We start from the raw sequence: 40520 nt of genomic DNA, 5'->3' as shown, positions 1-40520 counted from the left end.
TCGAGTATCGTGGCAACCAATCTATTACCTTCTTTGACAGCTGGCAATAGGTTGGCCCACACATATTAATTTTGGTAACAATATAGATAACAAACGATAATTATGCTTCAGAATCCGTCAGTTGACTTTTGCAACAAGGCCGTTAGTAATAATAATTGGCATAGTCGTTGGGATAATGAGCCAGTTTCCAGATATATTCTGGCTTGTTTATCCTTCTGATGTTCCTTCATCAATGCAAGCAGCAAGGGCTGTGGTTGTCCCTCTGCTTTTAACACTTATGATTTGGTTGATAGGCAAATTCACATCTACGCAATACCAGCCAATTGCTAAAATAATAGCTTGGTTTTATGTGTCGGAACTCGTTTTTTCATACGGTCTTACGTATTTTTGGGGCATAGGATGGATTCCCAGAAATAGTACCATGACGGGAGTGGGAATGGTGTGTCTGTTAATATTAGGTCCAGTAGTAATATTCAAGATTATTGTACCTAGATATCGAGAAAGCTATCCGGATTCAATTTTTCTTAGAAGCAGAATAAAACTTTTCTTGGCTTTAATCATAGCCAATCTAATCTATTTCTTGATGGTAGCTGCTATTAGTAGGTAGTAAGTAAAGAAAAGGGTTTGTGCAATCCGACTCAATCGAATTCGGAAAACGAGTGTCTGGCTCGGCATCGGTTCAAATCCCGACGCCCGCACCATCGTGCACTCGAATATTGAGCAAGCCGGGATCGCTTTCCCTGATTGAAAGATAGAAGGAAAAGTGAAATGAGTTTTTCAGGGACTGGGGAGCCACGGAATGTTGACATCTGTCAGGAACAAGGTCCTGTAGGAGTCGGTCGATTTGACAAGAGCACAGGGTTTCAGAGTCCCTCCTTTCCAAGTCGGTTCTGCGGCCGCCACGAGGAACTCGATCTCTAGCGTCGCTTGTCTCTCATCCCAGACGCCATCGGCTTTTGGGGGGTGTGCATTCTCAGATCATGAACTTGTAGATCAGAAAAGAGACTATCGCGATATGCACTACCATCATCAATGGCACTAGAATGAACTTGGTTTTCCTCGTCTTGTGCCTGAAGGCCTTCATCGCAGCGTAGGCTCCGAAGGGACCTATAGCTGCCATCGACAGCAGCCTTCTCTCAGATATCCTTCTCCGATTCATCTTCGCCTTCCTTTTATCAGCCGCGAAAAGGATGAATGATATCACGTTTACAATGAAGTAAACGATCAGCAGTTCAAGAACGAGGTCCACCCTTTTCACCCCACCTGGGCTAGATGTCAATCTCGGTAGTCAATGATTTCCACTGAGGGTGAGAGAGAATGCCAAATGGAGGTTCATGATGGAACAGAGCTTGGTGGACTTCTTCCGCACTCTCTACGTCAATACAGGGCAGAAGTGCCAACTGCCGAGCATTGACCATGCCGCACAATGGCAATCCTTCCCCCCATCTTCGTAATCCTAGACTCGAGTGTTAATTCGTCCGGCGAGACAGCCTCAACTTGGGAATGACCCTCCCTGTCTCCAACATATAATCGTGGTATTCCTTCCCGAACTTCTCCTTCATTATCTTCTCCTCCAGCGGCACGCGCTCGAAGTAGAAAGCACTGAAGAAGATCAGGAAGATGAACCCCACAATGTAATTCTGGAGCAGAAGTGGCATGGAGAAGGCCCAAAGCCAAAGCGAAGCGTACATCGGATGCCGGACGCGGCGGTAGATGCCTCGTTTGATAAGCGATTGCTTGCCCTTCACGCTCGGTGAAAGGGCGAAGTTGGTACCCAGATCAGCATGGGATTTCCACAACAATAGGAGCGACCCTGCGGTCAGTAGAACGCCGATCCAAGCAACGGGGTCGGGCAGCGAGTAATTGGCGATGTTCAAGATCGGGGTCAGAATGAAGATCAATGGCAACACCATGCTCGTAACGACCATAGCGACCAGGAACTGGTCCAGTCTAGAACCCCTCCTGGCCCCCCTTTCTTCGATCCTCATCATGAAGGCTAGCCGGATCAGGAAGGACAGTGCCGCGCAGATCACATATATCATGACGAAGAGCCCGACGTTCATTCTCTGCCCCAGGCCATTGGAGTAATTCTTCAGTGTATTAGTATTCTCCTCACAAACTGGCAACTCAGAGTCCCGCGAGCGAGCGATAAGAAGGCTAATCATCGCTTGGAGCGTTCTCGTATCGTGCGGGCTCAGGAATTCCTTCGAACGAACCGGGTGGGCTTCAGTGTGAGCGCGGATGACTACGATCTGGCCTTGGATGTTGAGACTCTCGATATACAAGATGCGTTCGCGATCGTCCACCATCGAGGTCGCTACACTGTCATCGGCAAGAAGAGGAAGGGGCGCTACCGTCTGCTAACGTTCGAGGTCAAGCTGCCCCAAGATCTGATAGGCTTCCTGGCACTGGTCACGGATGCTCTTGCCCAGGTGGATGTGCCGGTGTTCGTCATCTCCTCGTTCGAGACCGACCATATCCTCATCCCCAGGGAGGACCTTTCTCGCGCGGTAGAGGCCCTCGAGGGAATAGGTATGGAACATCTGGATGCTAGCAGCCGGACCTGAGCAACAAGCAACCTTCATAGAAAGGCATTAACCGCCGCATGGGCATCTTCTGGAGCATGGGCCGAATGACCCCTCTCTACACCAGGCTCATTCGCAGCGGTTTCAAGAAACGCTTCTTCCTGGCCAAGATGACGAAGGTCCCCTTGATCGGCAAGACCATGGAGATCGCCTTCTTCGGTGGCGATGACATAATCATCCTGCCCAAGGACGAGGTGGCGATAGCTACGCAGGCGAAGCGCAGGACCATCGACCTGAACGTCCAAGCTGAGCCATCCAACATCATGGTGCCCTCGCAGGTCATCGAGCATTTCATCCGCAAATCGAGATACCGCTTCCTCATGAACTGCTGCATGTGCCGCAGCTCCAACCACTGCGAGCACTATCCCGCGAACCTTGGTTGTATCTTCCTGGGAAAGGATGTGACCAAGATCGATCTTAAGATGGGACGGCTGGTATCCATGGAAGAGGCGCTTGAGCACTTGCGCAAGTGCCGCGAGGCGGGCCTGGTGCACCTTATCGGCCGGGATAAGATCGACTCCGTCTGGCTAGGCACGAAGAAGGAGAACCTTCTATCCATATGCTCCTGCTGTCCCTGTTGCTGCTTATGGAAAATGCTTCCGAACGTGAACTCGAGCATCGCTGGCACCGTGACCAAGATGCCCGGAGTGGAGGTGATAGTGGATGCCTCAAAGTGCGTGGGTTGCGGCACCTGCGTGGAGAAGCATCCCTGCTACTTGGGCGCGATGAAGATCGTGGACAAGAAGGCGGTCATCGACCAGGCAACCTGCCGTGGATGCGCCCGGTGCGTGGAGATATGTCCAAAGGGCGCCATCTCCCTGAGGATCACCGACCGAGGCTTCATGGAGCGGGCCATCGAGCGCATCGAGCCATTGGTGGATGTGACGGCCGAGTGAGCGCCCATTCCGAGCGCGTGAATGATACAAGATGACCCAATCATTCATAGTCCAATTGCAGAAAGGATGCTTTCAGACCCAGGAATGCGCCTGGAGAGATGATTTCACCCAAAATGTTTAAATATATCATTCGGGGTGAATACCCCGGGAGTATTCGATCCTCTTGAGTAGGTACCGTCGACGCACTGGACGAAGATTTGAGACCGAAAGGAAACCAACCACGCGGACCAGGACCGCGATGTTGAATCTTAGGCGGGAAGGTGTTTTCAAGTACGATGTCCGCGAGGTCCTGGCCGAATCGAAGGTGGACGAGGCATTGGCGTCCTCGGTCATCGCCAATATGATCGCCAAAGCCTCCCGGGTCTCTATCAATGAGGCCAAGGATTACGTGCGCGAGGTGGAAACCCGGGGAGGATACGGAAAGGATGTCTCGGATTATCTCTGCCAGCTCCTTGACAAATACACGCTCTACCGCTAGAGAGCCTACCTCTTCTGCAACGGCTCGAAGGTGATCTTCTTCCCCTTGGACTGAGCCCCACGCATGGCGCTCATGGTCCTCAGGGCCACATCCCGGTGAACTTCCACTATGCTTTCGGACTCGCCCAGATCGATGTGTCCCACGGCCATGTCGCTTATCCTGGCCAGTCGGGTGATGAGATCGGAGAGGTCAGCGCTGGTCGCTTTGTCTTTGCGGCCGAAGTTGATGCGGAACTTGACCATGCCGAAGATGTCGGCCATCTCGTCGAAGTCCCAGACCTTCCTCACCGTCTCCCTGCCGGCGACTTCGGGAACATCTTCTTTCTTCACCCCCGCGCCCGAGAAGTCGGTGATGCTGCTGAGCAGGTGCTGCTCCTCCGCGGTAACGAAGGTGATCGCTTTGCCTTCCTTACCCGCCCTTCCCGTTCTTCCGATGCGGTGCACGTAGACCTCGGGATTCTCCGGCACGTCGTAGTTGATCACGTGGGTGACTCCCTCGATGTCCAGTCCCCGGGCGGCCACGTCCGTTGCCACCAGGAAGTTAACCTTGCTCTCGCGGAAGTCCTGGAGCACCTTCTCCCTCCTCGCCTGCGTGAGATCCCCATGGAGCGCCACCGCCGGATAACCGTAGGAGACGAGGGCGCGAGTGAGAATGTCCACCATGCGCTTGGTGGAGCAGAAGATTATGGCCTTGGGTTTCTCTCGGTCCAGGACCCGGCACAGCGCCCATATCTTGTTCCGCCGCCCGACGTTGAAATACACCTGCTCGGTGGAAGGGAGAACGAGCTCATCCTCGCTGATGATCAGCGTCTCCGGATTGCGCATATAGTGCGCGGCCAACTCCCTCACATCGCTCGGTATGGTGGCGGAGAAGAGCATGGTCATGCGGTTCTTCGGCAACTTGGATAGGATCCAGCGGATATCGTCGATGAACCCCATGTCCAACATACGGTCGGCCTCATCCAGGACGAGGAAGTTGAGGTCGCGCAGGTCCAATGTTCCTCGCTTCATATGGTCGATCACACGACCTGGCGTGCCAACGATCACTTCCACTCCTTTCTGCAGCTCTGCGAACTGGTTCTCGATGGAAGTGCCGCCGTAAACGGCCAAAATGCGGTAACCCATGAACTCGCCCAGCCGACCCAGCTCCTCAGAGACCTGGACCGCTAGTTCTCGCGTGGGCGCCAGGACTAGCGCCTTGGGCTTCTTTCCCTTTCTCAGACACTGGAGAATGGGGATGCCGAAAGCCGCGGTCTTGCCCGTACCGGTCTGCGCCTGCGCCATGACGTCCTTTCCCTGCAACAAGAGTGGTATGGTCACCTCTTGCACTGGGGTGGGTTCTTGCCAACCCGCTTTCCGGATGGCGCGCATGATGCGCTCATCTATCTTCAAGGATTCGAAACTCTGAGGCATATTGATCCACGCTGAATAACCACCGATAATGGAGCTTGGCTATATGATTTGCCCTAGTGGATAATTCGAACCGAAAGGGGGTGAGCATTGATCCAGTTCGCCCATCGAAGCGTAGGACGCACATGCTGCCACATACACTGCACACTGACCTGCATCTCCCAAGCGATGGCTTTGTTCAGCCGTTCCAGCAATCTCTGCGATGCCAAATCGATTCCTCCATCAGGGCCATACGACCCAGAACGCAAAAGCTATTCCAACTGAGCCTGGATGAATTTACCGAATATGGCGCATTCCAGATGGATTGGTCGCCTGGCGCTCACTTCTTTCTGACCCGGATGTCTGCTTCCTTCGCCAGGACGGCAGTATCCGCTCCAGAACGAGGGAGTATGATGCGGTTCTTCACCCACCACCAGGCCAGTAAGGTGGAGTTCACCGTGGCGAGTACCAACACGAGCGAGTACCACAGCTGCATCTTCTCATCCATGCCGGCGAGGGAGCTAACGAAAGTCGCCAATGTGTTCGGCACTAGCACCGCTGTGCCTAGGATGGTGAGCCATGTCACCGCCAAGGTCATGCGGTTGTTCAACGTCTGCAGCTGATTGTTGTAGAGGGATTGCAGCACCTCCAGACCAGAGGCGAGCACTTCCGAGGTATGCTCAGAAAGAGAGATCTGGCGGTTGACGTCATCGATGAGCAAGGTGATCTTGGAAAGCACCTTGGTGTTGTCGGTGATCACGTCCGCATCTCCGAACCGTAGGGAGTTGAGCACGTCCACTGTGGCCCAGAGGTTGCTCAAGTAAGCGATGAGGGTGTGCTTCATCTCATAGATCTTCCGGCCTAGGGGTTCCCTGAGCGACTTGGGATCTGCCAGTTGTTTGCTTAGCCAGTCCGATTGCTCTTCTATCTCTCGCAGCTGCTCGAAATTGCGATTGTTGTTCTCATCCAGTATGCGGACGAGCATGTTGGTGAGCTTATCCTCCCCGGGCATGCTTTCGGGCAGCTTCCGCAGGAACACGTCCGCGTAGCGGGAGAACTGTACGAACCGCGTCACTTCCTCATTGTGCATGGTGAGGATGAGGTTCTTGCGGATGAGCACGATGAGGCTGAACCTTTGCACCTCCAGCCCGGTGATGCGAACCGCGGGGACGAGTATGCCTAGCTCTGCTTCCCTGTCCTCGTAATTTGAGTAGCTTCCTTTCAGGAGGGTGGTGACGAAGTTGTCGCTGAATCCCAACTTGGCCGCGATTTCCGTTCCCTCTTTCTCCAGGTCTCGGAGTGGAAAATTGATCCAGGCGAGAGCTGAGGCCTGTATCGTGGGAATGAATTCCGCGGGGCTGTCCCCCTGCAGCTTGATCGGTTTCCCACCATGGACCAGGGCGACGCACACCCCACTGGGTTTTTTCTGCCCCTTGGTCTCGGGCGCTGGACCGGGTGCGGTTGCGCTGGTTGCATCATTCTGAACCGCACTCGCAGATCCGGGTTTCGAACCGGTCTCCATGCTATCTCCCCTCTAGTGCGGCGCAGGGCGTCGCGCTCGAACCTGTATGTGGTAGGGGAGATGAATACTTCGCCTTTGTTCTAGATAGCAAGGCCGAGATTGATATTCCTGCGATGCGGATGTGGACCATATGCCTGAGTCCAAACCGTGGTGGATCCTGCCAAGCGCGCTAGCCGGCCTGCTTGGAGCGGTGGGCTTCGCAATCCTCTGGACCTCCGCTGTGGTCGCGGACGGCCACTGGATCTTCGGCGTGGAGACCCTGAGCGATCTCGGCGGGGACCGGCCGGGGAAGTGCCTGTTCAACATCGGAATCGTCCTGGCAGGGACGATGATGGTCGCCTTCACTCCGGCGCTCTATACCGCCCTGAGGAAAGACTGGATGTCGCGCATCGGTTGCGCTCTGATGTTGGTAGCGTCGGCTGCGCTCATCGGCATAGGCCTCTTCCCCGTCACGGCGGGAAGCGTCCACACCTTATTCAGCTGGGCTTTCTTCTCCCTGTTCATGATCGCCCTTCTGGCCCTCATCTGGCCAGTGCGACGGTCGAAGGTCATAGGGAAGGTCGGTCTGTTTTTGACCATTGCTGCACCGGTGGTCTCGATCATCGTGCTGGTGGGGACGATGACAGTCCCGATGGCGGAGCCCGTGGCAGTCATTTCAATAATGCTTTGGGGAGGGACGACCTCGGTTCTCATCCTAACCCGAGGAAGGTGAGCGGGCCGAGGACTATGACTCGACGAACCTATGTCTTTCGGCCATAGCGGAAGGCGATGTTGCAGCTGCCCTCACGGCTGACCATGCAAGGACCCATCGGTCTCCGTGGGGAGCAACCGCGGCCGAAGACCGGGCATTCGTTCGATTCGATGATGCCTCGCAATACCTCCCCGCAGCGACAACTTCCCATCTCCTCCTTTACCTCCGGGGCGTTGCGGATGGATTCGGAATGGAGGACCCGGGCGTTGTGATCGCTGAATTCGGATCGAGGTTCCAGAGCGCTTCCGGGGATCTCGGGGAAGCCCCTCCAGGCCCTGTCCACCGGTTCGAACACGCGCTCCAGCATCGCCATGGCCTTGGGATTGCCTTCCGGCCTCACCACGCGGGTGTACTCGTTCTCCACCTCGTGCCGACCTTCGGCGATCTGCTTGACCAGCATGAACACGGCCATCAATAGATCCAGCGGCTCGAAACCGGCCACCACCTGAGGTATCTTGCGCTCCTGGGAAAAGCGTTCGAACGGATGCGTGCCGATGATCGTGGCCACGTGCCCCGGCTGGATGAGGCCTTCGATGCGCACCTCGCCCAGCTTGAAGAGAGCGTCCAAGGCCGGGGGCAAGATGCGATGGCAGCTGAGCACGGAGAAGTTAGAGGGCAACTTGGTCAACATGATCGAGGCAGTGGTCGGGCTGGTGGTCTCAAACCCAATGGCCATGAAGACCACGTTCTTGGCCGTGGTCGTCAGCTTGATCGCATCTTCGACCGAGTATACCACGCGCACATCCGCGCCTTCGGCCTTGGCATCCGCCAACGAGCCGATGGGCGTGGGCACGGTCATCATGTCACCGAACACCGCCACCGTGATGCCGCTCTTGGCCAGGGTGATGCCTTCCACGATCTCTTTGGTCGTGGTGACGCAGACCGGACATCCCGGGCCCTGTCCTATCTTCACCCCCGCTTGCTCCAGCATCTCCTGCAAACCGAAGCGGACCAGAGTGTCTTGATGAGTGCCGCAGACGTGCATGAAGCGGGCCTTGATGCCAAAATCAGCGATGGAATCGACGACCTTCTTGGCTGTGTCCTGGTCACGGAAACGGAACATCTACTTCTCCACCACCTTCACCGAGGTCACGCCGCAGCTCCTGCCCTTGGTGACCTCTATCTGAGCTTCGCACTTCGGGCACACCAGGTTGGGGATGACCATGTGGTCTGCGAGCTCATCAACGTATTGCACGCCACCTTGATAGCCGCAGGCCGTGCAGCTCACCTCCACTTTCTCGTGAGAGATGTTGAGCTGCGACCCCGCGAGAATGTTGTCCCGGGTGAGCACTTCGAAGGCGAAGCGAAGCTGCTCCTCGCCCAGGAAAGTGAGCTCGCCGATGACGAGGTCCACTTCCTCCACTTTCTCCACCTGGTGCTTGGAGAGTTCGGCGAGCACCCTCTCGATGATGCTGGCCATGACCGAGACCTCGTGCATGCTTGCTGATTCGGGACCGGATATTTATGCGCTTGCCGGCTTGCATCGCCTCTTCAGTGACCGGGTTCCGCGAGCCAGCAATCACGAGAACGGCAATCTACTTAAATCGTGAGGAGGATTGAATCGCTCATGCCAGCAGGGGAGCGCCGGACGAAGAAGGCCGCTACCCTCGAGTCCATCGTCGAGGGCCGAAAGATGGAGGCCTACGTCGAGCACATGACCAAGGAGATGCACTCCTGCTGGATTTGTGGCATGGTGGGCTATAAGAGAAAGCCGATGAAGAACATCGGCGGACGCTACTTCTGCCTTGATTGCCTGAAGCAGCTCAAGGAGACCTTTGATACGCTGGAGCAGTGGGAGGCGGAGCTGCAGATGGAACGGGAGATGCGCAAGAAGATTGACGAGTCCATGCGCACCTGATCATTTCCTGGGCCTCTTGCGCCCTGACCTTATCATGGGTCTTCCCTTCTGCAGTTGAGCGTAGTAGTCGCACCAGCTCGTCAGGGGACAGAGGCCGCATCTAGGATTTCGTGGCAGGCATATCTTCTGTCCGAAGCGCACCAGGAGCGAATTGACGTCTATCCATAGCTCCTTGGGAACGACATTCATGAGCTCCATTTCCGTGCTCTCTGGGTCCTTGGTTCTCACGAGTCCGATGCGGTTGCTGATCCTGTGCACATGGGTGTCCACGCATATGGCGGGGATGTGAAAGGCGTAGGAGCGCACGCAGTTCGCGGTCTTGCGCCCCACCATGGGCAAGGATACCAGCTCTTCCAGGTCGCTAGGGACCTCGCCTCCTTTCTCCTCCACAATGATGCGAGCGATCTCCTTGATCGCCCTGGCCTTGACCTGGGGAAAGCCAGCGGGGCGAATGAGGTCCTGCAGATGCCGGAGGGGAGCCGCGGCCAGAGTCGCTGACGTATCATATTCTGCGAACAGCCGAGCGGAGGCGTGGAAGGTGTTCTGGTCCTTCGTCCTCTGAGAAAGCACGGTGGAGATGAGCACGTGAAATGGGTCCACCTCCCAGTCGGCGACCTGATCGCCGTCCCTACCTGGGAACACGCCATCGGGGCATACCTCTCTCACTCCCTCCATGATCTCCCTAACGGGCTTCACGCAAATCCCACCAGGCCTTGGCCTCACCGACGGTATACAACGATCCAGTCACTAGCAATACATCATCCACAGAGGCCTTGGCCAACCCTTTCCTCAATGCCTCCACCACTGACCGCTCCACGACGACCTTGGGAACATGACCACGCAGGGATTCCGCCACTCTCTCCGCCGGATATGCCCTCCGGGTCGCAGGGGCGGTGGCGATGGCGGACTTTGAAATCCGACCGAAATGTCTGGCGATGCCTTCTAGGTCCTTATCATCCAGCACGCCCAGGACCAACACCACCTTCTGGCCGAATAGTCTGTCGATGTCCTCGGCAACCACCCTTGCGCCCTCCGGTGTGTGTGAGACGTCGAAAATGACGTATGGCATTGTGCCCACGATCTCCAATCTCCCCGGCCAGCGGACGTTCGATAGACCCCTCACTATAGCATCATCCTCGATCTCCAACCCTCGCCGGTTCAACTCCCTTGCCGCGCCGTAGGCCATGGCAGCGTTAACGCCCTGGAACGATCCAAGCAATGGCAGTCTGACCTCGCCTAGATCATCGATCCTTATGAGCGTGCCTTGCAGAGAGGAGTCGATCAATCGCCATTGGATGTCCCGCCCGACGACGCGTACCGGACATCCTTTCTCTTTGGCCACCTCCACGATGACCGGAAAAGCCTCTGATTCCGATGATTCCGCAGTTATGACCGGGACTGCAGTCTTGATGATGCCCGCTTTCTCCCCAGCGATCTGGGCTAGACTAGTGCCCAGATACTTAGTGTGCTCCAGGCTTATGCGAGTGATGATCGTGCAATCCGGAGATATGACGTTGGTCGCATCCAGCCTTCCTCCCATGCCCACCTCCACTGCCGCCACCTCCACTCCATTCTCCGCGAAGTGCGAGAAAGCTAGCGCGGTGGTCACCTCGAAGAAAGTGGGGTGGCTTTCCTTGGAGACCAGGCTCATGTCCTCCACGTGCCCCCGTGCCTCCTCCACCAGGCGGCAGAGCGTCGTCTCCGGAATGACCATACCATTGATCTGGATGCGTTCCCTGAAATCGACCAGGTGTGGTGAGGTGTACAGACCTGCTCGAAAGCCTTGATGACGAAGAATCGACTCGGTCATGGCGCTGACCGAACCCTTGCCATTGGAGCCGGCGACGTGCACGCTGCGGAACTGCTCCTGCGGATCTCCCATTCGATGCAGGAGCTCGGTGATATTCTGCAGTCCGAGCTTGATGCCCATTGTCTCCAGCCCAAAGAGCCACCCGAGCGCGTCCTGGTAGTCCATCCAGTCTAGGGAAGAATGCCTTCACCCTTAACTCTTTCTCCACGCGCGCTGATGTCCGCCACGAGGTCTCCGAGCAATACACCCCGTCGTCGGGCCTCGGCCTTCATGACCTTCATCACTCCGCTCCCGTACTGCGCAGCTTTCTTCTCCCTATCCACGAGGAAATCCAAGCCCAACAGCGCCGCCACGTCCCGCAATATGGCCTTGCGTGCACCTTGGCGCACGCAGTCCGTGAGAGGAAGGTTGCTCGCTATCGCCACCACCTTCCGGCTGAGATACGGATGACCGATTGAACGGCCGAAGCGCTGCGCTATCGATCTCTCCATCGATGCTCCATTGCCCAGCAATTCCTCTAGGTCCCTCCGCATGCTGATCCTGAGCATATCTTCGGGCAAGGACAGGTATCGCATATAGCCGCCGAACAGCTCATCGGCTCCTTGGCCGCTGAGGTACGCTTTGTCCTCTCCTCTTTGGCACACCAGGTAAAGGGGCATTTCGAAGGACAAAGGCAAGGGACTTATCTTTCCGATGATGCGGGAGAGGGGTAAAAGAGAATCGATCACCTCTCGGTCCTGGAGCACCAACGATCGCCATTCCAGTCCCAGCCTGGAGGCGGTCTCTTCCGCCACCTGGAGGTCGTGTGCGCCCGGGAGTCCGATAGTGTACAACCGGACCGGGACCCTTTCGGCGGCCAGCGCGGCCACGAGCGTGCTGTCGATGCCTCCGGAGAAAAGCACGCCCATCTGTCGGTCCACGCAGAGCTCCGCGGTCGCCTCGCGCAGCGCCGTCAGCAGTTCGTCCGCCCGACCCATGTGCGAAGTATGCTTCGGAGCGTACATAACCATGTCCTCAGGAGGAGAGCGTGCGCCGAGCAACCACGTGTCCCTGAAGTGTTATAAGTCCGCCAGGACAATCGATGCGACGTCCATGGACCTCAACGCCCTTCTCCACCCCCAGACCGTCGCGGTCGTGGGTGCTTCGGACGCGGCAGGCAAGGTAGGCAACATCATCACCAAGAACCTGATGGAAAGCGGGGTGAAGGTATTCCCGGTGAATCCAGGTGAGAGGGAGGTACTCGGGCTGAGATGCTTCCCCAACATCAGGGACGTTCCGGAGCACGTGAACATCGTTGTGCTGGCAATCTCAGCCAAGTACGTGATCACCGCCATCAGGGAATGCATCTCGGTGGGCGTCGATTTCATCATCCCCGTTGCCGGAGGGTTTTCGGAGATCGGGGAGAGCGGCAAGGAAATTCAACGGCAGATGAGCGAGGAGGTGAGAGGAACGACCACCCGCATCCTTGGTCCTAACACGGTGGGGGTGTTGGTGCCCGGAAGCGTGGACACTTTCTTCATTCCTAAGGAACGGAGCCCTCGTCCCAGACCGGGTGTCATCTCCCTGGTGTCCCAGAGCGGTTCGGTGCTCATCGGCGTGTACGAGAGGGCGGAGCTGGAAGGGGTCAGCATCCGGGCCTGCGTAGGCTTGGGCAATAAAGCTGACCTGATGGAGAACGACCTCCTTCGTCATCTTGGCAATGATGAAGGGACGAAATGCATCGCCTTGTATCTCGAGTCCTTCGAAGATGGAAGGGAGTTCATAAAGCTGGCCCGCTCTGTCGCCATCAAGAAACCTATCGTGGCAGCGAAGGTGGGCACCACGCCGCGGGGCGCGAGGGCCGCGCTCTCGCACACCGGGGCATTGGCATCCGGCTCGGACGCTTTGATCGGTGGGGTGCTCAGGCAGTGCGGAGTGATCAGAGCGAAGGACGAGGTGGAGATGCTGGATGCATCCAAGGCCTTGGCGTATCTGAAGCCCATGGGCGGAGACCGGGTGGCCGTCGTGGGGAGCGCGGGAGGCTTCGGGGTGATCGCCACCGACTACGTCGCTTCGGAGAGCATCGGTTTCGGCATGCACATGGCGGAGCTGAGCGAGGAGACCAGGGAACGCATTCGGCGCATCAGCCCCTACTTCGCTTCCGTGGAAAACCCCGTCGACCTGACCGGGGCTGTGACGGACCTGATGTTCGACCACGTCCTGGAGATCGTGAACGAGGATGTAGGCGTGGACGGCATTCTTCTGTTCCTGCAGTTCGAGCCTCCGGGGATGACCTTCGCTCTGGCGGATATCATCGTCAAGTGGGCCAGACAAGGGAAGAAACCCATGACCGTCTGCTGCGTGGGTGGCAGCTTTCCCCTACCGTTCATGAGACGATTGGATGGCGAGGGCATACCTACCTATAGTACTATCCGGCGGGCCGGGTTCGGGCTGCGCTGCCTTTTCGACCGAGGGACGTTCCTCCAGCGGGTGGGAGCTTGGCAAGAGACCGGATGAGAATGTTTTTCTCCGCGTAACGCTTCAGATAGTTTCAGATGGACAACGTCACCCGCATCGGAGTCTCTCTGGAACCGGAACTCCTGAAGAGCTTCGACGCCCTTATCGAGAATATGGGTTATGAGGCGCGATCCGAGGCCATTCGGGACCTCATCCGAGAAGCCCTGACAAAGGAGAAGATCAAGGACCCAGAATGTCCTGGAGTGGGGACGATTACCTTGGTCTACGAGCATCACAGGGGAGGGGTGCGCGAGAGATTGATGGACATCCAGCATCAGCACCATCAGGTCATCTCCTCTTCCATCCATGTGCACCTGGACCTGGACCGCTGCCTGGAGGTGCTGGTGGTCAAGGGAACTGTGGGGCACTTGCAGGCCCTCGCGGACGAGCTAGGCGCCGTCAAAGGGGTGCTACATGGGAATCCCGTGATCATGGCAGAAGGGGTTCTCGAAGAAGCGGAAGGGCAGGAGCACTAGCATCCTGGCTTTGACCGATGGAACGGGGAGCCAGACCGACCCAGAGCCTAATTATTTATAGTTCGTTCTTCTTGGACGATGAGCAATGAGAAAGCTGGTCATCTCCGAAAAGGGTAACGCGGCAGCGCGCATCGCTTACATCCTTTCTCGAGGTGCGACGAGGTCCACTCGGTTGAACGGAGTGCAGGTCTTCGATTTCTCCTTGGGGGACGACCAATATTCCGTGGTCGGCCTCCGAGGTCACGTCCTGGAGCTCGACTACCCTCACGAAATGAACAACTGGGAGAGGATCCCGCCCAAGGAGCTTGTCTACGCCACTCCAGAGAAAAGGGTCACGGCACGCAACATCGTGAGCGCGCTCCAGACCCTTTCAAAGGAGTGCGATCAGGTCATCATCGCCACCGACTTCGACCGAGAGGGGGAACTCATCGGATTGGAGACGGTCGAGTTCTTGGATGTCGACCTCTCCAAGATTAAGCGTTCCAGATTCAGTGCCCTCACCAGGGGGGAGATCGATGCGGCCTTCGCCAACCTCACCGAACCGGATGAGAGGCTGGCCGAGGCGGCGGAATGTCGGCAGATCATCGACCTGGCTTGGGGCGCCGCCCTGACCAGGTTCATATCCATCACCTCCGGTCAGGTGGGCAGCAACTTCCTGTCCGTGGGGCGGGTGCAGAGCCCCACCCTTTCGCTCATCGTGGACCGGCACAACGAGATCGTCAGTTTCGTGCCCAAGCCCTACTGGAACGTGACCTCCAAGATGAGAAAGGGCTCGGAGTTCACCGCCAGCCACCAGTCCAACCCATTCTGGAGCGAAGAGGCGGCTAGCAGGGTTCTCAGTGATTGCTCCGTGGCCAAGGAGGGCGAGGTCAAGGAATTCGAGAGCACGGTGCGGGACGAATACCCTCCGGCCCCTTTCAACACCACCACCATGTTGGCGGAGGCGGTCCGGATGGGAATGTCCGCCAGCTTGGCCATGAAGATAGCCGAGGACCTCTACATTGCCGGCTACATCTCATATCCCAGGACGGACAACACTGTCTATCCGAGGTCGCTCAACCTTCTGACGGTCCTGGAGAAGCTCAGAGAGTCGGATTTCAAGGCGGAGGCAGAGGAGGTCCTGGCCCAAGAGAGCATCCGTCCATCGAAAGGCAAGGTGGAGACGACCGACCACCCGCCAATATACCCAACGGAAGGTGCCACCAAGAAGGACCTGAAGGGAGAGAAGTGGCGTCTGTATGAGCTGATCGTGCGTCGCTTCTTGGCCACGGTCGCTCCGAGCTGCAGGGCGGAGCACCGCCTTGCCACCATCATGGTCATCGAGCAACCTTTCCAGGCCAAGGGGTACAAGGTGCTCAGTCCCGGTTGGAGGAGCTTCTACCCCTACGCCCGCGTGACTGAGATCGAGCTGCCTCTCATGCAGACGGGGGACAAGGTCGAGGTTCTTGGAGTGGATGGATCGAGGTTGGAAACGCAGCCTCCCAGGCGCTACACTCAGGGCACCTTGATCCAAGAGATGGAGAAGCTCGGCCTAGGGACCAAGTCCACGCGCCACGAGATAGTGCAGAAGCTCTACGACCGCAAGTATGCCATCGGAAACGACCTGGTGCCTACATTGAGCGGCATCGCCGTGGCCAATGCTCTAGAGAAACATGCCAGGACCATCACGGATAGCAAGATGACGGCCCACCTGGAGCAAGACATGGAAGAGATCGCTTCCGGAAAGGCCTTCCTTGCCGAGGTGGTGAAGGAATCCCAGGACATGCTCTCGGACGTCCTCGATGTCATGGACAAGCATCGGCAGCAGATCGGTGACGAGATCAGAGGAGCATTGTTGGAACAGAGCTACATCGGCGTCTGCCCAGCCTGCGGCGGCGAACTGAGGGTCAAGCGCTCCCGCAAGGGTGAGTTCATCGCCTGTTCCAACTATCCAGACTGCAAGCAGGCCTACCCCAAGCCGAAGGGAGCGAAGGTAGAGCCCACGGGACAGTTGTGCGAGGTCTGCAAGACGCCGACCGTGAAGGTGATCCGCCGGGGCACCCCTCCGATCAATCAATGTTTGAACATGGATTGCGAGAGCAACAAGCAATCCACTGCGATGGGTGTTTGCCCCCAATGCGGCTCGAACCTAAGATTGCTATACTCTCGGGCGGGCAAACGGTTCCTCGGATGCTCGGCCTATCCCAAATGCACTCGCACCTACCCCTTGCCTCAGTTTGGCCAGATCAAGTTCACTGGGGAGAAATGCGAAGCCTGCGGCGCGCCGATGATGATGACCTCCCACCGTGGGCGTCCTTGGCGCTTCTGCGTCAACATGGAGTGCCCCAAAAGGGAGAAAAAGGCGACCAAGGCCAAGCAAGAAGAGAAAAAGCCTAAAGTAGCCGCCAAGGGGAAGACCAAGGTCGCCAAGACCAAGAAGAAGATCAAAGGAACTGACAAGAAGCAGACCAGGTCGAAGAAGAAGGGCGTGAAAGTCTGAGGGCGTGCACATCAGTGATCATGTTCGTGGTCGTGCTCGTCCTCGCATTGGTGCGACGAGTCCTTGAATTCTAGGTTCTCGATCTCTAACCTAGCTCCGTATCCCTCGAAGACCCTGCGCGCGGTGGCGTTGACGATGCCCTCAACCTTTTCCTTGTCCAAACCATAGATAAGCACATTGACGACCAGGTCCAGACGGTATGAACCATCCGCCAGTTCTCCGCGGCACGCCGCTTCGGCATCATGCGAAACGACGCTGCAGGCGATGTATTTCCCACTCTCCACCTCGGCGATGCACTTGATGTGCCCGATGAGCCTGGTGCCAGCTTCCACGCAGCCTTTCGCTATCTGGGAAATGGTCGTGGAGACCATCCTCTTCAGGTCGTCCGCTTTCTGCGCCCGATCGAAGCTCGCGTGGATTTTGCCTGCGTAGGCGGTGAAATCCTCGGATATCATCTAGCCCACCATCGCTTCCACGACCTGGTCTAGATTCATTCCAGTAGTGGCGGAGGCCGGTATCACTTTGGTGCTCAGCCCCTGGTCTCGGATGCTTCGCTCTATGCTCTTGATGGCTTCGTCGCCGACCCCATCGGCCTTGTTGATGATGATGACGTTGGCCGCCTTCAGTTGATTCTGCAGAGGACGAGCAAGGGCCTTCATGATCACCGGGTAGCGAACGGCGTCCACGATGATGACGATGCGGGTGGTCCCTATCGGACCCCTGTAGAGCTTCAGCGTATCGTGAATGGCCTCTGGGTCGGCCACCCCAGTTGGCTCTATGACCACCAGGTCAGGATGGAAGGCATTGGCGACGTCCTGGAGAGTGAACAAAAGGTCAGAGCCTAGGGTGCAGCAAATGCAACCGCTGGGCATCTCCCTGACCTTCAGGCCGTATTTCTCCATGACCTTTCCATCGATACCGATCTGACCGAAGTCGTTGACGATGACCACGACTTTCTTGTGCTTCCGCTTGATGATCTCGTCGATGGTGGAAAGGATCATGGTCGTCTTTCCCGAGCCTAGGAATCCGGAGACAAGGAGGATGTCCATTTGCGCACCTTTGTATCGCGTCTGCAAACGGATTATAGCTACCCTATTTAAATATAGGTCCGCGAATGAACAGAAAAGACAAACGTTCTCGGACCAATGGCATCAACCCACTGACGCTGGCAGATGAGCCTCAAAGATGCTCAGAGCCACCTTCACAGGAGCCTTCACCCATGAACTCAATGGTGAGCTCGTCCATCTCGCGGGCGACGCGACGGTTGCGGCAGGTGCGACACTCCACCATTTTGCCCAGCCCCTTCTTGGTCGAGACCATGACGGAATCGAAATCCGCGATCACACCACAAGAACAGAGAACCTTCCTCCTCGGCGTTTCCCCAAACATCGCTCCCACCCAGGCGTAACCATTGAGGCTTGTTTGACCCGAAATCGAGGTGACAAGACCGTCATGAGAGGTCTGACTGATGGCACTGCTAGTGAGCCTAGGCTCATTGCAGAAAGCTGAAGCGTTCGCTAGTTGTCTGTTAGCTTCCATACCTCTCCCCCAAACCGGAAAAAATGCAAAGCCAGTTTCCAATCAACGACCGCCGCTCAGGGTCGGTTCAATGTGGATTCGCTTACGCAATTCTCCGAGCGAAAAACAATAACAGGCACTGCGCACTTAAACATATCGCTGTCGATTTCATGGCATCCAGACTGTCTGACAGATAGCGTCCGACGAGGGTCGGACTCGCACCGCAGAATCATGCATTGAGGGGCATGGACGGACCCGTCCGTTCTTCAAGCTCATCATGGGGTTCGAGAGCGAGCGGATTCATCCAGCAGGGTGCGATCAAATGGTTGAGCAAATGTGGGGATGATTTATTATTCCCAGAGTTCCAATCTCGGGGCATGAACGCGTTCACCAAGGATGAGCTTACCAAGTACAATGGTCAGAACGGGATGCCCATCTACATCGCACACAAAGGGAAGGTGTACGACCTGACCAACAGCTCCTTGTGGGAGAGCGGAGAGCACCAGGGCATGCACACTGCTGGCTATGATCTAAGCAAGGACATAGCGGATGCGCCGCACGAAGAGGACGTTCTGAACCGTTTTCCTGTAATCGGCGAAGTGGTCTGATATCGCTAGGACGCTCCATCTAGCGCAAACTCTATTTAATCGGTCGGCCTAGATTATTATGAGATGTCTGCTTCCGCGGACCTCTTGTTCCTCGGGCCGAGAAGGGTCGTGCTCTATCGCAAACTGGAGCGGGTCATGACCGTTGTGGACGAGGGAGGACTGCCGATGGTCATCAAGGAGGTCTACCTCTTTGGCAGCTTCCTTCGAGACGAGCAACGACCAACGGACATCGACGTACTGCTGATATACGATTCCGACGCGACCCTTAACCTGTATGAATCGATCGGCAGGAAAGGAGACAAGCATTGGCGTCTCTGGGAGATGAGCCGCGCACCGGGGAAGTTGAGGCGGCGCCTGAAAGCCAACGCGGAGAAGAGCATGGATCTGAGCATCTGCCCTTCGTTGGAGGAATACCAACGAGACCTGGCCTATCCTATGGATATATGGTTGAGAATCTGGACCCGACAGGACGGGGACTGGAGGATCAAGCTCATGGACCATTTCGACCTGGCGTTGCGAACTCCACTTCCACAGGTATCCCCTGCTGGACGCTCTGGCTGACGATGCAGAAATCCTCGAAGATGTCCTTGCATCGCACAAGCATGCCCTCATCCTCTAGCTCGGGGTGAAGGACCACCTTCATGGCGGTGATCCGCAGGCGTCCGCGCTGATTCCTCTCCAGCTTGGTGAGCACTTCCGCCCTCATTCCTTTGACCTCGGCCCTTGCCTTCCTCAGACAGTAAGTAAGCGACGCTGCCATGCAGTTGCCCACCGCCGCTGCCAGCAGAAGTCCGGCGTTCGGATGCTCGCCCTTCCCCACCGGTTCGGGTTCATCCATGAGCAGCCTAGGCATTGCCTCGTCCGGGAAGGAAACCTGGAACTGGTAGCCATCGAGCAATACGATGCTGGTCCAGAACTCCTGCTCTTCGATCCCGGCCATTCCTTCGCCTCACATCTCCGCTCGGGCGAGCTGTTCCAACACGCTCTCCCTGATCTCGATGGCACTGCGCTCTGGATAGAGGCGCTTGCCCTTGCGGATCAGCTGCACCTCAGCCAGCTCCATCTTCCCACCGCAACGGCATTTCGGCGGTCGTTTGAGTGAGAGCGAAACCTCAAAGGACAGGCACCTCGGGCAGCGGAACGGATACTTGCGTCCGCCGTACTTGCCCCGCTTTGCCACCGGCTTGCCTCCCTTCTCCACTATGTCCAAGGCGAAATCGATGGTCGGGGCGTTGGAGATGCTCGTACCCACCCCGAAACCATCTGCTCCCGCTGCCACGAGTTCCGGGATCGTCTTGTCGTCCAGACCCCCGGATACGAAAATCTTGACGTGGTCAAAGCCACGGATGGACAGCTCCCATTTCACTTCGCGGATCAGTTCAGGCATCGAACCCTTTCTGGAGGCTGGGGTGTCCAATCTCACCCCTTCCAGTTCTTTGATGCTCTCGCAGGCCATGATGGCCTCCGCCTTCTCGTCGGAATAGGTGTCCACGAGGACAACCCTTGGCACCGATCGGTCCACTGCCTCATCGAAAGCCTTGAACGCCTCCTCCTGGTCCCCGAACATGATGACGAGCGAGTGGGGCATGGTACCCGAAGGCTTCTTGCCTATCGTCTCCGCCCCTTTGAGCGAGGAGACGGCATCGCATCCGCCGATGAACGAGGAGCGGTCGAGCATGGGAGATATGGAGGGATGCATGCGCCTGATGCCGAAGGCGATCACCTGCTTGTCCCCCGCGGCCTTGCGTACCCTCGCCGACATGGTCGCGACCCCTGAAGAATGGCAGAGGAAGCCCAGGGCAGGCGTTTCGTAGACGCAGTAGTCGGAGTAGGCACCACTGATGGTCATGACCGGGATGCGTACGCCGCTCTCTCCCCGCGGCCGAAAGACCGTTCCCTCTGGCAATCCCCACAGGTCTAGGTTCTTCCCTTCGAGCAGCCGTACTGTTTCCTCCACTCCGCAGAACACGCCCCAGGGCCAGCCCCTCGGCAGTCCGCTGACGGTGAACTCCGCCAGCGCCTGCTCTTTGGTCTTTCCTCTGGCCCGGAGGACCTCCATGGTATGGGTGAAATAGACGTCGGTGGTCCTGCCCTTCCAGATGTCATCGTCCGTGGCGGAGAAGAACCGTTTCAAACAATCGTCCCCTTCATCATAGTTGTTCCTGCGTATCGAGGGCCAGATTAAAATGCCTTGCCATGGGCTCAGGAAAGAGCTGGCCCCTCTAGTCCGACTTTCTTTGGTAAATGGCCGCTCCTGGGAACTTGGCCTTCTCCCCCAGCTCCTCCTCCAATCGCAACAGACGGTTGTACTTGGACGTCCTTTCTGCTCGCGCTGGAGCACCGGTCTTGATCTGCCCGCAACCTAGCGCTACCGCGATGTCGGCGATGGAAGTGTCCTCCGTCTCACCGGAGCGGTGGCTGACCACCACTCCGTAGTTCGCCTTGAAGGAGAGCTCGGCGGCCTCCATTGCCTCCGTCACCGTCCCGATCTGGTTCACCTTGATCAGAGTGGCGTTGCCCGCCTTCGTCTGGATGGCCCTCTTGATCCTCTCCACATTGGTGACGAAGATATCATCCCCCACCAGCTGGATCCTCTTGCCCATCCTCAGGGTCATGAGCGCCATGAGGTCGAATGCCTCCTCATGCACTGGGTCCTCGATGCTGACGAGCGGGTAATCGCGCTTGAGCACAGAGTAGAGGTCCAGCAGTTCCTGCGGGCCCATGCGCCTGTTGTCCAGGCAGTAGACGCCCTGATTGCAGAACTCGCTGGCGGCGCAATCCAGGGCTAGAAAGACATCTTTGCCCGGTTCGTAGCCCGCTTTCTGGATGGCCTTCATTATCGTGTCCATTGCCTGTCGCGTATTGTCGAAAGGAGGCGCGAAGCCACCCTCATCGCCAACGTTGATGGCCGAGGGACCATAGGCCTCCTTCAATATGGAACGCAGGTTTTGGTAGACCTCGGCGCCCATACGCAGCGCCTCGGAGAACTTCGAGGCGCCAGCCGGCACCACCATGAACTCTTGGATACCCAGGCCCGTTCCAGCGTGTTTTCCACCGTTGATGATGTTCATCATCGGGACCGGCAAAATCCTGCTCCCATGACTCAGATGCTCGTGCAGCTCCACCCCTTTGGCCTTTGCCCCAGCGTGCGCAACGGCGAGGGAGACGGCCGTGGTGGCGTTGCCTCCGAGCTTCGACTTGTTCGAGGTGCCGTCCAGTTTGATGAGCGCAATATCGATCTCTTTCTGCTCGGTGCAATCCATGCCCTTGAGCTTGGGGGAGATGACCCGGTTGACGTTCTCCACCGCCCGCAGCACGCCCTTTCCACCGAAGCGCTCTCCGCCGTCACGAAGCTCGAGCACTTCGTGAGAGCCGGTCGAGGCACCGGACGGGGCGATGGCTCGGGCGACGAATGACGAAGTGATGACCTCCGCCTCCACGGTCGGGCTGCCCCGGCTGTCCAATACCTCTCGCGCTTTGATCCGAACTATCTTCGAGTCTGCCATGAGCTCAACCCCTCAACTACAATACCACGGCCGGAAAAAGGATTACCTACCTAATAGGTTTCGCCGTTGATGGAGGCATGGCCTCGATGACCTCCATGTTGCGCTCCAGGAGCGCCATCTCTCTCACGTCCAGGGTGCGCGGGTCGACGGAGATTATCAGTCTGGACTTGTACTCCATCGTCGCCTCGGCCACGTGATGCACCATACGCAGCACCTTCTCAAAGTCGTTGTTGACGATGAGGAACTCGATGCCGTCGATCATGACCACGCTGTCGCCGCTCTTCTCGATGAAACGAATGATGGTGTCGCTGAGGATGCCGATGTTGGTCGGATTCACATAAACCTTTCCCAGTTGGTTGCTCAGCCAGATAATCGGTGTCTTCTCCAACCCCCAGCTCTTTCGTATGGTCTGGGGGTGTTCGCGGGTGATGCAAAGCCCCTGGATATTGTGCGTCACCTGGTCCGCGAACATCTCGAACGATTTCTCCGGCTTGAGCTCCTTGACCACGTAGCCGAAGCCTTTTCTCAGCTCGTATCTAATGGCAGTCTTCTTGGCCTTCTCCATGCCCGCGGGCGTGTCCGACTTGGCCTTGAAGAGCCTGCTGAATAACCCCTCCTTCTTCTCCACCGGCGTGGGCTCGAGGGTGAGGCCTTCGGTGGCCTCCAATATCTCCTTCATCTTCTGTTCCAGTTCTGAGTTCTTGAAGGGCTTGCGAACATATCCCGCCACCACGTCCTGCAATCCAAAGATGTCAGTGCCGATGTCGGTGTAGGCGGTGAGCATCATGACCTTGATCTTGTTGGTCAGGCCCTCTTGCTTCAGAGTGCGAAGGACGCTCCAGCCGTCAATGTCAGGCATGTTGATATCCAGAAGGATGAGATCGGGGCTCTCGCTCTTGGCCTTCTCGATGGCCTCGCGGCCCCCGGAAGCGGTGATGGCCCGATAGCTGTGCGAAGACACGAGCTCGGAGACGATGTCGAGCACATCTGGGTTATCATCGACTATCAGCACGGTCTTGATGGCTAGGCCTCCGCTCGCTAATCGGAATTGCCCGTGAATCTGATAGCGGTGCTAAAAAGCTATCCCCGGTAATCGCAGAAGCCAAACGATTGAGGCTGGAGGGAATCGTCGGCTGAACAAACACGCAGGCTGGCTTGGTCGCAGAAGCCCTAGCTTACGTCTTTCTGCTCTCTTTCGCCTTGGCGCGAAGATTGGTGTAGCCGCACTTGCGGCAGCGGGTGGCTTTGGGGGCGTTCCTCGCGTAGCAGTTCATGCAGATCATCTTGTTGAGGAGCCTCGCATCGGCCTCTTTGAACCTTGCCATCGTATCCCTCTCGGCTTGGAAATAAGGAGGGAATATAAAAACGTTGGCTACCAACACGACCCCACCCCAGAGACCATCGGCTCGTCCAATGCCTCCGACCACATCGATTTCGCGCCGACCTAGGATCGTCTGCTGGCTGTTGAACCCGCCAGCACCAGGTAGGCAAGGAGCGTCTCCAACTGGATTCGCTCGTTGCTTCCCTCCACGATGCGGAACTCGATCTCCCCTGCCCGGTCGATGAGCTTGACCTTCTCCAGGTCTGGCAGGTTGAGCTCGAAGATGGACTTGTGGATCTGCTTGATGATATCCTCGCCCGATAGGCCGTAGGAGATCATGAGCTCGTCCAGCTGGTTTCGCGCTTCCATGAAGGCACCAGAGAGGGCGGTCTCCAGCAGCTTCTTGACCTCTTCGGGCTTGGCCATGCCGGTGGTCTGGTAGACCACGTCCACTGTGATCCTGCCACCTAGGGCGGCGGCCACCTGGAGAGAGTTAACCAGCCGGCGCATGTCGCCCCCGGCTACGTGAACCAGGGCATCGGCCGCATCGTCCGCCATGTCTAGCTTCTCGTTCTTGGCGATGAGCAGGAGATGCTTCTTCATGTCCTCCTCCTTCAGCGGCCGGAAACGAAACACCGCGCATCTGGATTGTATAGGTTCGATGATCTTCGAGGAGTAGTTGCAGGAGAGGATGAAGCGGCAGGTCTTGCTGTAGCGCTCCATGGTTCTTCGAAGGGCGGCTTGCGCATCATGGGTCAGGGCGTCCGCCTCATCTAGAAAGATGATCTTGAAATCCGCACCTCCGATGGGCGAGGTCCGGGCGAACTCCTTGATCTAGCCGCGAACCACGTCGATCCCTCTTTCGTCGGAAGCGTTCAGTTCCACGAAGTTGGAGCGCCAGTTCTCACCGAAGAGCTCTCTGGTCATTGCGAGGGCACAAGTTGTTTTGCCGGTCCCAGCCGGTCCGGCCAGCATCAGATGCGGCAGGTTCTTGGCCCGGGCGTACGACTGCAGGCGCTCCACGATCTCCTTTTGGCCGACAACCTCCTTGAGCGCCTTCGGCCGATACTTCTCGATCCAAATCTCCCGCATCTCCCTCATCGCCGCTTAAGCTCCCTTGGCCTAAAAAATACTATCGCAGTGGTGCCCGAACGTGACTTGATGAAACGTTTTTCTGCTATGCAACCTCTGTGGATTCCTGTGCCAACCTGCCTCAAGTGCGACCGGGAACCGATCACCTTCATCCGCTACAACGGAGCGCATCTGTGCGAGGAGCACTTCCTGGAGTTCGTGGAGAAAAGGGTCCGAAAGGAAGTTCGGAAGCAGGTCGACCTAGATAGCATGAGCAGGCTGGGTGTGGCACTCTCAGGCGGCAAGGACAGCTCGGTAGCCCTGGCGATATTGGTGGATGCATTGAGTAACAAGAAGGATCTGCAGATTCTTGCCATCACCGTGGACGAGGGCATCGCCTGCTACCGACCTAAGACCATGGAGAAGGCACGGGAGCTCTGCCGACTGCTTGGGGTCGAGCACCATATCATCCGTCTGCAGAACGAGGTGGGAAAGACCATGGACCACATCTCCCAACGAACGAGGGGGAGGACAGCATGCACCTACTGCGGCGTGTTGCGCCGGAAATGCATGAACAAGCTGGCCCGTGATCTGAGCGCGGACGTTCTGGCGACCGGCCTCAATCTCGATGACACCGCCCAATCCATACTCATGAACTTCACCCGGGGGGATGTGGAGAAGTTGGCCCGGCTCGGCCCCCACGGAAGGCTGCAACCAGGGCTCATCCCGCGCATCCAGCCGTTGAGATCGATACCGGAGAAGGAATCATATCTCTACGCCATCTTCAGGGAGCTGCCATTCTCCGCGGACGAGTGCCCATACGCGGATGCCGCCCTGCGCAACGAGTACCGCAGGATCATCGACGAACTGGAATCCAAGCACCCTGGCACGAGGCATTCGATCCTCAACAGCTACGATGCCATCCGTCCGCTTCTCCAACAGACCTATCCGCCAGCCTCCCTGCGCCAGTGCCAGTGCGGCGAACCGACCTCCGGCGAACGCTGCATGAGCTGCGAGCTGCTGGAAGAAGTGAGAAGGATGGAATGAAGGGTTTAGATTAGCTCGTGATACTTGTACGCAGGAGTTCCGGCGTGGAAGCAGAACTGCACCTTGTCGAAGTGCTTCTTCCGCTCCATCACGTCCTCTTTCACCGCAGCGGGTGCTTCTTTCTTCAGCGCCACGCGATGGATGAGCTTCGCCACTTCCTTCATCTCGCTTTCCCTCATACCCAGACGGGTCATCTCCTGCGTGCCGATGCGGATGCCCGAGGGTCGGATGGAGCTTTCATCACCGGGCAGCATATTCTTGTTGGTGATGATGTTGGCTGCCTCCAGGTCCTTCGCCACTTGGTCCCCGCCGCCGTGCTTGGAGACGTTGACGGCTATGGTGTGTGATCGGGTGAACCCCATGTTGGCGCACAGCACTTCCATCCCCAGCTCGTGCATCGCCTGGCCGAGGGCTTGGGAGTTCTTGACTATCTGCGTTGCATAGGCTCGGCCGAACTCCTCCATCTCCGCCATCGTAATGGCCAAGGCGGCCATGGCATGCAGATGATGAGACGAGGTGACGCCCGGGAACACCGCCCGGCGCAGGCGCTTCTCCAGATCCTCCGTCAGATTGTTGCCCAGCAGGAGGCCGTGGTTCGGACCGGGGAAGGTCTTGTGAGTGGAAGAAGAGAGCACGTGAACGCCTTCGTGCAGCGGGTCCTGGAACTGTCCACCGGCGATCAGGCCCAGCACGTGCGCAGCATCGTACCAGACGGTGCAGCTGATCTCCTGGAATGTGTCCTGGAGTTCCCTGAGCGGCACCGGAAAGAGGAAGAGGGAAAGGCCGAACTGCACTAGCCTGGGCTTCGTTTCCAACAGAAGCTTGCGGGTCCCATCCACATCCACCGTCATCCTTTCCATGTCCCAAGGGTAGTTGACGGTCTTGACGCCCCGCAGGCCGACCGCACCGAACTGCGCCGTGGATATGTGAGCGCCATTGGCGAGCGCCGAGGTCGTAATGATATCCCCTGGCTCGCACAACGCGAACAGCACCGCCATGTTCGCTACGGTCCCGGAGGTGGGGCGGGTGTCTACAAATGGAACCTTGAACAGGCGGCTCCCGATCTCCATGCACTTGTTCTCCACCTTGTCCACGTAGATGTTGCCCTGATAGTACCTCTTGCCGGGCATTCCTTCGGCGTAGCGGTCATGGAAATCTGAGATCATCATCTCCTTGGCGAGCGGTGACATGAGGTTCTCGGAGGCGATCGTGGGTATCGATTCCTCGAACCACTTGCTGTGAGCCTTGACTTGCTCCCGGATCCACTGGGCATCCTCTTTCATGGGTTCACGAGAACTTGATAAAAGAGGTCTCTAAAATAGTTTGGTACACGCTGTTTCCCTTCGGGCTTGTCAGGCCTAGGCAGGCGGGTAGGTGCGCTTCTTCAGCTCACTGATGGAATTGACCGGGTTCGGGTCCACGCCCCTGAGCATGGCCAGGTAGAAAGAAACGAAATCCCCCAGTGCTATCCCCATTAGCGATGTTTCCAGAGGGCTGCGGCCGCTCAGCTCCACCACCACCGAATCGAGCTTCGCCTCCCTTATCAGCTGGATGGAAATCCCCATCCGCTCGCTCACCTTCTTGTTCGGTACGTTGGCTCGCAGAAAGACCGGCAACATCTCCTTGCATCTCTCCCCTTCCACCCAACCCACGATCTGATTGTGGTTCATCTCCGGGTATTCGCCGCTGAAGGCCAGCATCTTGGCGTTCTCGTTGATCTGCGTCATCCAGCGCAAGGCCACGGAACGAATGGTCCTGGGAGCATAGATCACCGGCACCTTTCCTTTGAGCTTCATCGCCAGCTTCTTGGCCATATTGAGGTCCGTTGGCACGCCCGGCGAAAGGTTCTGCATCAGATCAGCCATGGCCGGCACGCTCCGAGCAAGGTCCTTGCGGACTGGAGCCACACCCGCCTCGTCGAGGACGACTCCAGTAGCGCCCAACAGATAGCCAACGGCGGCCCGAGGTTGCTTTCCGCATGGCACCTTCATATGCGGCACACCGTGCTTCTCGCAAAGTTCCAGGAGCTTTCCCCCAGAGGTTATGCCATAGACCGAAGAACCACGTTTCAACACATCATCGAACAGCTCCAAGACCTCCCAGGTGTTGCCTGAGTAACTGACCATGATGACCAGGGTGTCCTCGTCCACCCACCTCGGGAACTCCAGACCACGAACCACGCCCATCGGGACCTCCGAGACCTCGGCGCAGTAGTCCAGGAGCATATCTGCGCCGATGGCCGATCCTCCCATCCCAATGACACAGACCTTCTCTGCTCTTCCTTCGAACCCCGCTTCCCGCTGCAGCATCTCCTCTATCTGGATGGGCAAGCCCAGTATCTGTTCCAGTGCTCCTGACTTGTCGTAAGTGGCGATCCTGTCCTTCTCATCTAGGGGACCGGACATAGCCTGCTCATCTGCATCGAGACATATAACCTAGCGTAGGGCGACTGGCATCCTTGCACAGAGGTGGAGGAACTGTTCTACCATCGGAATGGTAGTTACAAAAGGAATAATATCGCCACTCCGGATTCAGCGCGGACGCTCCATGTCCGACGTTCTCGATCAAACCCTGCATTGTCTGAAAGAAGGGAGATTCGCCCTCGTCTACGATTTTGACAACCGGGAGCGAGAGACGGACATGGTGATCGCATCGCAGTTCGCGTCGCCCACAGCCATCAAGACCATGCGCCAGGACGCGGGCGGACTCATCTGCACAACGGCCAGCTATGAGGTGGCGCAGAAACTGCAACTCCCATTCCTAGTGGATGTCCTGGCGAACTCGTATCAGAGCTATCCGGTGCTCTCGAGACTGGCTCCCAATGACATTCCCTACGACACTAAGTCCGCGTTCTCGATCACGATCAATCACCGACGGACGTTCACCGGCATTACTGACAACGACCGCGCCTTGACGACGTCGGAGTTCGCCAAGTTGGCTAAGGCCGCGCTGCAGGAATCCTCGAACCAGGCCAGGGAGGACTTCGGCCGCGATTTCCGTTCTCCTGGGCACGTTCATCTGTTGAATGCGAGCCAGCAATTGCTCGTCAAGAGAAAGGGGCACACCGAGCTATCCACAGCGCTCCTGGCGCTCTCCGGATTGACGCCTTCGGCCACCATCTGCGAGATGATGGGAGAGGACGGCAACGCCTTGGGCAAGGAGAAGGCTAAAGACTATGCCCGGAGATACGACCTCTGTTTCTTGGAGGGTCAGGATATCATCGATGCCTGGAATGGGTCAGGTCGAGGAAAATGACCAGGGTCATGGCCACCGGAGTCTTTGACATCCTGCATACCGGTCATCTGCACTATTTGTCCGAGGCGAAGCGGTTGGGCGACGAGCTGATAGTGGTCGTCGCCACCGACGCCACCGTGCGAAAGAGGAAGCACGAACCGATCACGCCCGAGAGAATGCGGGTGGAGCTGGTCGGCGCTCTGAAACCGGTGGACAAGGCCGTGCTCGGAAAAGAGGGTGATATGTTCGATATCGTCGCCGAGCTTCACCCGGACGTGATCGCCTTAGGATATGACCAGCAGTTCGACGAAGAGCAACTGGAGAGAGACCTTCTCTCCAGAGGATTGAAAGTTCGGGTGGCTCGCATGGCGAAATATGAGGATGACCTCAACGGCACCCGCAAGATCATCCAGAAGGTCATCGACTGGCATACGGTCAGCAGACAGTTGGAGAGGGAGGAGGGGCATTGAGGCGCATCGGCATCGCGGACACCACCTTCGCCCGGTTCGACATGGGAGGGGCGGCCATTCAGGAACTCAAGTCCATGGGCACGGGCTTCGAGATCATACGCTACACCGTACCAGGCGTCAAGGACCTGCCGGTGGCATGCAAGAAACTCATCGAGGAGAAGGGCTGCGAGATCGTCATCGCCCTGGGAATGCCTGGACCGAAGGCTATCGACAAGCAATGCGCACACGAAGCCTCCACCGGTCTGATCCAATGCCAGCTCATGACGAACCGCCACATCATAGAGGTGTTCGTGCACGCGGATGAGGGCCAGGATGCGAAGACGCTCGCATGGCTCGCGGAAAGGAGAGCCAGGGAGCATGCCCGCAACGCGTACCATTTGCTGTTCAAGCCCGAGGAGCTTGCCCGGAACGCCGGCAAGGGGCTGAGACAAGGCTACGAAGACGAAGGACCTTTGAGGGAGTGAGGAGAGATGAAGCGATACAACATCGGCATAGTGGTGTCGGAGTTCAATTTCGACATCACATCAATGATGCTTGAGAGAGCGAAAGCGCATGCGCAGTTCCTGGACGTCAACATCGCCAAGGTGCTGACCGTACCCGGGGTTTTCGACATCCCCTTGGGAGTTAAGAAGTTGATCCAGGACAAAGGCATCGATGGCGTCGTGACGTTGGGCGCGGTCATCGAGGGCGAGACCGATCACGATCAGATCGTGATGCAGAACGCAGCCAGGAAGATCACCGATCTGGCGGTGGAGTATGGTAAGCCTGTGGCCCTGGGCATCAGCGGACCGGGCGAGACCAGGCTGCAGGCGCAGGACCGCATTGAGAAGGGCCGCGATGCATTAGAGAGCTGCGTCAAGATGCTTCGCCGGTTGGACTGAGCTCACTTCATGTTGATGTGGCGGTAGTGCTTCCGCCGGCCCTCGGTCCAGCCCTCTATCCCCAATTCGTGGATGAGGCGCGGGTTCTCGTCGATCAGATGGTGCTGCCGGAGCGGCTCCAGCTTCGGACATAACTCAGCAGAAGAACACTCCCAGCAACCCTCCAACCCCTTTTCCCGTGCACAATCGCGCACGCGGCAATCGGTCTTTCCTCCTCCCTCCCGACACGGAAGTATGCAACGCGTGGATATAATCGCATCAAGGGTATCCTCGAAGTCTTGATACTTCTCGAGCCGAGGGTCCCTTCTGGACCGAATTCTGCAATAGGCATGGAAATCCACATCCGCCAGTTGCTTTCTTGCTTCTATCAGCGCGGAATAGAGCCCGTCCCGCGAAGGAATGCAGTCCCCACAGCGCAGCCCGCAATAGGCGGTGCGCCTCTCCTCGTCGCTTAGGCCTGCTCGTTTCATTTTCCAAGACCGTTCGAGGTTCATGCATTCTTGCGCATGAAAGCGTCCAGGCGGTCGAAAGCCTCGGTCAGGACCGCCACCGGCGGAAGGAACACTGACCGGAAGTGCCCGGCACCATAGGTCGGATCGAAGCCGGAGCCATGGACGAAGAGCACGTGCGTCTCATGCAGCACGTCTAGCACGAACTCCTTGTCCGTCCTCCACTTCTTCAATTCTACCTTAGGGAAGATGTAGAACGCTCCTTTGGGCTTGGTGCTGCTGATGCCCTCTATCTCATTCAGGCGCTTGTGCGCGAACGCTCCCCTTTCTCGGAGCTTGCAGCGCGTGACCTCCATGTAATCCTGTGGCCCCTTCAGAGCCTCGATGACCGCCAACTGGCAAGGATGATTGGCACAGAGGCGCAGACGCAGCTGTTTGACGAAACCTTCCTTGATCTCGTCCAACTCCCCTCTGGGGTCGCGGAAGCAGCTGTAGCCCAGCCTCCAACCCGGCAGAAGGTCGACCTTGGAGAAGCCGTTGAACAGCACCATCGGTATGTCTGGCGCGACCACGGACGGGGAGCAGTGCTCGCCCTCGAACGTCATCTGGTCGTAGATCTCGTCCGACATGATGAACATCTCATGCTCTCCGACCAGGTCGGTGATCCCCTTGAGCACTTTCCTCGAGTAGAGCGCCCCGGTGGGATTGTTAGGGTTGATGATGACCATGGCCTTGGTCTTGGCGGTTATCTTCTTCCTGATGTCGTCCAGGTCTGGCTGCCAACCATTGGCTTCGTCCGTCTTGTAGGCGACCGGCACGCCCCCGAAGTACTTGATGTACTCGGTGTAGGAAGGATAGGATGGACCAGGGACCAGTACCTCATCGCCTGGATTGACCGAAGCGGCGACGATGTTCAGAATGCTCTCGCTCACCCCGTTGGTGATGAAGATGTCATCCACGTCCGCGTCCACATTGTTCTTCTTCCGCTCCTTCTCCAGAAGAGCCTGACGAAGCTCGAGAACGCCTTCCTCCTGAGTGTAGCCGTTGTCGCATTCCTCGACCGCTCGGCAGAGTGCTGCCCGGACATGCGGTGGGGTCTCAAAATCCCACTTGTTCGGATCCCCGATATTGAGCTTGATGATTTTCACGCCTTTTTTCTCTAGCTCTCTCGCTGGAATGGTGACCTCGCGGATGGCGTAGTCGATGTTCAGCGCGCGTTGCGTGGCCCGCATGACACTCAATCTCAAGGCGTTAAGCGCATCCATATATTTGTAGGGTTCGAACCGCCAGGTTGCTCCCGACCCCCGAAGCTCGCCCGAGGCATCTTTTAATACCTGAGCGCCGACTCGCGGTCTTATGACCCTAGTGAGGCTGGGCAAGCTGCAACTGCACTGGTGCCAGCACTGTCATTTGCCCGTACTGGAGGATGGACGATGTGGCATCTGCGACTCCCAGACCGAGGAGGTTCGGATGACCCCTCCCGGCGATGTCAGACCGGCCTTCGCTCACGATCTTGATTCCTTGCGGAAACTGGTGGACAGGCAGTTCGGCCCTGGCACGGGAGACGCTTTGATCCCCCCGGGTGAGGTAGCACTGCTAAACAAGATCCCTGCCCTGGACCGCATGGACGAGCTCATTCTGGACGGCGAGGTAGTGGGAACTCTGCGTTACGATATCGGAAAGGGCTTCGTCTTTCTGGCCCGAACCACCGCGGCCAAGCGCATCCAGGACAAGCTGTCGAGGGGGTTCGTGATCACGGACCAGGGGGCGATCGAATTCCTCTTGAAGGGGCTCAACCTCATGGCGCCAGGGGTGAGCAAGGCGCATCCCGAAGTCCGAGTGGGTGACGAGGTCATCGTCGTCGACCCATTGGGTAGGGCGGTATGCACGGGCACGGCCCGTATGAACGCGGACCAGATGAACGAAGGGCAGAGGGGTATGGCGGTTAAGTGCCGCTGGTATGCGGAGCCCGGTAGCGCCCCGCGGCCGCTGCCCGCTCGCAGCCTGGACGATGTGATCCGCGCGAACGAGAGAGTGCTGAAACGCCGGGTGGAGGAAGGGGTGACTTTCATCAAGCGGACCTTGGAGAGGAACCACCTGCCGGCCATGGTCTCATTCTCTGGAGGCAAGGATTCCTTGGCCACCCTCCTGCTCACCCTTGATGCCAACCTCAGGTTGCCAGTGTTCTTCATCGACACCGGATTGGAGTTCCCGGAAACGGAAGAGCACGTCCGCTCCATAGCGGAGAAACATGGATTGCAGTTGATTGTGGAACAAGCTCCAGAGGGCGCCTTCTACGGCAACCTGGACTACTTCGGCCCGCCGGGCCGTGATTTCCGCTGGTGCTGCAAGACCAACAAGCTTGGACCGACGGTCAGGGCGATAATGAAGCACTATCCAAACGGGGTGCTCTCATTCATAGGCCAGCGTAGGTATGAATCAGAGCAACGCTCCGAGAAGCCAAGGGTCTGGAAGAACCCCTGGACGCCAGGTCAGATAGGCGCATCCCCCATCCAAGATTGGACGGCGCTGCACGTTTGGCTCTACATCTTCTCCAAAGGCGAGGAATACAACCCCTGGTACGCCCGAGGACTTGACCGCATCGGCTGCTACTTATGCCCCGCCTCGGATCTGGCGGAGCTGGAGGTGGTCGAGAGCGAGTTCCCTGGATACGCGCGCTGGCGGGACGAATTGCAGCGCTACGAGAAGGAGGGTGGTCTGCCACAAGCCTGGTCACGCTACGCTCTCTGGCGCTGGCGCCGGCTGCCAGACTCCATAAAGAAGGAGCTGGAAGGGATGGGCGTTTCCGTTACGGACCTGCGCCCCAGATCCACGGATAGGAGCAAGGGAAGAGGCATCCAGCTCAAGATACAGGAGGGTTTCTCCCCCTGCGTCGTGGGATTCAGCGTGGAGGGGGCCTTCAGCCAAGGGCTCGATCTGGAAAGAGTGGCGGAGGTCCTGAACCAACTGGGAGAAGTGGAGCTCGACCGAGAGGAAGGTTGGTGCCTGGCGCTCAACGTCCGCATCTTCGCCGAGGGTGCCCTGGTGGCGAAAGGAAAGGACCAGGCTCAAATAGAAGAAAGTATTGAAAAGGTGCGCCGGGCAGTGGTCAAGGCCGAGGAATGCGTCGGTTGCGGAGTCTGTATCGCCAGGTGCGATGAGGGTGCACTCACGCTTGAGCAGGGAAGGCTCAGAGTGTCTAAGGAACGATGCATCCACTGTGGCAGATGCATTGAGCCATGTCCCGCCTTGAGTTTCGGCGATTCCGCGTTTGAGATGTGACCGCGACGGTGCTACCGCCGCGGCGACGGGACGCGTCCTCGTGTGCCCCCTCTGCCCGGCTCCTGATTCTGGCTCAACGCACGAAGTCGATGCCGCCGTCGTCCGAAGCTCTCCTTCCTCCGGAAGGAGCGGGGCCCGCCCCCACCCTCGGTCGAGGCTGATCGAATTCGCCTCCCAGCTTTCCGGTGCCTGAGTCCCTGCCAAGCATGTACTTGGACTGCGCTCCGGTGAGGATGAGCAGGATCTTTATCGTACCCTCGACCTCGGGGTCGATCGAGCATCCCCAGATTATCCTCGCCCGGTCCGCGACGCTGTTGGTGACGATCTCCGCCGCCTTCTGCGCCTCGCCAACGGTCATGTCCGGACCACCAACGACCCGGATGAGCGCTCCTGCGGCCTGCTTCAGGTTGATCTCTCCCAGCAGGGGGCTGTGCAAGGCTTCGTTGACAGCGGTCTTCACGCGATCGTCATCATCCGAGTTCGCCTCGCCGATGCCCACGAACGCCACTCCGCCCTCGTTCATGACGGTCATGATGTCCGCATAGTCAAGGTTGACCAGGCCAGGTTTGGTGATGATCTCAGTCAGCCCTTTGATCGTCTGCATGAGCACTTCGTCCGCCACCTTGAAAGCAGCGTCCACAGGCAGTTTGGGCACCAGCTCCAGAAGCTTGTCGTTCGGGATGACGATGGTTGTGTCAGTGATCCGTCTGAGCTTGTCCAGGCCTGACATGGCGTTCTCCATTCGCACCGTGCCCTCAGCCTTGAACGGAAGGGTGACGACGCCGATGGTGAGCGCGCGAATCTGCTCCTTGGCGATCCTGGCCACATAGTGCGCTGAGCCAGTGCCGGTTCCGCCTCCCATTCCAGCGGTGATGAAGACGATGTTGGCGCCGTTCAAGAACTCACGGATCTCCATGTCGTTCTCCCGGGCCGCCTGCTCCCCCACCTCAGGAATCGCTCCCGCGCCGAGGCCGCGTGTGGCGGTCTTGCCGATGAGTATCTTCTTGGGGGCTCGGATGGTCAGCAGGTGCTTAGCATCGGTGTTCAAGGCACAAAGTTGCGCTCCGCTTACTCCGGCGTCAACGCATCGATTGATGGTGTTCGAACCACCGCCCCCGCAGCCGACGATCTTGATGCAGACGTCGAGCTGCGCCGCGATCCGCTTCAGCTCCTCATCGACGATCGAGTTGCCCGCTGGGGCCTGCGGCTGCGCTTGTGCTTTTTCCTGAGTCTCCTTAAGGCTCGCTAGAGCATTCTTTACCAATGAACTTGGCATGAGTGCATCCCTCTGCTACTGAAACGCCAATCCTGGATATAAATATTGCGCGGACCCAGTATTATTCCGAAGGTCATCTGGCTTGAGACTTGGTTTTCCTGTCCTTCGCCTCACCTAATGACCTTGAGAACGACCTCGGGCCAAGCGACGATGTGGATGCTCGGCTCAGACTCATAGACTCGGAAGTACCGCTGGTAGATGTCCTCGGCGGTTTGAGGCATGAGCCCGGAAGCGAGGCGCAAGCTCACCAGCGCCAGAGTGTAGGCGGTCAGAAGTGCCGAAGGGTCCTTGGCGGCTATGCGTTGCCTAGCTCCTTCCATGAACTCGGCGAGATCGCTCTTGAGAAAGACGTTGATCTGCCCCAGGGCCTCTCGTTTCCTACCCGCGAGGACGAGGGAGGTCACGGATTCGACTATCTCTTGGATGCGCGTCAGCACCCATACATCGGAACCCTGCAGTTGTGAAGGATCCATGTTGGGTCTCGCCTCCACGCTATCCTTGATGGTCTTTCCCACCCGGTCCAAAGTGATGCGGATCGACGTCTCCAGCTTCCTCTCCGTGATTATCTCCGAGGTCTCGTCCACCTCCTTGGACTTGCTGGCGGTGATGGCCTTCTTGAGAGGTTCATCGATCTTCTCATCGTACACCCCCATACGGGTGAGGTCTGGAGCCAAGCGTAGCATCTCGGTCAAGTATCCCTTTAGCATGTTGGCTGCTCTATATCGGTGCTTGATGAAATCCAGGGAAGAGGCGATGTCTTGCAGAGCCTCAAGTGTCTCTCCGTCCAGAAATGATTCCTTGGACATCTCGGCCAGGGCCTCGATGTCGCTCACTGGCATATCCCTGTTGCGCGCCATGGCAATGAGGAGAGAGGTGCTTTCGTAGAAGGAAGCGTAAGTGATGGCATGGACCCCTCTCTTCTCCTTCAAGAGGTCCACCGCCGCAAGGCGCACCTCCCGATTGGGATGGGTGAGACTATCCAGAACGGCCTTCATCCCCGATCGGTCCTGGACTATCTGGTCCAGCAGCTTGCGGGCCGCACTGGAGACGCGCTTGCTCCCATGATGGTAGTTCTTCAACAGAATGGTGACCATGCCCAAGGGGTCATCCGCGGCGAGATGGAGGATCCGCTTCTCCATCCTTCCCCGTTCCATTGGTATGTAGAGAGCTCGTACCAACGATGCCTCTATGCGTGCAGCTTGTCTCCTCCGCGCGAAGGCGGCACCAATGGAGCCCTTTTCTTCCATCCCGTCCCCGCTTCTGTATGAACCGACCCGAATTAAAACCCTTTCTTCCCCGACCTGGCAAATGAATGTTCAGCGCTCCGATACTAGGGGTCATTCGCCGTGGTTCTGGGTCGAGCGGGGACGGACAATCGGGTCCAAAGTTTTTTATCAGGAGGCAATTATTATCAAACTGGCAAATCCGAAGGATGGGGGCTAGCACATGGGAGAGATCTCGCAGGTTAGGGTGGTTCTGGAAGAGATAAAGCACCTGGAACACGTGCAAGAGGTCTCCCTGGTCTCCCGTGGAGGCATGTACGTTCTGGGGGACGGACCCAAAGGCGTGCATCTGGAGACCTACGCGGCCATGTCTGGAATAATGGTAGGGGCCGCAGAAACGACCGCGGCTGAACTGAAGGACGACCTCAAGCACGTCATCATCAAGCTCACCGACCGGGACCTCATATTGATGGGCGCCAGCAATCGGTACATTCTCTGCATAACCACGGATGGAAAGGACGAAGGCAACAAGATATCGAAGTCAGCGGCTCAGATCATCTCAAAGGCGGACCTCAATTTCTAGATCGCTAGCCTACAGACGACGAAAGCCGCGTCTCGCCCACATCCCGATGGATCTTGTCCCATAGGCCAGGGTCTGGCCGGCTCCCCGACCACGACCTCCGACCTTGACCTTCTTCGAGAGGATCGCTCTTACGAGGGAGTCCGCGTCTCCGCAATCGTCCGCGAACACCAGATAAGCGCTGCCGACCAGACCGGGCCGGTGAGCGTCGGACCCGGCCGTCGTCGGTAAGCCCAGCTCTTCCGCCAATCTAGATGCGCGACGATTCCCGCGGGCCGTATTCCGACCGTTGAACGCCTCCACTGCATCGAACCGGGTCTGCCTCATCGCCCTCTCTCCCAACCCAGACCATAAGCGGTAAGGATGGGCGGCCACGGCGATCCCTCCCTGTATTCGGACGAGGTCGACGGTCTCCCCCGCGGAAAGGTCCCTGGGCACCTCCTCCGAGATGTTGTAGGCGAGGATGTGACCTTCTGCTGAGGTGATCTCCATGCCTGGAACGACGATGATGTCTTTGGGGGCGGAGGCCATGGCGTCTCTCGCTCCCCGAAGGGAGTTGTGGTCCACCACCGCCACCGCTCCCAGGCACTGCTCACGGCAAACCGCGAATATCTCCTCCAGCGTCTGCCGGCTGTCGCCAGAGTGATGAGAGTGGACGTGCAGGTCGGCCTTCATCTGACCTGAGCCCCGTTTTCTATCTCTCCTCCATCCACGGTGATCGCCACCCCTTTCTCGGTGAAGAGGAGGAGAGCTACACTGGCCTCGGGTGTAGGAAGGAAAACTGCCACCTTGGCTGATGCTCCCACTCCCGTCGGGATGCGGACGTCCACTTTCTTGCCAAGGTCGACCTTTCCTCCCTCCAATGCCCCCACCCTTATTGTCAGCTTCTGGAAGTCCGAGAAGGTCATCTCCTTTTCACTCTGCGGCAATCCGCTGCTCACTGGGTCTCCGGGAGCGGCCTCTCCAGCTGGAATTAGCACCTTGACTTTTCCCCCAGCCTCCGCCGCCAAGAGCATTCCCATGGATTCCACGCCTCTGAGCTTGGCGGGCTGCAAGTTGGTGACGACCACGATGCTCTTGCCCTTGAGCTCCTCGCCTGGATAGTGGGCACGCAGACCGGCCACGAGCTGGATCCTCTTGCCCACATCAACATCCAGCACCAGGAGCTTCTCCGCGTCAGGATGGGGTTTGACATCCAGTACCTTGCCCACCTTGAGGTTCAATGTCTCGAAGGCTCTGAACTCATTGCCCTTGGTCTCGATGACCATCTTGCTGAAGAGCGGTTTGGGCTCAGGAAGTGCGGCCCCCGCCTCTAGCGGCATGTCGACCCAGGACCAACCCCGAGAATACAGACCCTCCTTCATCCCCAGTTGCGACCACAGCCTCTCCGAGGAACGAGGCAGGTAGGGATGGCTCATTATCGCCAGCGCCTTTACTATCTCCAGATTGAGATGCAGTGCCGCCCCGCACTTCGCCTTGTCGTTCTTGATTAGGGCCCAGGGCGCCATGCGATCGAAGAATTGATTGCCGAACTGCGCCAGGTCCATGACCGCTTTCAAACCCAACTTGAATTGGCAGGAGTCGAGCGAACGCTCCACCTCGGCCACGCAACTTCCGATCGCCTCGGCCACCTGGCGCTTCTCCTCCTCCAGACCCTGCAGCTCCGGCACCTTTCCGAAGTTCTTGTGAGTGAAGCTCAGCACCCGGTGGTAGTAGTTGCCCAGCGTGGCAACCAGCTCATTGTTGACCTTGGCCTCGAAGTCGTCCAGGGAGAAGTCGGTGTCCCGGTTCTCAGGCATGTTCGAGGCCAGGTAGTAGCGTATTAGGTCCGGATCGAACCTTTCGACGAGGGAAGGAACGTCCACCCCCACCCCTCTGCTCTTGGAGAATGCCTCGCCCTTGAAAGTGAGGAACTCGTTCGCCGGAACGTCATAGGGAAGATTGAGTCCGCCGTAGCCCATGAGCATGGATGGCCAGATGATCGTATGGAAAGGGATGTTGTCCTTGCCCAGGAAGTAGTAGCTCCTCGTTTCCGGGTCCGTCCAGAAATCCCTCCAGCGGTCTGGCTGGCCATTTAGTCTGGCCCATTCCTTCGAGGCGGCGAGATAGCCGATGACCGCTTCGAACCAGACGTAGATGACCTTGCCTTCCCAGCCCTCTAGATGCACTGGCACTCCCCAGGACATGTCCCTGGTGATGGCCCGGTCCTTGAGACCGCTCTCGAGCCAGTTCCTGGTGAAAAGCCTTACGCTCGGCCTCCAGTGGTCCTTATCCTGCACGAAACGAAGCAGTGGCTCTTGGAACGCGCTCAGCTTGAAGAAGAAGTGCTCCGTCTCCCGCAGCTCAGGAGAGGAGCCACAGCGAGTACACCTCACGCCCTCCAGCTCACCGACCTCAAAGGTCGCCCCGCACTTCTCGCACTGGTCGCCCCTGGCCCGTTCATTGCCGCAGCGCTTGCAGGTGCCTTCCACATAGCGGTCAGGCAGGAACTTGTTGCACTTGAGGCAGTAGTACTGCATCGTTCCTTTCTTGTAGAGAAAGCCGTGCTCGAGAAGGGTGAGGAAGAAGTCATGCACCACCTGGAAGTGGTTCGGGTTGTGCGTCTTCGTGAAAAGGTCAAACTGGATCAGCAGGTCCTGGATGGCCTTGGAGTTGATGCGATGGTAGCGCTCCGCTATCTCCTCTGCGCTGACGCCTTCTTTCTCTGCCTTCACGGTCACCGGGGTGCCGTGTTGATCGGAACCGGAGACCATGAGCACCTCATCCCCTCTGAGGCGGTGGTAGCGGGCGAAGATGTCAGGGGCGAGCAATGAACCTGCCACGTGACCCAAGTGGATTGGCCCGTTCGAGTAGGGCCACGCCACGCAAATCAGAATCCTTGCCATTACTATCGGCATCGAATAGAGAAGGGGGGATTTAAGCGTTGACGGCTGGAGCGGCGGAATCGCTGGTTCGAATCCGGCTGAGCCCGCTCATCCCCGACCCTTGATGTCTTATCCAGAAGGGATCGTTCTCGGACGCACTTGGTTTGTGGATCCCTTGACGACCATGAACGTCCGTTCTGCAAGCTCGTGATCTTCACATTTTCGCTCTGGCTCTGTTGGATGCTCCATCCTACTCCCCTCCGTTATCTTTAAACCCCGTTAATCGGATATGAGGTACGAAGTTGGGCCTTGGAACGCCCTATTAGGAGGAAAGAATTTGGTAGAAGTGGAAATGACCTTCGGTGTCCCCGACGAGATCGTCGCCGAGCTGAAGAAGAAGTATGCAGATGAGAAGGAGAACAACCTTCGTGTGACCAAGGCGAAGCCGTTG

General features: G+C 57.7%; 42 protein-coding genes and 1 pseudogene. 17 read left to right on the top strand and 26 right to left on the bottom strand.

Features of this window, described 5'->3' with window-relative positions:
* Nucleotides 1-973: 973 nt before the first annotated feature.
* Both NT137_03055 and NT137_03050 read right to left on the bottom strand, forming a co-directional pair.
* Nucleotides 974-1249: a DUF1294 domain-containing protein gene (locus NT137_03055; GenBank protein MCX6652316.1), complete on the bottom strand. Its 276-nt coding sequence runs from the start codon at nt 1247-1249 to the stop codon at nt 974-976.
* A gap of 220 nt (nt 1250-1469) precedes the next feature.
* Nucleotides 1470-2063: a protein-S-isoprenylcysteine O-methyltransferase gene (locus NT137_03050; protein ID MCX6652315.1), complete on the bottom strand. Its 594-nt coding sequence runs from the start codon at nt 2061-2063 to the stop codon at nt 1470-1472.
* Nucleotides 2064-2186: 123 nt separating this feature from the next.
* Here NT137_03050 and NT137_03045 point away from each other — a divergent pair, with 123 nt between their 5' ends.
* The 3 genes from NT137_03045 to NT137_03035 all read left to right on the top strand — a co-directional run bounded on the left by NT137_03045 (nt 2187) and on the right by NT137_03035 (nt 3959).
* The gene (locus NT137_03045) at nt 2187-2567 is read left to right on the top strand and encodes an ACT domain-containing protein (GenBank protein MCX6652314.1); all 381 of its coding nucleotides are present in this window, start codon (nt 2187-2189) and stop codon (nt 2565-2567) included.
* Nucleotides 2568-2632: 65 nt separating this feature from the next.
* A complete protein-coding gene (locus NT137_03040; GenBank protein ID MCX6652313.1) occupies nt 2633-3481 on the top strand; it encodes a 4Fe-4S binding protein in 849 nt (282 codons plus the stop codon).
* A 238-nt stretch (nt 3482-3719) separates the two neighbouring features.
* A complete protein-coding gene (locus NT137_03035; GenBank protein MCX6652312.1) occupies nt 3720-3959 on the top strand; it encodes a hypothetical protein in 240 nt (79 codons plus the stop codon).
* 5 nt (nt 3960-3964) lie between these two features.
* Here NT137_03035 and NT137_03030 read toward each other — a convergent pair whose 3' ends face one another.
* Nucleotides 3965-5350, bottom strand: coding sequence for a DEAD/DEAH box helicase (locus NT137_03030; GenBank protein ID MCX6652311.1), 1386 nt, complete (start codon nt 5348-5350; stop codon nt 3965-3967).
* Between the two features lie 337 nt (nt 5351-5687).
* Complete coding sequence (locus tag NT137_03025; protein ID MCX6652310.1) at nt 5688-6869, bottom strand: hypothetical protein; 1182 nt, start codon at nt 6867-6869, stop codon at nt 5688-5690.
* A gap of 130 nt (nt 6870-6999) precedes the next feature.
* Between NT137_03025 and NT137_03020 the strand changes: the two genes are divergently transcribed.
* On the top strand, nt 7000-7581 hold the full coding sequence (locus NT137_03020) for a DUF998 domain-containing protein (GenBank protein ID MCX6652309.1): 582 nt from the start codon (nt 7000-7002) through the stop codon (nt 7579-7581).
* A gap of 28 nt (nt 7582-7609) precedes the next feature.
* Here the strand turns inward: NT137_03020 and hypD are convergent, their stop codons facing one another.
* On the bottom strand, nt 7610-8683 hold the full coding sequence (gene hypD, locus NT137_03015; protein ID MCX6652308.1) for a hydrogenase formation protein HypD: 1074 nt from the start codon (nt 8681-8683) through the stop codon (nt 7610-7612).
* Complete coding sequence (hypA, locus tag NT137_03010) at nt 8684-9058, bottom strand: hydrogenase maturation nickel metallochaperone HypA (protein MCX6652307.1); 375 nt, start codon at nt 9056-9058, stop codon at nt 8684-8686.
* Between the two features lie 129 nt (nt 9059-9187).
* Between hypA and NT137_03005 the strand changes: the two genes are divergently transcribed.
* Nucleotides 9188-9478 (top strand): hypothetical protein, encoded by a 291-nt coding sequence (locus tag NT137_03005; GenBank protein ID MCX6652306.1) that lies wholly within the window; start codon nt 9188-9190, stop codon nt 9476-9478.
* On the opposite strand, the gene NT137_03000 is transcribed toward NT137_03005, so the two are convergent.
* From NT137_03000 to NT137_02990, 3 genes are read right to left on the bottom strand one after another with little or no spacing between them, the layout of a single operon-like run.
* A complete protein-coding gene (locus tag NT137_03000) occupies nt 9479-10174 on the bottom strand; it encodes an endonuclease III (protein ID MCX6652305.1) in 696 nt (231 codons plus the stop codon).
* Nucleotides 10161-11453 carry a bifunctional folylpolyglutamate synthase/dihydrofolate synthase gene (locus NT137_02995; GenBank protein MCX6652304.1) on the bottom strand — a complete coding sequence of 431 codons (1293 nt, stop codon included), beginning with the start codon at nt 11451-11453 and terminating at the stop codon, nt 10161-10163. The genes NT137_03000 and NT137_02995 overlap by 14 nt, the downstream gene beginning before the upstream one ends.
* A gap of 5 nt (nt 11454-11458) precedes the next feature.
* The gene (locus NT137_02990) at nt 11459-12292 is read right to left on the bottom strand and encodes an asparagine synthase-related protein (protein ID MCX6652303.1); all 834 of its coding nucleotides are present in this window, start codon (nt 12290-12292) and stop codon (nt 11459-11461) included.
* A gap of 88 nt (nt 12293-12380) precedes the next feature.
* Here NT137_02990 and NT137_02985 point away from each other — a divergent pair, with 88 nt between their 5' ends.
* From NT137_02985 to NT137_02975, 3 genes are all read left to right on the top strand, one after another.
* Nucleotides 12381-13784: a CoA-binding protein gene (locus NT137_02985; GenBank protein MCX6652302.1), complete on the top strand. Its 1404-nt coding sequence runs from the start codon at nt 12381-12383 to the stop codon at nt 13782-13784.
* 38 nt (nt 13785-13822) lie between these two features.
* Nucleotides 13823-14260, top strand: a complete 438-nt coding sequence (gene nikR / locus NT137_02980) for a nickel-responsive transcriptional regulator NikR (protein ID MCX6652301.1) — start codon at nt 13823-13825, stop codon at nt 14258-14260.
* A gap of 85 nt (nt 14261-14345) precedes the next feature.
* Nucleotides 14346-16739, top strand: a complete 2394-nt coding sequence (locus tag NT137_02975; protein ID MCX6652300.1) for a DNA topoisomerase I — start codon at nt 14346-14348, stop codon at nt 16737-16739.
* An 11-nt stretch (nt 16740-16750) separates the two neighbouring features.
* Here the strand turns inward: NT137_02975 and NT137_02970 are convergent, their stop codons facing one another.
* From NT137_02970 to NT137_02960, 3 genes are all read right to left on the bottom strand, one after another.
* On the bottom strand, nt 16751-17194 hold the full coding sequence (locus NT137_02970; protein ID MCX6652299.1) for a hypothetical protein: 444 nt from the start codon (nt 17192-17194) through the stop codon (nt 16751-16753).
* Nucleotides 17195-17788 (bottom strand): hypothetical protein, encoded by a 594-nt coding sequence (locus NT137_02965; protein ID MCX6652298.1) that lies wholly within the window; start codon nt 17786-17788, stop codon nt 17195-17197. It lies immediately after the preceding gene.
* 130 nt (nt 17789-17918) lie between these two features.
* Complete coding sequence (locus NT137_02960; protein MCX6652297.1) at nt 17919-18128, bottom strand: hypothetical protein; 210 nt, start codon at nt 18126-18128, stop codon at nt 17919-17921.
* A gap of 506 nt (nt 18129-18634) precedes the next feature.
* Between NT137_02960 and NT137_02955 the strand changes: the two genes are divergently transcribed.
* Nucleotides 18635-18865, top strand: a complete 231-nt coding sequence (locus NT137_02955; GenBank protein ID MCX6652296.1) for a hypothetical protein — start codon at nt 18635-18637, stop codon at nt 18863-18865.
* A gap of 63 nt (nt 18866-18928) precedes the next feature.
* Nucleotides 18929-19426: a nucleotidyltransferase domain-containing protein gene (locus NT137_02950; protein ID MCX6652295.1), complete on the top strand. Its 498-nt coding sequence runs from the start codon at nt 18929-18931 to the stop codon at nt 19424-19426.
* On the opposite strand, the gene NT137_02945 is transcribed toward NT137_02950, so the two are convergent.
* From NT137_02945 to NT137_02920, 6 genes and pseudogenes are all read right to left on the bottom strand, one after another.
* Nucleotides 19356-19805: an OsmC family protein gene (locus tag NT137_02945; GenBank protein MCX6652294.1), complete on the bottom strand. Its 450-nt coding sequence runs from the start codon at nt 19803-19805 to the stop codon at nt 19356-19358. The genes NT137_02950 and NT137_02945 overlap by 71 nt on opposite strands.
* 9 nt (nt 19806-19814) lie before the next feature.
* Nucleotides 19815-20999: a nicotinate phosphoribosyltransferase gene (locus NT137_02940; protein MCX6652293.1), complete on the bottom strand. Its 1185-nt coding sequence runs from the start codon at nt 20997-20999 to the stop codon at nt 19815-19817.
* Between the two features lie 88 nt (nt 21000-21087).
* Nucleotides 21088-22371 (bottom strand): phosphopyruvate hydratase, encoded by a 1284-nt coding sequence (eno, locus tag NT137_02935; GenBank protein MCX6652292.1) that lies wholly within the window; start codon nt 22369-22371, stop codon nt 21088-21090.
* A gap of 46 nt (nt 22372-22417) precedes the next feature.
* Complete coding sequence (locus tag NT137_02930) at nt 22418-23383, bottom strand: DUF835 domain-containing protein (GenBank protein MCX6652291.1); 966 nt, start codon at nt 23381-23383, stop codon at nt 22418-22420.
* A gap of 163 nt (nt 23384-23546) precedes the next feature.
* The gene (locus NT137_02925) at nt 23547-23696 is read right to left on the bottom strand and encodes a 50S ribosomal protein L40e (protein ID MCX6652290.1); all 150 of its coding nucleotides are present in this window, start codon (nt 23694-23696) and stop codon (nt 23547-23549) included.
* Nucleotides 23697-23815: 119 nt separating this feature from the next.
* A pseudogene (locus NT137_02920) lies at nt 23816-24784 on the bottom strand (replication factor C small subunit).
* Between the two features lie 108 nt (nt 24785-24892).
* Between NT137_02920 and NT137_02915 the strand changes: the two are divergent.
* A complete protein-coding gene (locus NT137_02915) occupies nt 24893-25810 on the top strand; it encodes a TIGR00269 family protein (protein MCX6652289.1) in 918 nt (305 codons plus the stop codon).
* A gap of 5 nt (nt 25811-25815) precedes the next feature.
* Here NT137_02915 and NT137_02910 read toward each other — a convergent pair whose 3' ends face one another.
* Both NT137_02910 and NT137_02905 read right to left on the bottom strand, forming a co-directional pair.
* Nucleotides 25816-27093, bottom strand: coding sequence for a serine hydroxymethyltransferase (locus NT137_02910; GenBank protein MCX6652288.1), 1278 nt, complete (start codon nt 27091-27093; stop codon nt 25816-25818).
* Nucleotides 27094-27168: 75 nt separating this feature from the next.
* Complete coding sequence (locus NT137_02905) at nt 27169-28215, bottom strand: bifunctional phosphoglucose/phosphomannose isomerase (GenBank protein MCX6652287.1); 1047 nt, start codon at nt 28213-28215, stop codon at nt 27169-27171.
* A 142-nt stretch (nt 28216-28357) separates the two neighbouring features.
* On the opposite strand from NT137_02905, the gene ribB reads away from it, so the two are divergent.
* From ribB to ribH, 4 genes are read left to right on the top strand one after another with little or no spacing between them, the layout of a single operon-like run.
* Nucleotides 28358-29065 (top strand): 3,4-dihydroxy-2-butanone-4-phosphate synthase, encoded by a 708-nt coding sequence (gene ribB, locus NT137_02900; GenBank protein MCX6652286.1) that lies wholly within the window; start codon nt 28358-28360, stop codon nt 29063-29065.
* Nucleotides 29062-29514, top strand: coding sequence for an FAD synthase (locus NT137_02895; GenBank protein MCX6652285.1), 453 nt, complete (start codon nt 29062-29064; stop codon nt 29512-29514). Before ribB ends, NT137_02895 begins: the two co-directional genes overlap by 4 nt.
* Nucleotides 29511-29978, top strand: coding sequence for a riboflavin synthase (gene ribC, locus NT137_02890; GenBank protein MCX6652284.1), 468 nt, complete (start codon nt 29511-29513; stop codon nt 29976-29978). The genes NT137_02895 and ribC overlap by 4 nt, the downstream gene beginning before the upstream one ends.
* Before the next feature lie 6 nt (nt 29979-29984).
* Entirely contained in the window at nt 29985-30395 is a 411-nt protein-coding gene (ribH, locus tag NT137_02885) for a 6,7-dimethyl-8-ribityllumazine synthase (GenBank protein ID MCX6652283.1), read from the top strand.
* A 2-nt stretch (nt 30396-30397) separates the two neighbouring features.
* On the opposite strand, the gene NT137_02880 is transcribed toward ribH, so the two are convergent.
* Nucleotides 30398-30889, bottom strand: coding sequence for a DUF3795 domain-containing protein (locus NT137_02880; protein MCX6652282.1), 492 nt, complete (start codon nt 30887-30889; stop codon nt 30398-30400).
* Nucleotides 30886-32076 carry an aminotransferase class I/II-fold pyridoxal phosphate-dependent enzyme gene (locus tag NT137_02875; protein MCX6652281.1) on the bottom strand — a complete coding sequence of 397 codons (1191 nt, stop codon included), beginning with the start codon at nt 32074-32076 and terminating at the stop codon, nt 30886-30888. The genes NT137_02880 and NT137_02875 overlap by 4 nt, the downstream gene beginning before the upstream one ends.
* Nucleotides 32077-32200: 124 nt before the next feature.
* Between NT137_02875 and NT137_02870 the strand changes: the two genes are divergently transcribed.
* Nucleotides 32201-34126: a phosphoadenosine phosphosulfate reductase family protein gene (locus NT137_02870; protein ID MCX6652280.1), complete on the top strand. Its 1926-nt coding sequence runs from the start codon at nt 32201-32203 to the stop codon at nt 34124-34126.
* Between the two features lie 73 nt (nt 34127-34199).
* On the opposite strand, the gene ftsZ is transcribed toward NT137_02870, so the two are convergent.
* Together ftsZ and NT137_02860 are read right to left on the bottom strand one after the other, a co-directional pair.
* Nucleotides 34200-35402 carry a cell division protein FtsZ gene (gene ftsZ, locus NT137_02865; protein MCX6652279.1) on the bottom strand — a complete coding sequence of 401 codons (1203 nt, stop codon included), beginning with the start codon at nt 35400-35402 and terminating at the stop codon, nt 34200-34202.
* A 110-nt stretch (nt 35403-35512) separates the two neighbouring features.
* Entirely contained in the window at nt 35513-36649 is a 1137-nt protein-coding gene (locus NT137_02860; GenBank protein MCX6652278.1) for a class I tRNA ligase family protein, read from the bottom strand.
* Nucleotides 36650-36848: 199 nt separating this feature from the next.
* Here NT137_02860 and NT137_02855 point away from each other — a divergent pair, with 199 nt between their 5' ends.
* Nucleotides 36849-37208 carry a roadblock/LC7 domain-containing protein gene (locus NT137_02855; GenBank protein MCX6652277.1) on the top strand — a complete coding sequence of 120 codons (360 nt, stop codon included), beginning with the start codon at nt 36849-36851 and terminating at the stop codon, nt 37206-37208.
* 9 nt (nt 37209-37217) lie between these two features.
* Here the strand turns inward: NT137_02855 and NT137_02850 are convergent, their stop codons facing one another.
* Nucleotides 37218-37880 carry a PHP domain-containing protein gene (locus NT137_02850; GenBank protein ID MCX6652276.1) on the bottom strand — a complete coding sequence of 221 codons (663 nt, stop codon included), beginning with the start codon at nt 37878-37880 and terminating at the stop codon, nt 37218-37220.
* Nucleotides 37877-40090 carry a methionine--tRNA ligase gene (gene metG / locus NT137_02845; protein ID MCX6652275.1) on the bottom strand — a complete coding sequence of 738 codons (2214 nt, stop codon included), beginning with the start codon at nt 40088-40090 and terminating at the stop codon, nt 37877-37879. Before metG ends, NT137_02850 begins: the two co-directional genes overlap by 4 nt.
* Nucleotides 40091-40520: the final 430 nt, after the last annotated feature.

Source organism: Methanomassiliicoccales archaeon, assembly GCA_026394375.1.
GTDB lineage: Archaea > Thermoplasmatota > Thermoplasmata > Methanomassiliicoccales > UBA472 > JAJRAL01.
This window is presented reverse-complemented; position numbering and strand designations above follow the sequence as displayed.

Excerpts from the sequence above, each read along its gene's own strand:
- NT137_03050 (MCX6652315.1), bottom strand. The coding sequence starts at position 2,063 with ATGAACGTCGGGCTCTTCGTCATGATATATGTGATCTGCGCGGCACTG.
- NT137_03040 (MCX6652313.1), top strand. The coding sequence starts at position 2,633 with ATGACCCCTCTCTACACCAGGCTCATTCGCAGCGGTTTCAAGAAACGC.
- NT137_03035 (MCX6652312.1), top strand. The coding sequence starts at position 3,720 with ATGTTGAATCTTAGGCGGGAAGGTGTTTTCAAGTACGATGTCCGCGAG.
- NT137_03025 (MCX6652310.1), bottom strand. The coding sequence starts at position 6,869 with ATGGAGACCGGTTCGAAACCCGGATCTGCGAGTGCGGTTCAGAATGAT.
- NT137_03020 (MCX6652309.1), top strand. The coding sequence starts at position 7,000 with ATGCCTGAGTCCAAACCGTGGTGGATCCTGCCAAGCGCGCTAGCCGGC.
- hypD (MCX6652308.1), bottom strand. The coding sequence starts at position 8,683 with ATGTTCCGTTTCCGTGACCAGGACACAGCCAAGAAGGTCGTCGATTCC.
- hypA (MCX6652307.1), bottom strand. The coding sequence starts at position 9,058 with ATGCACGAGGTCTCGGTCATGGCCAGCATCATCGAGAGGGTGCTCGCC.
- NT137_03005 (MCX6652306.1), top strand. The coding sequence starts at position 9,188 with ATGCCAGCAGGGGAGCGCCGGACGAAGAAGGCCGCTACCCTCGAGTCC.
- NT137_02995 (MCX6652304.1), bottom strand. The coding sequence starts at position 11,453 with ATGGACTACCAGGACGCGCTCGGGTGGCTCTTTGGGCTGGAGACAATG.
- NT137_02990 (MCX6652303.1), bottom strand. The coding sequence starts at position 12,292 with ATGTACGCTCCGAAGCATACTTCGCACATGGGTCGGGCGGACGAACTG.
- NT137_02985 (MCX6652302.1), top strand. The coding sequence starts at position 12,381 with ATGGACCTCAACGCCCTTCTCCACCCCCAGACCGTCGCGGTCGTGGGT.
- nikR (MCX6652301.1), top strand. The coding sequence starts at position 13,823 with ATGGACAACGTCACCCGCATCGGAGTCTCTCTGGAACCGGAACTCCTG.
- NT137_02975 (MCX6652300.1), top strand. The coding sequence starts at position 14,346 with ATGAGAAAGCTGGTCATCTCCGAAAAGGGTAACGCGGCAGCGCGCATC.
- NT137_02970 (MCX6652299.1), bottom strand. The coding sequence starts at position 17,194 with ATGATATCCGAGGATTTCACCGCCTACGCAGGCAAAATCCACGCGAGC.
- NT137_02965 (MCX6652298.1), bottom strand. The coding sequence starts at position 17,788 with ATGGACATCCTCCTTGTCTCCGGATTCCTAGGCTCGGGAAAGACGACC.
- NT137_02960 (MCX6652297.1), bottom strand. The coding sequence starts at position 18,128 with ATGTTTGGGGAAACGCCGAGGAGGAAGGTTCTCTGTTCTTGTGGTGTG.
- NT137_02955 (MCX6652296.1), top strand. The coding sequence starts at position 18,635 with ATGAACGCGTTCACCAAGGATGAGCTTACCAAGTACAATGGTCAGAAC.
- NT137_02950 (MCX6652295.1), top strand. The coding sequence starts at position 18,929 with ATGTCTGCTTCCGCGGACCTCTTGTTCCTCGGGCCGAGAAGGGTCGTG.
- NT137_02945 (MCX6652294.1), bottom strand. The coding sequence starts at position 19,805 with ATGGCCGGGATCGAAGAGCAGGAGTTCTGGACCAGCATCGTATTGCTC.
- eno (MCX6652292.1), bottom strand. The coding sequence starts at position 22,371 with ATGGCAGACTCGAAGATAGTTCGGATCAAAGCGCGAGAGGTATTGGAC.
- NT137_02925 (MCX6652290.1), bottom strand. The coding sequence starts at position 23,696 with ATGGCAAGGTTCAAAGAGGCCGATGCGAGGCTCCTCAACAAGATGATC.
- NT137_02910 (MCX6652288.1), bottom strand. The coding sequence starts at position 27,093 with ATGAAAGAGGATGCCCAGTGGATCCGGGAGCAAGTCAAGGCTCACAGC.
- NT137_02905 (MCX6652287.1), bottom strand. The coding sequence starts at position 28,215 with ATGTCCGGTCCCCTAGATGAGAAGGACAGGATCGCCACTTACGACAAG.
- ribB (MCX6652286.1), top strand. The coding sequence starts at position 28,358 with ATGTCCGACGTTCTCGATCAAACCCTGCATTGTCTGAAAGAAGGGAGA.
- NT137_02895 (MCX6652285.1), top strand. The coding sequence starts at position 29,062 with ATGACCAGGGTCATGGCCACCGGAGTCTTTGACATCCTGCATACCGGT.
- ribH (MCX6652283.1), top strand. The coding sequence starts at position 29,985 with ATGAAGCGATACAACATCGGCATAGTGGTGTCGGAGTTCAATTTCGAC.
- NT137_02880 (MCX6652282.1), bottom strand. The coding sequence starts at position 30,889 with ATGAACCTCGAACGGTCTTGGAAAATGAAACGAGCAGGCCTAAGCGAC.
- NT137_02875 (MCX6652281.1), bottom strand. The coding sequence starts at position 32,076 with ATGCGGGCCACGCAACGCGCGCTGAACATCGACTACGCCATCCGCGAG.
- NT137_02870 (MCX6652280.1), top strand. The coding sequence starts at position 32,201 with ATGACCCTAGTGAGGCTGGGCAAGCTGCAACTGCACTGGTGCCAGCAC.
- ftsZ (MCX6652279.1), bottom strand. The coding sequence starts at position 35,402 with ATGCCAAGTTCATTGGTAAAGAATGCTCTAGCGAGCCTTAAGGAGACT.
- NT137_02860 (MCX6652278.1), bottom strand. The coding sequence starts at position 36,649 with ATGGAAGAAAAGGGCTCCATTGGTGCCGCCTTCGCGCGGAGGAGACAA.
- NT137_02855 (MCX6652277.1), top strand. The coding sequence starts at position 36,849 with ATGGGAGAGATCTCGCAGGTTAGGGTGGTTCTGGAAGAGATAAAGCAC.
- NT137_02850 (MCX6652276.1), bottom strand. The coding sequence starts at position 37,880 with ATGAAGGCCGACCTGCACGTCCACTCTCATCACTCTGGCGACAGCCGG.
- metG (MCX6652275.1), bottom strand. The coding sequence starts at position 40,090 with ATGGCAAGGATTCTGATTTGCGTGGCGTGGCCCTACTCGAACGGGCCA.